This window comes from Paenibacillus massiliensis subsp. panacisoli DSM 21345 (assembly GCF_000426545.1).
Lineage (GTDB): Bacteria > Bacillota > Bacilli > Paenibacillales > Paenibacillaceae > Paenibacillus > Paenibacillus panacisoli.
The window spans coordinates 1-57,671 of sequence record NZ_AUFO01000033.1 but is presented as its reverse complement, the minus strand read 5'-3'; the positions used below and the strand labels follow the sequence as shown (position 1 = coordinate 57,671).

General features: G+C 50.0%; 43 protein-coding genes, 1 pseudogene, 1 CRISPR repeat array and 2 riboswitches (1 of these 47 running past the window's edge). Of the genes and pseudogenes, 31 read left to right on the top strand and 13 right to left on the bottom strand.

Annotation, left to right across the window (positions count from 1 at the left end; all coding sequences use genetic code 11):
• A protein-coding gene (locus tag K331_RS0120640) for a transcriptional regulator (RefSeq protein ID WP_318842594.1) crosses the window boundary here: on the top strand, positions 1 to 624 show its end. Its footprint begins 855 nt before the window's first position; only the last 624 of its 1,479 coding nucleotides appear in the window; its start codon lies off the left edge, out of view; its stop codon occupies positions 622 to 624.
• A gap of 303 nt (positions 625 to 927) precedes the next feature.
• Positions 928 to 1,358: direct repeats of the CRISPR family, unit length 32 nt; unit sequence ATTTCAATCCACGCACTCATATAGAGTGCGAC.
• Positions 1,359 to 1,582: 224 nt separating this feature from the next.
• Here K331_RS0120640 and K331_RS0120635 read toward each other — a convergent pair.
• Entirely contained in the window at positions 1,583 to 2,881 is a 1,299-nt protein-coding gene (locus K331_RS0120635) for an amino acid permease (protein ID WP_028591761.1), read from the bottom strand.
• 113 nt (positions 2,882 to 2,994) lie between these two features.
• On the opposite strand from K331_RS0120635, the gene K331_RS0120630 reads away from it, so the two are divergent.
• From K331_RS0120630 to K331_RS0120615, 4 genes are all read left to right on the top strand, one after another.
• Complete coding sequence (locus K331_RS0120630) at positions 2,995 to 3,924, top strand: LysR family transcriptional regulator (protein ID WP_028591760.1); 930 nt, start codon at positions 2,995 to 2,997, stop codon at positions 3,922 to 3,924.
• A 149-nt stretch (positions 3,925 to 4,073) separates the two neighbouring features.
• Positions 4,074 to 5,183, top strand: coding sequence for a threonine aldolase family protein (locus K331_RS0120625; RefSeq protein WP_028591759.1), 1,110 nt, complete (start codon positions 4,074 to 4,076; stop codon positions 5,181 to 5,183).
• Positions 5,184 to 5,632: 449 nt separating this feature from the next.
• A riboswitch (cyclic di-AMP (ydaO/yuaA leader) is annotated at positions 5,633 to 5,816 on the top strand.
• 205 nt (positions 5,817 to 6,021) lie between these two features.
• Positions 6,022 to 6,636 carry a hypothetical protein gene (locus tag K331_RS0120620; RefSeq protein ID WP_051289947.1) on the top strand — a complete coding sequence of 205 codons (615 nt, stop codon included), beginning with the start codon at positions 6,022 to 6,024 and terminating at the stop codon, positions 6,634 to 6,636.
• 298 nt (positions 6,637 to 6,934) lie between these two features.
• Positions 6,935 to 8,326 (top strand): discoidin domain-containing protein, encoded by a 1,392-nt coding sequence (locus K331_RS0120615; RefSeq protein WP_028591757.1) that lies wholly within the window; start codon positions 6,935 to 6,937, stop codon positions 8,324 to 8,326.
• A gap of 324 nt (positions 8,327 to 8,650) precedes the next feature.
• Here K331_RS0120615 and K331_RS30060 read toward each other — a convergent pair whose 3' ends face one another.
• A complete protein-coding gene (locus K331_RS30060) occupies positions 8,651 to 10,261 on the bottom strand; it encodes an Ig-like domain-containing protein (RefSeq protein WP_051289946.1) in 1,611 nt (536 codons plus the stop codon).
• Between the two features lie 305 nt (positions 10,262 to 10,566).
• Here K331_RS30060 and K331_RS0120605 point away from each other — a divergent pair, with 305 nt between their 5' ends.
• From K331_RS0120605 to K331_RS0120590, 4 genes are all read left to right on the top strand, one after another.
• Positions 10,567 to 11,862, top strand: coding sequence for a hypothetical protein (locus K331_RS0120605; RefSeq protein ID WP_051289945.1), 1,296 nt, complete (start codon positions 10,567 to 10,569; stop codon positions 11,860 to 11,862).
• Positions 11,863 to 12,140: 278 nt separating this feature from the next.
• Positions 12,141 to 12,884, top strand: coding sequence for a hypothetical protein (locus K331_RS0120600; RefSeq protein ID WP_025679438.1), 744 nt, complete (start codon positions 12,141 to 12,143; stop codon positions 12,882 to 12,884).
• 12 nt (positions 12,885 to 12,896) lie between these two features.
• Complete coding sequence (locus K331_RS0120595) at positions 12,897 to 14,588, top strand: vWA domain-containing protein (protein WP_028591755.1); 1,692 nt, start codon at positions 12,897 to 12,899, stop codon at positions 14,586 to 14,588.
• Positions 14,589 to 14,625: 37 nt separating this feature from the next.
• Positions 14,626 to 15,768 carry a toxic anion resistance protein gene (locus tag K331_RS0120590; protein ID WP_018885200.1) on the top strand — a complete coding sequence of 381 codons (1,143 nt, stop codon included), beginning with the start codon at positions 14,626 to 14,628 and terminating at the stop codon, positions 15,766 to 15,768.
• A gap of 146 nt (positions 15,769 to 15,914) precedes the next feature.
• Here K331_RS0120590 and K331_RS31995 read toward each other — a convergent pair whose 3' ends face one another.
• The 3 genes from K331_RS31995 to K331_RS30055 form a co-directional block, all read right to left on the bottom strand.
• Positions 15,915 to 16,103 carry a hypothetical protein gene (locus K331_RS31995; protein WP_156897691.1) on the bottom strand — a complete coding sequence of 63 codons (189 nt, stop codon included), beginning with the start codon at positions 16,101 to 16,103 and terminating at the stop codon, positions 15,915 to 15,917.
• Positions 16,104 to 16,443: 340 nt separating this feature from the next.
• Complete coding sequence (locus K331_RS0120585; protein WP_028591754.1) at positions 16,444 to 17,229, bottom strand: nucleotidyltransferase domain-containing protein; 786 nt, start codon at positions 17,227 to 17,229, stop codon at positions 16,444 to 16,446.
• Between the two features lie 314 nt (positions 17,230 to 17,543).
• Positions 17,544 to 18,527, bottom strand: a complete 984-nt coding sequence (locus tag K331_RS30055) for a sugar-binding transcriptional regulator (protein WP_226383653.1) — start codon at positions 18,525 to 18,527, stop codon at positions 17,544 to 17,546.
• Between the two features lie 333 nt (positions 18,528 to 18,860).
• Between K331_RS30055 and K331_RS0120575 the strand changes: the two genes are divergently transcribed.
• From K331_RS0120575 to K331_RS31990, 8 genes and pseudogenes are all read left to right on the top strand, one after another.
• Positions 18,861 to 19,595: an MBL fold metallo-hydrolase gene (locus K331_RS0120575; protein ID WP_028591753.1), complete on the top strand. Its 735-nt coding sequence runs from the start codon at positions 18,861 to 18,863 to the stop codon at positions 19,593 to 19,595.
• 21 nt (positions 19,596 to 19,616) lie between these two features.
• Entirely contained in the window at positions 19,617 to 20,504 is an 888-nt protein-coding gene (locus K331_RS0120570) for an HAD family hydrolase (protein WP_028591752.1), read from the top strand.
• A gap of 185 nt (positions 20,505 to 20,689) precedes the next feature.
• Entirely contained in the window at positions 20,690 to 21,688 is a 999-nt protein-coding gene (locus K331_RS0120565; RefSeq protein WP_051289951.1) for an ABC transporter substrate-binding protein, read from the top strand.
• Positions 21,689 to 21,690: 2 nt separating this feature from the next.
• Positions 21,691 to 23,469, top strand: coding sequence for an ABC transporter permease (locus tag K331_RS0120560; protein WP_084165528.1), 1,779 nt, complete (start codon positions 21,691 to 21,693; stop codon positions 23,467 to 23,469).
• 287 nt (positions 23,470 to 23,756) lie between these two features.
• Entirely contained in the window at positions 23,757 to 24,809 is a 1,053-nt protein-coding gene (locus K331_RS0120555) for an ABC transporter ATP-binding protein (RefSeq protein WP_028591749.1), read from the top strand.
• Positions 24,810 to 24,814: 5 nt separating this feature from the next.
• Positions 24,815 to 25,597, top strand: coding sequence for a Cof-type HAD-IIB family hydrolase (locus K331_RS0120550; protein ID WP_028591748.1), 783 nt, complete (start codon positions 24,815 to 24,817; stop codon positions 25,595 to 25,597).
• A 189-nt stretch (positions 25,598 to 25,786) separates the two neighbouring features.
• Positions 25,787 to 25,978, top strand: a pseudogene (gene tnpA, locus K331_RS31660) (IS200/IS605 family transposase); the annotation flags it as partial.
• Entirely contained in the window at positions 25,971 to 26,108 is a 138-nt protein-coding gene (locus K331_RS31990; RefSeq protein WP_156897690.1) for a hypothetical protein, read from the top strand. The pseudogene tnpA and the gene K331_RS31990, both read left to right, overlap by 8 nt.
• A 167-nt stretch (positions 26,109 to 26,275) precedes the next feature.
• Here K331_RS31990 and K331_RS31110 read toward each other — a convergent pair whose 3' ends face one another.
• The 3 genes from K331_RS31110 to K331_RS0120525 all read right to left on the bottom strand — a co-directional run bounded on the left by K331_RS31110 (position 26,276) and on the right by K331_RS0120525 (position 28,972).
• The gene (locus tag K331_RS31110) at positions 26,276 to 26,734 is read right to left on the bottom strand and encodes a hypothetical protein (protein WP_051289944.1); all 459 of its coding nucleotides are present in this window, start codon (positions 26,732 to 26,734) and stop codon (positions 26,276 to 26,278) included.
• A gap of 574 nt (positions 26,735 to 27,308) precedes the next feature.
• Positions 27,309 to 28,202 (bottom strand): Cof-type HAD-IIB family hydrolase, encoded by an 894-nt coding sequence (locus K331_RS0120530; protein ID WP_028591747.1) that lies wholly within the window; start codon positions 28,200 to 28,202, stop codon positions 27,309 to 27,311.
• 2 nt (positions 28,203 to 28,204) lie between these two features.
• Positions 28,205 to 28,972, bottom strand: coding sequence for a PHP domain-containing protein (locus tag K331_RS0120525; RefSeq protein ID WP_226383652.1), 768 nt, complete (start codon positions 28,970 to 28,972; stop codon positions 28,205 to 28,207).
• A 174-nt stretch (positions 28,973 to 29,146) separates the two neighbouring features.
• Between K331_RS0120525 and K331_RS0120520 the strand changes: the two genes are divergently transcribed.
• Positions 29,147 to 29,983, top strand: a complete 837-nt coding sequence (locus K331_RS0120520; RefSeq protein ID WP_028591745.1) for a MurR/RpiR family transcriptional regulator — start codon at positions 29,147 to 29,149, stop codon at positions 29,981 to 29,983.
• Here the strand turns inward: K331_RS0120520 and K331_RS30045 are convergent.
• The 4 genes from K331_RS30045 to K331_RS0120500 all read right to left on the bottom strand — a co-directional run bounded on the left by K331_RS30045 (position 29,970) and on the right by K331_RS0120500 (position 35,466).
• On the bottom strand, positions 29,970 to 31,235 hold the full coding sequence (locus tag K331_RS30045; RefSeq protein ID WP_084165525.1) for an ABC transporter ATP-binding protein: 1,266 nt from the start codon (positions 31,233 to 31,235) through the stop codon (positions 29,970 to 29,972). The two genes, K331_RS0120520 and K331_RS30045, sit on opposite strands and share 14 nt — an antisense overlap.
• A gap of 2 nt (positions 31,236 to 31,237) precedes the next feature.
• A complete protein-coding gene (locus K331_RS0120510) occupies positions 31,238 to 33,079 on the bottom strand; it encodes an ABC transporter permease (RefSeq protein WP_028591744.1) in 1,842 nt (613 codons plus the stop codon).
• A 17-nt stretch (positions 33,080 to 33,096) separates the two neighbouring features.
• Positions 33,097 to 34,305, bottom strand: a complete 1,209-nt coding sequence (locus K331_RS30040; protein WP_036635433.1) for an ABC transporter substrate-binding protein — start codon at positions 34,303 to 34,305, stop codon at positions 33,097 to 33,099.
• A 261-nt stretch (positions 34,306 to 34,566) separates the two neighbouring features.
• The gene (locus K331_RS0120500; RefSeq protein ID WP_028591743.1) at positions 34,567 to 35,466 is read right to left on the bottom strand and encodes a hypothetical protein; all 900 of its coding nucleotides are present in this window, start codon (positions 35,464 to 35,466) and stop codon (positions 34,567 to 34,569) included.
• A gap of 166 nt (positions 35,467 to 35,632) precedes the next feature.
• Positions 35,633 to 35,824, top strand: a riboswitch (cobalamin riboswitch).
• A gap of 240 nt (positions 35,825 to 36,064) precedes the next feature.
• Between K331_RS0120500 and nikB the strand changes: the two genes are divergently transcribed.
• The 11 genes from nikB (at position 36,065) to K331_RS30025 (ending at position 53,967) form a co-directional block, all read left to right on the top strand.
• Positions 36,065 to 37,003 (top strand): nickel ABC transporter permease, encoded by a 939-nt coding sequence (gene nikB, locus K331_RS0120495; RefSeq protein WP_028591742.1) that lies wholly within the window; start codon positions 36,065 to 36,067, stop codon positions 37,001 to 37,003.
• The gene (nikC, locus tag K331_RS0120490; protein WP_051289942.1) at positions 37,004 to 37,846 is read left to right on the top strand and encodes a nickel transporter permease; all 843 of its coding nucleotides are present in this window, start codon (positions 37,004 to 37,006) and stop codon (positions 37,844 to 37,846) included.
• Positions 37,847 to 37,862: 16 nt separating this feature from the next.
• Positions 37,863 to 39,491 (top strand): ABC transporter substrate-binding protein, encoded by a 1,629-nt coding sequence (locus tag K331_RS0120485; RefSeq protein WP_028591740.1) that lies wholly within the window; start codon positions 37,863 to 37,865, stop codon positions 39,489 to 39,491.
• On the top strand, positions 39,488 to 40,429 hold the full coding sequence (locus tag K331_RS30035; RefSeq protein WP_051289941.1) for an ABC transporter ATP-binding protein: 942 nt from the start codon (positions 39,488 to 39,490) through the stop codon (positions 40,427 to 40,429). The genes K331_RS0120485 and K331_RS30035 overlap by 4 nt, the downstream gene beginning before the upstream one ends.
• Positions 40,422 to 41,207, top strand: a complete 786-nt coding sequence (locus K331_RS30030) for an ABC transporter ATP-binding protein (RefSeq protein ID WP_018885166.1) — start codon at positions 40,422 to 40,424, stop codon at positions 41,205 to 41,207. Before K331_RS30035 ends, K331_RS30030 begins: the two co-directional genes overlap by 8 nt.
• Positions 41,208 to 41,572: 365 nt before the next feature.
• Positions 41,573 to 42,397: a PRD domain-containing protein gene (locus K331_RS0120470; RefSeq protein ID WP_018885165.1), complete on the top strand. Its 825-nt coding sequence runs from the start codon at positions 41,573 to 41,575 to the stop codon at positions 42,395 to 42,397.
• 239 nt (positions 42,398 to 42,636) lie between these two features.
• Positions 42,637 to 44,547 (top strand): beta-glucoside-specific PTS transporter subunit IIABC, encoded by a 1,911-nt coding sequence (locus K331_RS0120465; protein WP_028591738.1) that lies wholly within the window; start codon positions 42,637 to 42,639, stop codon positions 44,545 to 44,547.
• A 121-nt stretch (positions 44,548 to 44,668) separates the two neighbouring features.
• Complete coding sequence (locus K331_RS0120460; protein WP_028591737.1) at positions 44,669 to 46,126, top strand: glycoside hydrolase family 1 protein; 1,458 nt, start codon at positions 44,669 to 44,671, stop codon at positions 46,124 to 46,126.
• A gap of 20 nt (positions 46,127 to 46,146) precedes the next feature.
• A complete protein-coding gene (locus tag K331_RS0120455) occupies positions 46,147 to 47,091 on the top strand; it encodes a 2-keto-3-deoxygluconate permease (RefSeq protein ID WP_028591736.1) in 945 nt (314 codons plus the stop codon).
• 318 nt (positions 47,092 to 47,409) lie between these two features.
• A complete protein-coding gene (locus K331_RS0120450) occupies positions 47,410 to 47,865 on the top strand; it encodes a GNAT family N-acetyltransferase (protein ID WP_018885161.1) in 456 nt (151 codons plus the stop codon).
• Positions 47,866 to 48,360: 495 nt separating this feature from the next.
• Entirely contained in the window at positions 48,361 to 53,967 is a 5,607-nt protein-coding gene (locus K331_RS30025) for an S-layer homology domain-containing protein (RefSeq protein WP_051289940.1), read from the top strand.
• 133 nt (positions 53,968 to 54,100) lie between these two features.
• On the opposite strand, the gene K331_RS0120440 is transcribed toward K331_RS30025, so the two are convergent.
• Entirely contained in the window at positions 54,101 to 54,670 is a 570-nt protein-coding gene (locus tag K331_RS0120440; RefSeq protein ID WP_025677335.1) for a hypothetical protein, read from the bottom strand.
• Between the two features lie 158 nt (positions 54,671 to 54,828).
• Between K331_RS0120440 and K331_RS0120435 the strand changes: the two genes are divergently transcribed.
• Both K331_RS0120435 and K331_RS0120430 read left to right on the top strand, forming a co-directional pair.
• Positions 54,829 to 55,650, top strand: coding sequence for a hypothetical protein (locus K331_RS0120435; protein WP_028591735.1), 822 nt, complete (start codon positions 54,829 to 54,831; stop codon positions 55,648 to 55,650).
• Between the two features lie 369 nt (positions 55,651 to 56,019).
• On the top strand, positions 56,020 to 57,579 hold the full coding sequence (locus K331_RS0120430) for an IS1182 family transposase (RefSeq protein ID WP_028589927.1): 1,560 nt from the start codon (positions 56,020 to 56,022) through the stop codon (positions 57,577 to 57,579).
• Positions 57,580 to 57,671 lie beyond the last annotated feature (92 nt).

Here is a 57,671-nt window from a genome sequence, read left to right as displayed (position 1 = left end):
AAAGGTGATTATGAGGGGGCTCTACAACATACCTACGCCTATTCTAATTTAGAATGGGTTTTGGAAAAGGATGAGGATAGCCAACATTGGTTAAGACTATTTCGGAATTGGGCAGAAGGTAATACTTACGTATATAAGCTTCTATCTGGAGATTTAAGTGTGTATAACAACTATGTTGAATACATTGCTAGGTCCATTGATGAAGCTGATCAAGGAATGATTACTAGACTTTTGAACCTGATGCTCGCCGTAAATAAGTATCATCTAGATGCAGATGGTATACTTAATCGTTGTAAAAAGTTCCTTGATTCTTTTGTGCAGCAGCCATCTGAAGATCTGTATTCCAAGCAAGTCATACCTGAGCAGCACGCACGTTTGAGCTATGAGCTAGCTTATTATTTTTTACATCGAGCTGTATATGATGAGGGCTTTAAACATTTAATGGTCTCAATGAAAAGCTATCATATCATGCGAAATGAGACTTGTTATTTGAACAGTATAGGTATGTTTGAGCATTTCCGCTCTTATGTAGGTCGTGAAGTGCAAGAGGAGTATTCAAAATTTGTTGGAAAGGTGTGGTTAGATCGTGTTGAAAAAAATGGTGCTGTTAATCTTGGCGAGTAGTTTTTTGTTTTTGGGGGCTACCCCGACGCAGACGAATGTTCATCAGATTACCCCGTTATACGATCCCATTGGTGGAGCTTGAATTTTGTAACGTAATAACTATAAAGCTGAAATAGATATAAGACCTTATAAGGAAATATGAAAATTACATAAAGGACTCCGAGCTAGCCATTTGTTGGTGGCTAAGGGAGTTCTTTTGTGATTTTTTTCGTTTGTTTAAGATCTGGTAAAGAAGGTTTGGAAAATGGGCACACAAGTAGAGTGCGACTCGGAGCATCTATGCCGCTTCGTATTACTTTGCCTATTTCAATCCACGCACTCATATAGAGTGCGACAAGGCACAAGCGGAAGAAGCTGCTAATGGGTTAGGATTTCAATCCACGCACTCATATAGAGTGCGACTAGGAGGACTGTGCAATCATTACCTCTGTCAACGTATTTCAATCCACGCACTCATATAGAGTGCGACTTGACAGTGAAGACCTGGAAAAACGGGTCATCAAGATTTCAATCCACGCACTCATATAGAGTGCGACCACAATCAGGTTAGGTACCATGCGTGTGCTCAGATTTCAATCCACGCACTCATATAGAGTGCGACCTACATTCACGGTTGTGTACCTCCCTCATCACATTGATTTCAATCCACGCACTCATATAGAGTGCGACGCAGATCAGGTATTCTCTGTTTTCGTGGACACAATTTCAATCCACGCACTCAAGTAGAGTGCGACAGCGGAAAACATCGTAAATACGCTTCATCCAGCTCCTATTTTACCGTACATCCGTTCAAATGGAAATCTTCCCCGGCTTTAAAAATAGATCTTATTCACATTTTATTCACATTCGACTTCGATTCGACAAAATCTGAGGTGCGAATCCTCCGGGAAAATCATGTGAGCTTGGCATTCGCACCTCATCATTCCACCCGCTATCTATCTTCCGCTCCGTTACTCGGCTACGCTCGGGTCTGTGCACCTTTTTCATCAACAATGATGGATTTTCGTGCCCGCAGCCAGCGAATAAGTGCGAACACCAGCAGCACGACTCCCGGGTACAGCATCGCCCAGCCTGTGAAAGGGAACACGACAGCTGTGGCTACGAAGGAGATACCGCTAATCCATTGGCCGAAGCGATTGCCCTTCAGGAGACGCACCCCTGCAGCACAGCCACCCAGATAGGTCAGGATAAAGGAGGCATTCGGTAGCTGGATGAGGGTTGTTAGCGATACGAGCCCACTGCCATACAGGAACAGGACAAGGATGAAGCAGAGGCTTAGGAACCCCAACGCTCCTATTGGTGTAAGATACTTGCTGGACAGCTTGCCCATCCAGCGAGGGGCTGCTCCTTGTCTGGCCAGGGCATAGGCGACTCTGGAGGACGCGCCGACGTAGGCAATGATCGTAGCCATGCAGATGAACAAGCCTGTAGCCCCGGTCAGCACAGCTCCGTAAATGCCAAGCGGCTGGCTGATGATCCAGATCAGGGATGCATCTGAGCCTGCAATAATATAGCTATTAGTAGCTACTGTAGCCAGTGCTGTCATGAAATACAGGACACCTACGAGCAGCGCGGCGATGGTCACTCCGCGAATGGCGGCGCGTTGCGGGTCCTTGAATTCCTCAGACAGATGGGACACAGCCTCCCAGCCGATGAAGCACCAGAACAGCAGCGCTCCAGCCTGACCGACACTGGTCCAGCCATGCGGCGCGAAGGGGGTCAGATGCTCCACGGACATGTAGGGAATCGCTGCTATGAAGGTGAACAGCAGTACGGCTGTAATAGACAGGACGACGGCCACCTGGATGCGTCCGGCGAGCTTCATGCCGATCCAGTTGATCAGCAGCGCGACCACGATGGTGATAGCGGCAATGATGATACGCGCTGTCTCGCCAAGCCCGAGGGCGGAGGTCAGATAGCCAGCACCAGTCAAGGCGGCTACAGGTGCGCCAATCGGTACGGACATCAGGAAGAACCAGCCGATCAATGCCCCAGCCCGTTCACCGAAAGCTAGCGTTACATAATGGGATACGCCCCCGGCATTGGGGTATTTGGCGGAAAGCAGCCCCATACTGAGAGCCATCGGTAGAATCAGTACAATCATCAGCCCCCAGGCTGCCAATGAGGCAGGACCAGCCACCTCGGCGGCCAGCCCCGGTACGAGCAGGATGCCGGAGCCTAGCACCGCACTGATATACAGGGCGATCGCCTGCGGCATTCCGATGGTCTTGTGGAGTAGCTTGGATTGGGATGTCATTAGCGTTATTCCTCTCTTGCTTTTTTTATCAGCGTAACAGACAATATACCCATCTGAAAAACGGAAGTTTTGAATGTTTTCCATTCGAAAAACCGATGGAAGGACTGATCAGCATCGAATCCCGACATTTATTCACCTTTCTGGTCGTTGTCGAGACGGGCAGCTTTACCAAAGCCGCATTGAAGCTGGATTATGCACAATCTAGTATTACCTCGCAGATTCAGGCTCTGGAAAATGAGCTGGGGAAACCCCTTTTTGACCGTATTGGTCGTACAATTCGTCTCACTACAGCAGGAGAGCGATTGCTTCCGTATGCACAGGAAATCTACCGTATGCACGCCATGGCAGAGAATGCTCTTAGCACGGATGTGGAGACGAGTGGGACGATTCGTATCGGTGCGCCAGAGTCTCTGGCTGCCTTTCGTCTACCTTCGATTATTCGAGAATACCGGGAGCGGTATCCGCAGGTGCGCATTATTTTGAAGCCAGGGTTATGCTGGGAAATGCTGTCCCTCATTCGAGCAGGTGACCTGGACGTAGCCTTTATCCTCCAGCCAGAGGCAGAGGAGAGGGATCTGCATATCGAGACGCTGGTACATGAGAACATGGCGCTTATCGCTGCTCCGAATCATCCACTTTCGAGTGCCCTAATGGTGGAGCCCGGACAGCTGAAGGAAGAGAGCATTCTGTTCACCGAGTCAGGCTGCTCCTACCGGACTTTATTTGAGAAGCATCTGCATCAATCCGGAATCGTACCTGATCCGAGTCTTGAGTTCTGGAGCATCGAGGCTATCAAGCAATGCGTAGCGAATGGATTAGGCTTGTCCTTCCTCCCCTATATCACCGTCCAGAAGGAAATACAGGATGGCAAGCTGGTGCGCTTGAACTGGAACGATGATGGGCAACGGGTGGCTACTCAACTGGTATACCATACGAAGAAGTGGCAATCCCAGGCTATGCTGGCCTTCCTTGAGACGGTGAGGCAGCATGCACCACGGTGGCGCGAGGAGCAGGCGGAACTGGCACAGGTGACGAATCTATAAGACAGACAGCCTGTAGTGACCTAGAGTGACCTAGAGTGACCTGAAGTCACCTGAAGTCACCAAAAGTCACCAAAAGTCACTCAGCGGGCTGACCCGCATGATTTCTCATGAAAAATATTCATTATGGCATTCGAAGGAGTGTATTCAATATGAAGGACTTGTCCTCGTTAAGAGAAGCCTATCGTCAGGCACCTTACCCGCTCGGCGGCCATCATGACCGGAAGCTTCGTGTACTTACCGAAGCGTTGGAGCAACTGGACCCTGAGTTGGATAGCGATATGTATGGCAAAGGAGAGATTATTGAGAATTTCGAGCACCGTCTTGCACAGCTGACCGGGAAGGAAGCGGCGGTGTTCTTTCCCAGTGGGACGATGGCGCAGCAGATTGCCCTGCGCATATGGTGTGATCAGGCCAACCTCAAGCGGGTGGCTTATCATTCACTGTGCCATCTGGAGATTCATGAGGAGGATGGACTGAAGGAGCTACATCATATTGAGCCTATTTTGCTGGCTGATGAGCATCGTCTGATTACGTTGGAGGATGTGCAAGCACTGGATACGCCCGTGTCCTGTCTGCTGCTGGAGCTGCCCCAGCGTGAGATTGGCGGTCAGCTTCCCTCCTATGAGGAGCTGGTGGCGATTGCGGATTACTGCCGCGACCAGAATATCCGGCTGCATCTGGATGGCGCCAGACTGCTGGAGGTAACACATTACTATGGTAAATCTGTCGCAGAGCTATGCAGCTTATTTGATAGTGTATATATTTCCTTCTATAAAGGTGTCGGCAGTGTTGCTGGTGCAATTCTAACCGGAAGTGCTGACTTCATAGACGAATCCAAGCGCTGGAAGAGAAGGTACGGTGGAGACCTGATCAGCCTGTATCCTTACATTCTGAGCGCAGACTATTACCTGACACAGCGCATGGGCAGAATGGAGCATTATTACCTTAAGGCAAAGGAAGCAGCAGCTCAGTTCAATGCCTGTCACGCCACGCGCACGCTACCGGAGGTGCCGGTATCGAACATGTTCCACGTTCACTTCGAGGTGTCGCAGCAAGAGCTGGAGCCGATTCTGATAGCCGTCATGGAGCAGTCTGGTATAGGCTTCACTCCATATCTGCATGCGACAGGTGAGAATAGCTGCTACTACGAGCTGAGTCTAGGCGATCGTTACGCCGATATTCCTAAAGATCGCTTGCACGAGGGCTTCCGTCTGCTGGATCAGGCTCTAAGAGAGCTCATGGAAGAGCTAGGTAAGTAACTAGTATCTTGACCGTATACGTTTTTGAATTTGAATGATCTTGTAGAGAGAGTGGTTAGCGGAAAGCGGGGAAGCCCTAGAGAAACGGAGTGCCCATCTTTAAGCTTGCTGTTCATCAGCTTTTCAATTTCGTTCGAAAGAACAGCAAGCTTAACAATGGTCGACAGGGCTCCCCGCTTGCAGCGGCTTTACACCCCTATTTCATCTGGTAAAGGTAATAGTGCATTGATCAAATTTGATTTTAATGACTGGGGGCTCAGGTTGGACGAAAGTATCCGACTGCAAGCTTGCTGCCCCTAGAGATGTAGCAAAATCGAGAGAAACAAAGATCATACGCCCTTTGTGATGGCCTTGTACGGTTTTAGCGTGAAATATCGTTAATTCTGACCGGAATCGAGGTTTACTTTGCACCGCGTTGGGAGTATATTTTAGCTGTTTCCACGAATTGAATACGCAAGCCGCTTAATTTCCGTCATGGAAAGCGGGGGAACCAATCAATGGCTACTTCATTGTCTTAGATCTGGCCATTATGGGGTGAATCCTGAATAGATGCAGTTGGCATCTTGACAGGTAGGGCGACTCTTACCGCCCGAATCCGTCAGCTAACCTCGTAAGCGTATGTAGAGGGGATGAATACAATGTGACCGCCGTTGGAGCCACAGAGGATACCCTTTGTGGTTTTTTGCTGTGCATTTATATGAATCTGAATGCGTGGTTAGAGCGAGTGTTCGTTACAGCTGCAAGGGTGAGGACCAGGTCCTTGTCTGTAGTAGTACCGATTGCTTAATCAAGAGGCTAAATATATGGAACGGATTGTACAACGAAGGAGTGCTTAGTAATGAAAATGGAGCGAACAGGACGCGGGACGTCGAAGCGGACAGTAGTGCAATCTACTACTACCTTGAATAGAAAGGAAGCGGGAATGCCCACGGTAACGACGGAAGGCCCCGGCTGTGAACAGAGAAAGGAGGAGGGAGCGGATCATGACGACGGCTACGACTCCGGAAGCTCCTGTACAGGCACCAGCACCAGAGCGATAGACCATGACAAGCTGCAGAAGGAAGGCTACATTGTGGTCTGTGCTCCGACAAGTGAGGGCGAGGAGTTCATTAAGCTGCTGAGATACAGGGGGGAAAAGGTCGCTGGTCTGACCAACAATGCGGAGGAGAAGACCCGACTGGAGCGCCTTGGTGTCGAGCATACAATCATCGTGAACACCAGACATGAGCATACATGGGTAGTTCCCTCTTTCCCGGTCAAAAAGCTGTATATCTTCGAGCGTAGCCTGACACAGTGCTCACGGTATATTCAAATTTGCCGTTCATGGACGTGTGGGCCGCTAATAGTTATTACAGATTCCAGGCATTCCCGGCTCATGTACAAGAGTCTGGGTGCTGATGACGTTCTCTATTGCCATCGGGCTGATGCGATCCTACATACGGAGACGATGTAGCCACTTATTCTATAAATTTTCACAAGGAAATATAAATAATCTATTCCAAAATTTGAGATTTAATGTAAAATGAAAGAAGCTATGCTAGAGCATGGCTTCTTTTTTAAGTGTATTGCAGCGATGATGCCTATGGTTTTACTTTCTGCCCCCAGAGAGAATGTTGTCGGCATTATCGTCTGCATACGCTTCTGTATGCTCGGATGATACATAATGAAGATTTTAGTAGTAAGAGACAGCTAGAAAGGATGATCCGACGTAGAGTTAGCATTTTACCAAAATCTGGGTGGAGGGATTACTAGTGAGGATAAGAAAGAAAGCTTGTCTAGCTGTACTATCAACCAGTCTGCTGTTGACGGGAATGGCTCTCGATGCCGGTACTGCAGCAGCTGAGGAGAACATGCAGGTGTCTGCCTCCCGAGAGGCTTCGATTGGAGACGCTTCGCTGCAAGCAGCAGTAGATAGCATGCCCACGGCGCTGCGCCCTTCGATTGAGTGGGTGTATACGAATCGGATGCTGGTGGAGGATTCCGTAAGCCGTAAAAATCTGATCTTCGATCAGATCTATGCAGGCAAAGGAACCTTGAATTACGTGGTCCGCTGGCAGTCAAGCAAGAACCTGACACGCGAGCAGCGCCAGAACATGGCGAGTATGATGGAGCGGCAGATTAACAATTGGACCAAGCATCTGGAGGGCTACGATGGCTGGCCATATGGACATATACCAGTCAAGATTGTAGGCTGGGCCGTAGCTGACTCCAGACAAATTCTGGACAGGCAGCCTGATGAGATCGTCTACACGGATACGATTCGGGATGACCTGAGTCAATCCGATCCTCGTATTCCGGCACAGCTGCCAGTAGCGCCAAGAGAATTGTCGCGCTTTGAGAACTTCCACAATTCGAGATACGTCTATCCAGGTGGTCTGGACAAGCGCTTCGACATGTATTTGTGGGGGACAGCGAACTTTGGCGGGGGGGCCGGAGGAGACTGGGGACAGCGAATGTCCGATGATTACATCCTGAGCAATCTTCGTGCCCAGGAATCCGAGATTATCGAGCATGAGATTGGACACGGCTTTGGCTTGCCTGACTTCTACCAGGCGCATGAGCGTCCACCAGGAGGATTCCCGGTACCAACGATCATGTGGGCAGGTAATTCCAGAACTATAACGAATTGGGACGTTTGGATGCTACGCTACACCTGGAGTCAATTGAAGCAGGATCAAGCCCGCTTCCCGACGGCACCAGTCACTAATCAACCAGCGAATCTGGCAGGACAAGCCAGTGTATCTACTTCTTATACATCGCCGTGGGAGAATGTACAGGCTTTGAATGACGGCGTTGAACCGACTCATTCCAATGATCGCTCCAGTCTGGTGTATGGTAACTGGCCAGAGACAGGGACGCAATGGGTCCAGTATGATTTTGACCGGGAATATACCTTCTCACAGAGCGAAGTGTACTGGTTCAAGGATGGTGGAGGTATTGATGTACCGAGTGCCTATACGATTCAATATTGGAATGGATCAGATTGGGTTGAGGTACCGCGTCCTAACGGCTACGGCCTTCAGGTCGATACGTACAATCGTACTTCCTTTAATGCGATCAGCACGCGTGCACTGCGTCTTGTGATCGAAGCGAAGGCTCCGGCTTCAACAGGAATTCTGGAGTGGAAGGTCATTGGGGAGTAATGCTACTTGCTTAGAGCAGACATTAGGCTGATCATGGGATCAATGTTAACTAAGTCTTAATCACGAAGGTGCATTCTAGTAATCATCGTACTCTCTCTTTTAACAGATAATCGGATATAAAAACATGTAGAGACCGTCTTCTTGGTAAAGGATGGAGTAGTCCATCCCATGAATCAAGAGGCGGTCTTTGTTTGTGAAGCTAAAAAGCCATCCCTCCAGTCAATGACTTCAGGGACGGCTTTTTGGTAGTGCCAGATCAGTCTGCGAGGCAGACAGTCTGTTAATTATTTTACAGCAATGCTGCCTAATTCACAGTAATTTCGCCTAATTTACGGTAATGTTAATCGTAATGGTCTTCTTATTCCATTTGGCTTTAACGGAAGCCTTGCCCTTGCTGACAGCGGTAATTCTACCGTTCTTGACAGTAACAATATTGGGCTTGGAGCTGGTCCACTCCACATTGCTGGTTACCACGTTCTTCTGACCTGTATCATACAAGGCGAAGATGCTGACATTGGTGCTGTTGCCTGGTGCAAGGGTGACCTTGCTATTGCCTGCAACGAGCTTTTTCAGAAGGGGCACAACCCGCACTTCAGTGACTACTTTCATATTCTGATAGGTCCCTGTAAGGGTAGCTTCACCTTGCGCGAGGGTCTTCACCGAACCATTTTTGACAGTGGCTACAGACGGATTGGAGGACACCCAGTTGACTTGCTTGGACAGATTCACCGTCTTACCACTGCTGTAATAGCCAGTTACCTTTAGCGGCTTGGATTTCTTGATATTCAGGTTCGTCACGGCCGGAGTGACCTCCATACGCACGATTTCATCCTCTATGGCAATTGGGACTCTTACAGTCTTGTCGCCATATTTACCCACCAAGGTCACTCGACCAGGAGTTACCCCGCGGATCGAACCATTCTCAAGCACTGCATTACTGCCTGACAAGGTCCATTTAATAGAACTCGTTACATTTTCCTGAGAACCACTAGTACGCGTAATTGTTACTTTTGGTAGGGATTGAGTTTTTCCTTTGGTGAATTTATAAGATTTTGGAGAAGCCACAATTGTTTTAATAGGCTCTTCCACTACGACATCTGACTGGGCTGTGAATCCTTGCCAAGCTGATGTTAGCCTCGTTTCTCCCTTGGCAAGTGCTTTAATAGAACCATCTTTCACAACAGCTACAGAAGAGTTGGAAGATTTCCAAGTCATATTCTTAGATAAATCCACTGTCTTACCAGTGCTGTAATAGCCAGTTACCTTTAGCGGCTTGGATTGCTTGATATTCAGAATCGTCTCGGTCGGAGTTACCTCTATACGCACGATTTCATCCTCTATCGCAATCGGAATCTTAACGGTCTTGCCGCCATAGGTACCCTCAAGTGTAACTCGTCCAGGTGTGACACCTCGGAATGATCCATTCTCAAGCACAGCGTTGCTGGCAGACATGTTCCATTTCACGGAATTCGTAACATCCTCCTGAGATCCATTCCCGCGAGTAATGGTCACTTTAGGCAGTGTCTGCACGCCCCCTTTTGCAAAACGATAGGATTTAGGGGAGGCTTCAATCTTGGTAATCTTATCTTCCACTTGAATGTGTAATTGGGCTGTGGCACCCTTCTGGCTGGCTGTCAGCGTGGCCTTGCCACTCTTCAACGCCTTGGCCTTGCCTTTGGTCACAGTTACGATGGAGGCATCGCTGGTCGTCCATGTAACGGTCTCAGTCACGTCATGCTTGCTCGTCAATCCTTCGATGTCAGCCATCACTTTAAGCTGTACGGTCTGGGATACGGTGAGCTTCTGGGGATTCTCGTTAACAATCGTCAGGGCAGTGATATCTCCCGAGGCCGCATTCGATGTGGTCGGTAGAAGCACCACTGCAAAAAGGAGAAGAGCTAGCCATCCTTGCAACCTCAATAATGCTCTTGTCATCGAATCTTCCAACTCCTGTTCTTAAATGATATTAATGGCGGATCGCAAAATACAAGAGTAATGATTTACTTATACATCCATAATATCCCGTATTTTAGCGCCTACCTCCATATATCGGCAGTTCACTATGATTCTATTAAGTGTATATTCAGAGTAATTGATGAAATAAAACTCAAAATTATGGATAATAGAGCCAGAATATCAAGCTGGAGGGACGAAGGATGACTGAGCGTATTCCGTGCAAAAGTGAAGATTGTACCGCAACTATATTGCCAACGACCGCTGCCAAAACAGGGGGCTATTGTATGCCCTGTCATCAAGGGATCGAGCGGAGAAAATGGGAGGAATATGTAGCTGCGAACCGTCGTACAGTGAATTTGTATGCCGATGTGACGGATGCTGTGGATATTCTGAAGGTGATGTATACGGAGCACCCGCGAGATCCGCTGATAGAATATCTTCCTTATGAGAAGTCCAAGGAGGAGCTCTATGTATCCTTATCTATGGCTGAACAGGAACGAATGGTGGAGTATGCCATGAATCATCTGCGCGAAGGTGATCAAGACATCTGCCGTGAGGTGCTGACTTCCTTGGTATGCTACAATGATCTGCATTTGACTGAATACCTGCCAGAGCTACTGGAGCACGAGGTCTACGATCCGGCTATGCTCTACAAGGATGCTTCCCCGGAGCTGAGGGGGCAACTGATGCAGAGGGTAGAGACGGATGAGGAGAATCGGAACCATCTGCTGATGATGCTGGCGTGGATCGGTGATGATGTCATTGTGAAGCAGTTCAGGCACTGGAGCGAGCAGGCACCGTCATGGTCCGATAGCTTGTATGTACCTGTACAGGACTACGCCAAGACGGCGAATTGGGAATTAACGGATGCGGGCGAGCGCCGTGATCTATATCATCCGCGCAGCTATGCGATAATTGCGAATGTCGAACAGAGCGATGATTTGAGCTACGAGCTGAGATATGATCAGGCTCGGGATCAGACTCAAGCCCAGATTCGATCTCAGAGTCTATCTCAGGCTCAAGCCCAGGCGCAGAAGTCTTTTCGGCTATTAGCACCTGCCACTGAGAGCTGTCCGTGGTGTGGAGCACGTCTAACGCATTTGGTGGATATCGAAGCCAGCCATCCAGCTCTGGGTGGAATGCCCTGGAACGGAGCGAGGTTAAAGGTACAGACCTGCATTTTATGCAGCTGCTATACGACCGTCTATATGGATATAACTCCTGACGGAGAGCCGGAATGGAGTGCCAGCAATGAGCGCCCGGATTATTTGCCGGAGCTTCATCCAGAGGACTTTGACCAGAGCTATCTGGCTGCTGGTCCACGATATCGACTTGCGGAGCAACCGCGTCCCGCACTGCATGGTAGTGAATGGACACTGGAGCCAACGCTATCACAGCTGGGTGGCCACCCAGCCTGGATTCAGGACGCCTATTATCCTGAGTGTCCATGCTGCTCGAAGAGCATGCGCCATATTGCGCAGGTAGACTGGGCGGCGATTGAGCGATTGGGAGAGGGCATTTACTATATGTTTGTCTGTGAGGATTGCTGCAAGACGGCAGTGACATTTCAGCAGACTTGACCCATGCTGGATCTTTGATGGGGGGGGGAGCGTGAGAGACTCCATCACAAAAAATGACACGTAAGCTATCTCTCCTGCGTATTGCTTACTAACAAATTACTTATGGAGACTGATTTTTGATCCTCTAATATCCAGTGAATTCCACTTTGCAGAAAAGCTTTATAGTACAATGAGAAGATGAATGCATGCTGTAATGCATGCCGTTAGGTAACGTCCTGCAATGCAAATGAGTATATTTGTATGTACTGTGCCTTGGACGTGGGAAGGGAGGAAGCCGGATGAGATTAAGCTCTAATAAATACATAAATCTATTGGGACTCATCCTTATTGTTGTGTTCTTGAATATACTTTTGTTCATTCCTGGCTGGATTGATCTCGGAGCTAGAACAAGCGCACTCGGAATTGCTTTTACGATCACATGGATACTTGCCAATATTTTGGTGCTGCTATATGCCAGCTATATGACTTTTTTCAAGCCACCCGCAGTATTGCCTGTCAAGAACATCGAGAAGCATGAGGATTATCTTCAGGCACTGGGCTACTACAAGGGCATCAAGGTGCTGGAGGAGGATGTCACACTCGTCATCTCACAGCTAGAGCGGATGAAGAAGAAGCGGGAGGCTTTCCTGAATGTACTGAATCACCGCTTCGATCCGGGAGAAATGAGCTTCAAGAAGTTTGCTTCGGTCTCCCAGGAGGTCGAGAAGCTGTTATATCTGAACGTAAGAAGCATTCTCAATCGCCTTCACGTGTTCGACAAGGCTGAATATGGCAATATGCTCACGAGCAAACCCAAAGGCCTTACCCCCGAAATGATGCAAAAGAAGAACAAGGTCTACAACGATTATCTAACCTATCTCAAAACCTCCCTGAATACCAATGAAGAAATCCTGCTCAAGCTTGATCAGCTTATGCTCGAAATCTCACGCCTGGATAGCTTCGAGGAGGGGGATATCGAACAGATGCCTTGCATGAAGGAAATTGATCTATTAATCAAGCAGACCAAATTGTACAGAGATTAAGGAGGGTTACGCATGACCAAGCGCAGCAAGTTCTTCCTCGTATCCGGTCTATTACTGGTATTGGTGTTCGGACTGGTGTACACGGGGCTATCATTCTTCAACAGCTTGAGTGGAAAATCAGGTGCGCAGCTCAATATGGAGCAGGCCTCGCGCAAGCTGAACAAAATGTACACCAGCATTGCTCCGACTACCGCAGAGCCCATCAAGGGACAGATTGATCTGGACCCGGTGAATCTGGCAGATTCCTTACCGGATATCTCCAAGTTCGAAGTGACCGTTGAGAATACCACGCCGCAGTATGTTGAGATCTTCTCCTCGACCGAGAAATCCGGCACAGGTGTAGATGGCTGGCTTGTTGGCGTAGCCAATGATTTCAACAAGTCCAAGATTATGGTGAACGGGAAGCCTGTATCCGTAAAAATTCGCAATATCGCATCAGGAACAGCAACCGATTACATTAAGTCAGGCAAGTATATCCCTGGTGGATTCACGCCTTCAAGTGAGCTGTGGGGGGAGATGGTCAAGGCCAGCAATGTCAAAACCGAGCTGATTAGCAAGCGTCTAGTAGGTAATGTTCCTGGCATTGTCATCTCCAAAAATAAATATGACAGTCTGAAAAGTACATATGGTGAGGTCAATGTACAGACCGTTATTGAAGCCATCAACAAAAACGAGCTGGCTATGGGCTATACAGACCCGTTCGCGAGCTCGACGGGACTTAATTTTCTCATTACAGCCCTGAAGTCCTTCGATGGAGCCAATCCGCTCGGACCGGAGGCCGTGAAGCGCTTTGAGCAGTTCCAGGCCAATGTACCCTTCACAGCTTCGACTACGCTGCAGATGCGAGGAGCCGCTCAGTCGGGACGTCTGGATGCTTTTGTGCTGGAGTACCAGACCTTCGTAAATACACCCGAACTACAGGGTGGGTACGTGTTCACCCCCTTCGGCGTTCGGCATGACAGCCCGCTCTATGCTTTGGGAGAACTGCCACAGCAGAAGCTTGATATTCTTCGCCGATTCAGCGAATTCGTGAAGCAGGAGAAGTATCAGACCTCCGCTCAGAAATCAGGATTCAACGGGAAGTCTGATTATGCTTCTCCTTCCGATCAGGTGGATGGCGGTACGCTACTGGCAGCCCAGAAGGTATGGAAGGAGAAGAAGAACAGCGCACGGCCGATTGCGGCAGTATTTGTGACAGACGTCTCCGGGAGTATGAACGGGGAGCCTTTGAACAAGCTGAAGAAGTCGCTCATTCAAGGACAGAAGAATTTGGGTGCGGACAACAGCATTGGCCTCGTCTCCTATTCGAGTGCTGTTACGATCCAATTACCGCTGGCCAAATATGACACGAACCAGCAGTCTATGTTCGCAGGCTCAGTGGAAAGCCTCTCCGCAGGAGGCGGGACAGCAACCTTCGACGGCGTTGTCGTCGGCTTGAAAATGCTGGAGGACTATATGGCCGTTAATCCGAATGTCAAGCCGCTGCTCTTCGTGCTCAGTGATGGGGAGACGAATGAAGGTCACTCCTTGAAGGAGATTAGGGAGCTGATTGAGGCTTACAAGGTCCCAATCTATACGATTGGCTACAATGCAGATCTTGATGCCTTGGAGAGCATCTCCAGTATCAATGAGGCTGCAAGCATTAACGCAGATACTGACGACGTTGTCTACAAGATCAGCAATCTATTCAACGTGCAGATGTAGATAGAAGTGAGCTCATACGTGATAAGGGGGAATTAATATGTCATCATTTTCTATGGAAATCCCAAGTGAACAAGAGATTCAAGCGGTGATTGAAGAAGAGACGAAGCCTGTCCCGGCTGAGGTAGCTGAGCTTCAGGCCGTAGCCAATTCCAATGTAGAGATGATCATGACACTGGATATGGATTCGCTCGATAAGCGCCGGGAGATTATGAAATCCATCGACAGCTTTGGTCTCAATACCATGAGATCCTCCTCGGAGAAAAATGCACTGCTTCAGGTCTCTGTCGGCCATCTCTCCAAGACGGGAGATGAGGGAGGACAGGTGGCGAAGGACTTGGCTGAGCTGCATATCCAGCTCAAGGATCTGGACCCGAGTATCGTTGATTTTGCCAAAAAAGGGCTGCTTGGCAAGCTGTTCAATCCGCTGCGGGCGTATTTCCTGAAGTTCGAACGGGCCGACTCGGTGATCGGGGATATTGTGAACTCGCTGAACAAGGGCCGAGCCACACTGAAAAATGACAATACGACCCTGGAGATCGAGCAGCATAATCTGCGTGAGCTGACGAAGAAATTACACAAGGAAATACAGCTGGGCATGCTGATGGATGAATCCATTGCTACGCAGGTGGAGGCGGCTAAGCTGCGCGATGAGGACCCGGAGAAGATCCGCTTCATCACCGAGGAAGTATTATTCCCTCTCCGGCAGCGCGTGATGGATCTGCAGCAGATGCTGGTCGTGAACCAGCAGGGGATTATGGCTATTGAAGTGGTCATTCGCAATAACAAAGAGCTGATTCGTGGTGTCGATCGCGCCAAGAACGTTACCGTATCCGCCTTGAAGATTGCTGTCACAGTAGCAAGTGCTCTCTACAATCAGAAGATTGTGCTTAAGAAAATTGAGCTGTTGAACCAGACGACCAATGATCTGATTGCCGGCACCTCACGACTGCTCAAGAATCAGGGAGCGGATATTCAGAAGCAGGCACTGGAGACCAGTATTTCCGTAGATACGATGAAGCAGTCGTTCAGTGATGTGCTTGATGCGCTGGATTCGATCAGTGCCTACAAGCAAGAAGCACTGCCACGCATGCGCCAGACCATTGATCAGTTCCGTGAGCTGGCAGACACGGGTGAGCAGCAGATTAGACGACTGGAGAAGGGGCAGAAGCTAGGACTGTAGTGTACGGGAACAGAAGAGGCTGTCCCAAAGGCCATGAAATGGCTGCTTGGGTCAGCCTTGTTTTTACGTAGGAAATACATAGGCTTTTTGGGTGGACGCTCCGTGAACGGACCGTTGTTACAATCGCTGTTGTCCCCAGATTTTAATTATTCTCCTAAGCGGTGAAAATCCGGGGACAAAGGCGACCGCTGCCGCTTTTCCACAATCCGTCCGTCCTCTCCACTGTTTAAGCGGGAAACCAGTCCTCCATCTTTTAAAACCACAAAAAAAGAAACATCACTTTTGGTAAATGGAAGTGCGACCAACCATTTCAAAGGAGAGGTTTCTTTGTACATTCCACCCCTTCCGTTCCCAGCGGATGAAGAGCGTTCCCGAATGCGTATTTACCGCCGTGTTTCAGTTTCTGGCTGACGAAAAATACGTTTCCTTGGAACAGTACTTTGTGGACGAAACCGAAATCAAGCCTAGCTTTTGAGAAGACAGAGGGCCTGTCTCCGCGAGTATACTTATGAGACAGCCTCTTTATCTAGAAGATCATGATGGATAAGCTTGCTGTTCATCAGCTAATCAAGCTTAATCCCAAGACAACGAGTTGAACCATGCTTGACAGGGCTCTCCGCTTGCAGCGGCTCGGCACTATACACACATTTAATCTGGTCAAGGTACTAGGATGGCTCATGCATCCGCGATCGGAACATACCCGCTTAGCCAGTTCAGCTCGCTATCCAGCATGAAGCGCACATGCCAGCCCTTCTCATTCTTTGGCCATGTACGGAATTGATTCACATTGTCGAATAGCTGCTCTACATGCTCTGGGGATTTGGTTTTCAGGACAGCGTCCATTTGCTCAATCAGTCCCTCTGGCTTATCGATTGCTTCGCCCAGCACCGTCATGAACCATTTATGATAAGGGTACACCACTTCATTATGGGCCAATATCAATCTTCCTGCGAACAGCACGAACTGCGGGATGGCGTATTCCATCAGGTAGGTCTCATTACGCTTGGCCCCTTCATAATACAGCCACTTCCAGCCTTCGAATTGAGCATAGAATTTCTCGATCATCTCTTCCTTGCGTGCCTTCGGGTATTGGGAGGCTGCTGCAACCAGCTCCTCCAATCCGTCTACCTCACTATAGGTCACGATGGCGTCACGATACGCGAAGCGTGCGGGCTCACTGCCGGATTCTGCGACCTGGCGGATGTAAGAGATGGATGTGTACTTACCATCTACATATCCCCCTTCATAAGGAGTAGCTTCCTTCTCGTAATAGCTGACATCCCCACTGTCGAGTCGAGCACGGAAATCCTCGTCTGACACGACGAGCATCAGGTCAATATCGGAGTCCTCCTTGGCATAGCCATGGGCTACCGAGCCCCCAACAATAATTCCAAGCACGTCCTCTCGTGTCTTGAGCTTGTTTGTAATGACTGTAATGGCTTCCTGATGATGCAGATACATCGGTAATACACCCCTCTAATATTCATATAATTAGTCGCAATACTCCATGTGTTATGGATGAATGTGGCTAAATTTATGTCGAAATTGTAGCGCTTACACTAAATGGAGCCAGCGATGAAAGGAACGCGAAGCCTTGAACCGTATGTCGTTGACGAATACCTTGACCGAATCAAATATGAGTGAGATATCCAGAGCATTCAACCTGAGATCAGATTCGATCAAGGTACGAGCCACTACTTGAAAGTCTATATGATTGTAATTGCTATAGCTTGTTCAGATGTACCTTCCGCATTGGAGTGAGCCTCTTGATTGTATTATTTTCGCCGATGGCTAGCTGTGCGGGAAGCTACATACTGCTCGGCTTTGACGATGTGATCGGCAGTGGCCTCATCGGTAATCAGCATGTTAATATAGCGCCCCTTCAGGGCTGCCACGATGCAGTCAATCTTGTGCAAGCCGAAGGCCATGCCTACGACAGTCTTCGTCTGCTTCAGTTGCTCAAGCCCAAGCCCGATGACTTTTTCGTTAATGGGATGCTCACTAATCTCACCGCTACGGGTGATGAAGCGTGAGTTAATGTCGGCAACGACATCCATCGCTTGTAGCTCCACCAGCACCTGCTCATTCAGATAGCCGGATCTCTCCATCGTGGACATGGAGTAGGGATTGCCGATCCCGACCAGGGCCAGATCGATATGCTCTCCTTCTTGAAGTACCGATGCGATGTTAGGTAGCTGAACGATCTGCTCCTTCAATTGCTCCGTCTCGACTACCGCAGGGGCATAAAGCGTATCACAGGTAACACCGAGTCTCTTGGATAGCTCATAGGCGATCTGATTGGAATGCATCTCATTGCGTGCGCTACCCGTACCGCCGACCAGCGGGATGAATTTGACGTTCTCTTTCTTCTCCAGCGGGAATTCTCTGACCATATAGTAAAGCGTATTGCCCCATGAGACGCCTACCCTGTCACCGTTGCGAATCAGCTTCAGTACGAATTGGGCGGCGGCCTTGCCGACTGCGCTGGACACCAGCTCCTTGTTCAGGTCCTTCGTCGGGACGACCAGCACTTGCTGTAGACCAAAGAGCTGCTCCATATCCTTTTCCAGCTTGGATACTTCATGATCGTCATCATGAATGACAATCTCGACAATTCCTTCATCTCGCGCTCGCTGCAGCATTTTAGAGATGACGGGTCTGGATACCCCAAATTGTGCAGCAATCTTCTCTTGCGTCCATGCTTCGTAATAGTAGAGCTTGCATACCTTCACCATGTTCTTGCGTTCTTCTATATTCACATATAGTCCGCCTTTTAAAAATTATTCAACTTCCTGATTTATTTCTCAAGTACAACCCCCACTATAAATTGGCTGTCGACAGCGAGTCAAGCTGCCCTCCATTTACCAGCTGACGTTTACGTAAAATTGACAAACGCATGACACAACAATAACAGAGGGTAATTACAATTGTAATCGTTCGGAACAAATGTAAAAGACGAGAACAGATGTCGCGAACAAAATAACAGATGCAATCAGCACACAGGCTTCTCAGTTTCGCCATAGTAGTTGATCGACATATCTTCTATTGGGAGTAGGAGCCATGTAAGGGGAGCAGAAGCAAGAGGTGACAACATGAAGGTGAAGATATTGGGCTATTGGGGCGGATACCCCTCTGCTGGAGGAGCTACTGCCGGATATTTGGTTACAACGGATGAAGGGCACATTCTGCTGGATTGCGGGAGTGGTGTCATGAGCAAGCTTCCTGCCGAAGTGAAGGTAGAGGATTTATCTGGCGTTATTTTATCGCACCTCCACCATGATCATATGGCAGACCTCGGAGTGCTGCAGTATGCGGCGGCTGGCGCTATACGCAATGCCCGGATGCAGCATCAACTGAAGCTCTTTGCACCGAGTGAGCCTGTAAGCATGCACCAGAGTCTCTACGGGGAGCATACGGAGGTGCATGCCATTGATCCGTTCGTGAAGATCAGGCTGGCTGGCGCGGAGATTGAATTCGTCCCGGTGGAGCACACCATTATGTGCTACGCCATCCGCATTACCTATGGTGGCAAGGTGCTGGTCTATTCCGGCGATACCTCGTACTGTGATTCATTGATTGAGCTGGCGCGGGACGCGGATATTTTCCTGTGCGAGGCGACGATCTGTGAGGGTAGTGTACATACCTCGGGGCAAGGACACATGAATGCGTTACAGGCAGGCACGATCGCAGGTATGGCTAATGTCAAGCAGCTTGTGCTTGTTCATCTGCCGAGTGATGGTAACCTGGAGCTCATGCGTCAGGAAGCAAGGCGGGTATTCCAGGGTCCTGTTGATATCCCGGAGCCACTGCGGCTGTACACGATCTAACGAGGAGGAAGGAGACACAGGATGTACAAGTTGTTGGCACTGGATATGGACGGCACACTGCTGAATCCTGACAAAATGATTACACCACACACGATGGCTGCCATACGTAGACTCATGCAGGAGGATGTGCTCGTCACCATCGCCTCTGGGCGCTTCCCGGCCTCGGTATGGCTGCATGCGAGAGAGGTAGGCATGAACTTTCCGCTGGTTGCTCTCAATGGTGCAGTAACACTGGACGCCACAACGGGGGAGTTATTGGAGGGAGCACCTCTCTTGTATGAGCAGGTGCTGTCCTTACTGGAGCGGATTGAGGAAGCTGGCGCTTATGTGCACTTCTATGGCTACAATGTGCTGTATGTTCGCGAATTAAATGATATGAATCGGCGCTGGCCGCTGAATAATGTGGTCGTTCGGCCCCACCGTGAGCTGAATGAAGCCAATTACCGTGATCAGACGATGCTGATTCAGGTAGAGGATGTTGGCGGGGATTTTCGCTCGTTCGTGCAGGATCGTCATCCGGTATTCTACAAGGCTGCAGTCATCTGCCCGGATCATGCCAGTCGTGAACAGCTCTATGAGGAGCTGGAGCGTCAAGGCTCTTACGAGCTATCTCGAACCGGGACTCTGCGCTTTGATGTCAACGCCGCGGGAGTCACGAAGCGAGGGGCTCTGGAGAGATTGTGTGCTCAGTATGATATTAGGCGAGAGCTCGTTGCTGCAGCCGGGGATTATGACAATGATCTGGACATGCTGCAATGGGCAGGACTTGGCATCGCGATGGGGAATGCTGAGCTGCATGTGAAGGAACGGGCTGCAGTTGTTACTGGGACGAACCGTGAAGACGGAGTTGCACAAGCCATTCATGGCTATCTGCTGCACTCCGGGTTAACTGCTGCCTCAGAGAGCTGAGGGAGATTACATGGAAGAAATCTGGAGACAACAGTGGCCGGAGGACCACATGTTCACCGCAGTTGCACGGACCCGAACTCTCAACATCTTCAGTTCAATCTATATAGTAGAAGCTATACACACCAAAGGAGAGATTATTTGTGATTCCATTCAAAAAAACAGCAATTCTTCCGCTGCTTGCAGGTATGTTGATCTTTAGCGGCTGCGCTTCTCAAGGACCGACCGCTTCTCAGCCAAGTGACAGCGGCAATGGTGCTGCTAACGAAATCTCTGGCAATCTGTCATTCTACACCTCTCAGCCTGAGGAGGATGCCGGCAAGCTGGCAGATGCCTTCAATGCACAATACCCTAACGTGAAAGTGAATATCTTCCGCTCTGGAACGGAGGAGGTTACGGCCAAGCTTCAGGCTGAGCGCCAAGCTGGCAAGATTCAGGCAGACGTCTTGCTGCTTGCGGATTCGGTTACTTTTGAGAGCCTCAAGAAGGATGACCTGTTGTTGTCCTATAAGTCCCCTGAGCTGAGCGAGATTCCAGCAGCACTGGTAGACCCGGACGGCATGTATGCTGGAACGAAGGTCATGGCGACCGTACTGGCTACCAACACCCAGAAGGTAACGACTGCACCGGATTCGTGGCAGGCTTTGGTCGCTGCCGATAGCAAGGATGCCAGCATCATGCCAAGCCCGCTGTACTCGGGAGCTGCCGCTTACAACATCGGGGTATTCAGTCGTACTGATGGCTACGGATGGGACTTCCTGCAGCAGCTGAAGGATAACGGTATGTCCGTCATTAAAGGTAATGGGGCCGTCATGAAGGCTGTCGCCAGTGGCGAGAAGTCCTATGGACTTGTAGTAGATTATATGGTTGCCCGTGAGAAGTCCAAGGGTTCCCCTGTAGAGCTGACCTATCCTAAAGAAGGCGTGCCAGTGATTACAGAGCCAATCGGTATTATGAAGGATGCAGCCAACGTACCTGCCGCTCAGGCATTTGTAGACTTCGTATTGTCTGAAGAAGGACAGAAGCTGTCTGCTGAGATTGGGTACGCTCCGATTCGCAAAGGTGTAGCACCTCCAGAGGGGCTGAGAAGCATTGAAGAGATGACGATGCTGTCTGCAGATCTGGTACAGCTGACTGATGAGCGTGAGGCAGACAAGCAGCAGTTCATCAAGGTATTTGGAGAGTAAGCATGGAGCAAATGGAGCCGGTATGGACAGACAGAACACAATCTGGTGAGCGATCACTGACAATCTCCAGAAAAGGGCGCACGCCCTTTTCTGTGCTATTGGCGTTATTTAGCAACAAACGAATACTTACGCTGCTGGGAGCCATCGCAGTATTGATCTTGTTCGTGTACCCGATTTTGAAGCTGATTCTGCTGAGCTTTCAGGGAGAGCAGGGCTGGACGCTGGCTCATTATATGAACTTGTTACAGCAGGACCGATTCTGGACGACGATGCGCAATACAGCTGTAATCGTGCTGGGCTCCACGGTATTATCCGTGGTGCTGGGAGCCGCATTTGCATGGATCGTAGCTTATACGGATATTCGGCATAAGGGACCGCTGCATATGGCGATCCTGCTGTGTTTTATTTTGCCATCGTATGTGTTGACTCTGTCCTGGTCCTCCTTCATGGGGCCCCAAGGCTGGATAGCCAAGCTGCTGCAAGGGATTCATTCTGATCTTGCGCCGTGGAGCATGTACAGCATGGGCGGGATTATTTTCGTGATGGGCATCCATCATTTTCCTTTGGTGTATCTGTTCACGGTAGATGTCTTCCGTAAGATTCCGCGCGATCTGGAGTGGGCCGCAAGAGCAGGCGGAGCAACCAGACTGAATACGCTGCGCCGAATTACCCTGCCACTGGCCTTGCCAGGATTGACTGCAGGCGGATTGCTGGTGTTTCTGGCCTCACTCGACAATTTTGGTATCCCCGCTTTTCTGGGGAGCCCGGTCAATATTTCGGTCCTGAGCACTTTGATCTATGAAGAGATTATTGGTTTTGGCCCGACAGCTTTTGCGCGGGGAGCTTCGCTGTCTGTACTGCTGGGTCTGGCAGCGGTGCTGGGGAGTCTGCTGCAATGGCTGCTATTGCGCAAGAGCCATGCGTCAGACACCATCCAGCCAGATCTTACGCCACGCTATACGCTGGGCAGAATGAGCAAGCCGTTATCCTTCATATTGTGGGGCTTCCTGCTATTCATTACCGTAGTGCCGCTATCGTCGATGATCTCTATGTCGCTCAAGAGAGCCTACGGTCTGGGTCTGACGGCGGAGAACTTCACTCTGGATAATTATCGATACATTTTACTGGAGAATCAGCGGGTCTGGCAGGCGATTCAGAATAGCCTCGTGCTGTCTGCCGTGACGATGGTGGTATGTCTTGTGATTGGCTGCGCCTTTGCCTATATGCGGGTTCGTAGACCGACTGCCTTCAATAAGGCTGCTGAGCTGGCAATGGCTGTTCCTTATACACTACCGGGCATCGTGTTTGCACTGTCCATGATTCTGGTGTGGATGGAGCCTATTCCTGGCTGGAACCCCGGTATTTACGGCTCAATGACCATCTTGTTCATTGCTTATATTTGCCGCTTCCTGATCCTGCAGGTTCGCTCAGGAGTCACTTCGTTCCTGCAGCTGGATGTGTCTATGGAGGAGGCTGCCCGCATCTCGGGAGCGGGAGCATGGCGCAAGTGGACGGCTATTCTGCTACCGCTACTATTGCCAGGCATTCTCACGGGAGGGATGCTGGTGTTCCTGACGGCACTGACCGAGCTGACGGTATCGGCACTGCTATATTCGTCTGGTTCGCAGACGATTGGCGTTACGATCTTCGGCTTCGAGCAGGCGGGAGATACGCTCTATTCGACGGCATTGTCCAGTCTCATCGTGGCCCTGATTGCGATAGGTGGAGCATGCATGCTGCTGGCTCAGCGCTGGGCGGCGCGTCGAGGCTACAAAGCGTGAACAGGTATAAGGTAGGAATGCTAAGGTAGAATGCAAAAGTAGGTATGCAAAGATGTGCGTACAAGATGCTATACAAGAACGGCATAGCAAGGATAGAGGTCAGCAAATACAGGGCCGTGAAGCTAAATTTACAGAGCTATTATCTGGAGCTAAGTATAGGAGACTAAATGTACAGAGTTAACTATAGAGGACTAAATGTACAGAGTTAAGTATAGAAGACTGGATATGTAGGGCTGGATACCGGAGCTAAGTATATATAGGTAAGGAAATAAGACGGGAGTGGTGGCATGAGCATCGAGATCAGGCAGGTGAGCAAAGCATTTGGCTCCTTTCAGGCCTTGCATAGTATCAACTTAACGATTGAGAAAGGGGAGTTCGTAGCGATATTGGGGCCCTCGGGCTGTGGTAAAACGACGCTGCTGCGTATTCTCGCTGGCTTCGAGCAGCCGAGCAGTGGCGAGGTACACATGGACGGACGTATGGTTGCAGGAGTAGATCGGTTGCTTCCCCCGGAAAAACGCCGAATCGGCATGGTATTTCAATCCTTCGCCCTCTGGCCGCATATGAATGTGACAGAGCATATTCGTTTTCCTATCCGTACCCGTAAGGACACACCTGCACATATTCGCGGCCAAGAGGAGCAGCGCATTCGACAGGTGCTGGAATTGACCGGATTATCGCACCTGGCAGAGCGAGTGCCACATGAGCTGTCTGGCGGACAGAAGCAGCGGGTAGCGATTGCACGGGCCTTGGCTTCGGAGCCATCCTTGCTGCTAATGGATGAACCTTTAAGCAGTCTGGATGCGATGCTCCGAATGGATATGCGTCGTGAGATTCAGCAGGTGCACCGTAGTACTGGATCGGCGATCGTCTATGTCACCCATGATCAGGGAGAAGCCTTGGCGATGGCAGATCGGATTGTCGTGATGAAGGATGGTCGGATCGAGCAGGCGGGGACTCCGCAGGATATTTATTTACGCCCCGAGACTGAATTTGTCGCCAGATTCGTGTCCAAATCCAATCTGATCGAAGGTCGCTGGAGTGGCAACAGCTTCATCCCGCAAGGAAGCTCTAATACGGCATGGGATGGGACAGAGGTCGCTGGATACTTCAAGCAGCACGACCTGTACCCGGTGCGTCCCGATCAATTCCTGCTGCGCGCAGGCGGTGAGGACGGAATCCCAGGTGAGATCGTCAATGTACAGTTCCAGGGCAAGGAATTCCATTATGATATTCGCTGTGATGAGCATCAATGGGAGGTCATTTCGCCACTGGCTTTCCGGCTTCATGACAGAGTGAGTCTGAGCCTGGCTAATAGTTCTGTGCTGCTGGGAGTGTGAGCGCAGTGGGGAAAAGAGCAGATAAACTCATTTTATTCGATATTGACGGTACATTGCTGGACCACAATCACCAAGTCCCCTCCACGGCGAAGACAGCTGTAGCAGCATTACAGGCTGCTGGCCATACCGTCGCGCTGGCTACCGGACGATCCCCGTTCATGCTGGAGCAGCTCAGATTGGAGCTAGGTCTTAGCTCTTATGTAGGCTTCAATGGGCAATATGTCGTGCATGAGGGAGAAGTAATCTACACGAATCCACATGCTACAGAGCTGCTTCGTGAACTGGCGACATTCGCTGCTGGGCGCAATCATCCACTCGTTCATCTGGATGCGGAGCGGATGAGCTGTAGTCAGCCGTATCATCCATATGTGGAGCAGTGCATGAGCTCGCTGCGGGTGGAGCATCCTGCATGTGATCCGTTATTTTATGAAGGAAGAGCAATCTACCAGACGATGCTATTCTGCACGCAGGAGCAGGAGGAGGTTTATCGTAGCCGCTTCAATAAGCTGCATTTTGTCCGCTGGCATAGCTATTCTATGGATGTGCTTCCAGCAGAGGGCTCCAAGGCCGCCGGTATCGAAAGACTGATGGCCAAGACAGGCTTCCGTCCTGAGGATACAATTGCCTTCGGTGATAACTACAACGATATGGAGATGTTCAGCTACGTTGGCTGCGGGATCGCCATGGGGAATGCGCCGGAGTCTGTCAAGAGCCTGGCAGCACATGTGACAGCCGAGGCCCATCAGGATGGGATCTGGCGTGGGCTGCAATGGGCGGGGTTGATTTAAATAGGCAACACTTAGAAATCATAAAATTGATGTGATAAAACGTATGAAACTCACTTCGACTGGTGAAGCGCGCGAAACAAAAAACCACCCGCTATGCGGGTGGAGGGATTGAGGGTTTGAGGGTTTGACCACCATGACCATTCCAATAAAATTGAGATGTTCAGGCTCAAAAGAGAGGAATGGTCATCAATGGCAACCAAGAGCTACAGCCTAGCTCACACAAAGTGGATGTGCAAATACCATATTGTGTTCACCCCGAAGTATAGACGGAAAGAAGTCTATAATCAAGTGAGAAGAGATTTAATCGAAATCTTCAAACGTTTGTGTAAGTACAAAGGAGTAGAGATTATAGAGGGTCACATGATGCCCGATCATGTCCACAATCATGCCTGACCATGCATCGTTTGCTTCCACTGACTGCGGCTGGTTCATGAATGTAAAACCATACGAAATCATTACGGTAGGCATTCCTAGTAATAAGCTACTGAAGAAAAAGGACGGGGCTGAGTAGCAGCCTACGCAATAAAGACGCCTCAGATTCCAGGCATGCGCTGGGTGAAGAGGCGTCTTTGGCATTAAGTGTGGGACAATGCTTACGAGTCTATTGAGCCACGGCACTAAGCTGGCTCTTGAAGTCATGACCAGGGAGAAGCAGCCGGATGCCTCTGAGCTTGGAGACTAGCGATTCTTTAAACTTTCCAGATCAGCCTCAAGCTTTAACTGGCGACGATTCAGAATATCTATACTGTGTCCGTGCGTAGTCAGTTCGGAGGATACCTTTCGTTCAAAGCTGTGCAATGAAGATTTATTTTGCTTCGATAGGTCCAAAGTTTCCAGCACAGCTTGCTTGATGGCGGGTATATCCTTGGTGTGGTTTTTGATCTCAGAGATATCAGTTTCCAGGCTATCCAAGCGTGTGTCTATACGGTCGAAACGTGAATCCACACCGTCCAGTCGTGAATCCATACCATCGAAACGTGAATCCATACCATCCAATCGTGAATCTATACCATCGAAGCGTGAGTCCATACCATCAAGTCGTGAATCTATACCATCCAAGCGCGAGTCCATACTGTCCACTCTGATGTTTAAGGTTTTCAGTTGCTCTAAAATTTGGGTTAAAATCTGTTCGCTCAAGTATTCCAACCACCTTTTGTAGAATGATAAGTTTTCAATAAAATGTAGAGAGAACTGTTCATCTTGCTGTAGAAGCAATTATCGCTAATAACAGCATTAAAATCAATGTGAAAATCTGCTGTCTGGGACTTGCTTTCGGCCCGGTCATTCGGATATAGGTGATGTAATTAAGCGTATTACTTTATAGCAATAACACAATGAATGTAATGTCTTATGATTTTTACTGATGCTGCTGGGAAATGTTTGGTCCGAAGAAGAAATGTGGCTATACTGTGTATTCTAAATGCCACCGTATTAGATCAATCATTAAACTAAAATGAGCGAAAAGGCCCGGAAACTGTATTGCCAAAATGGGTGTGCTAAGTCTGAGTATACTTATCCATTGTATCATGGTTTATATCACAGCTAGTATCGCAGCTAGCAGCATAGCGACACAATGCAGAAAGACGCTCTCGTTACCAATGCCCCTCTATACGAGCGGGGGCGTGGACTTGAAAGCGTCTTTTGCAGGTGTATATCCAGCAACCGAAAGAGAAGCTCCTCTCTCGTTGCTGTTTTGGTCGTGGGAATAGAACTAACGTTCCATTCCCATCGTAAAGCCCTGTGACTCCAGTGGCTCTGTATCAAGCCATTCGGAGATGATCTGGGCCAGCGCATGCTGCTCATGCGACACAGTGACGGCATCCGCTAGGAGTTGCAGTGCTGGTGCTGCATTCCCGGTGGCGATGCCGAGATCCGCTGTCTGCAGCAGTTCAGCGTCGTTCATTTGGTCGCCGATAGCGATCAGATGCTTGTGCTGCCAGTCCATCAGCGTTGCCAATCGAACCAGTGCCGTTCCCTTGGAGCAGCCTTCGGGCAGTAATTCCAAATAATTCGTCTCAGAGAATACAACCGTGCAGCCAGGCATCCGCTCACTCAGTTGCTGCTTCAACCAACGTGCGGCTGCTGGCGTCTGTGCTACCGCCAGCAATTTGACTGCTTCCTGAGCGGCCTCCTGCCATTGGGCAAGACTAGTGGGGATGCTCTGCAAGCTGTCCTTGCGATCATGCTGCACGATCAACTCATTGCGGCATGGAGTCAGCATCTGATCGCCTGTGCACAGCAGCAGCCCAAGCTGGTTGTCTTGCACCTGCAGCTCGTACAACCAGGCACTTAGCTCTGGCTGCAGAGACAGCCGCTTCGTACGCAGCACGGTATTGCGGTTCGGACAATACAACTGGGCACCGTTGCATACGATCAGTGGCTGCTCAAGCCCAAGCTCGCGCGCATACGGCAGCGCCGACTGCCAAGGACGGCCAGTAGCGATCACGAACAGGCCACCAGCCTGCCGGAAGCGGGTAATCGCTGCCGCATTCGTTGTGCTAATTTGCTGCCTGCTATCTAACAGGGTTCCGTCCAGATCGCTAATAATGACGGTGTGTGCCGCCTTCATTGTTACGCTCAGTCCAGCCTGTGCATGAGCTCCCATCCTCATACACTCTGGCGCAGCAGATCTGCCTGCAGCAGCTGCTTGATGTCATCTGCCGCCCGTACCTTGATCGGCAGGCATGGCGAGATGACTACCGAATAGTCGCCTTCCTTGATGCAACGCTTCAGATCGGCGATGGTGTCGCAGGCGCGTCCAAGTGTATTGACAATACTGCCTACCTGCAGGGGATGGTGCGTATCGCTTCCACCTACCAGCGGCAATGCTGCCTGAGCAGCATATTCTCTCATCTGCGAATGCATGGCTTCCACTCCATAGGTGCGCAGGTCCTTGGCATTGAGATCGACCGCATCCAACTGGCTCAGCTGTTGCTGACTTAAGAGCTGCAGCGAATTGCTGGAACGGAAGGGGTGGGCACCGATAATCAGCATTTCATGCTCCGAGCACATCGTCATAAGACGATCAAAGGTAATAAAAGAGTCGTCAGTCATGTGCCCTGTCAATTTTGCGTGTATCGACCGAATGGATTCCCGCGGGCCTATCACGAGAATATGTCCGCCCTCTGCCACATCGACCTCCATGCCAGGAAATACCTTAAAGCCATCGACGTCATAATAATGATTGCGGTAAGGATAGCTTCGGTCTAGCTCATCATAGATATCGTTAAAGCGGAGCGTGTTGAAATGCTCAGTCATCGTGATGGCCTGCAGCCCTTCCTGTCTGGCCTCGGAGATCATGGCTTGAAAATATTCGGGGGAGAATGAGACCTTTTTAGATAATTTAACATGGATATGGAAATCGATCTTCATCATTGTATAGCTCCTTGTTGTATGAGTTTGGCTACATGTAATAGCTCATTATATTACTTAATAATAATTTACAAAACGTTTACAATGTAAAATTATTTTCACTATGTGCGCTGTTGCAGTATAATAAGAACACCACTTTGCCGGAGGTATTCGGCATGCCAAAAGGAGACAGCACTTGTGAATCAACACTTCGATTGGGATCTGGACAAGCTGTCCAAAAATCAGAAGAAAATTGCCAATTTTATCGAAAAGAACACGAACCGTATCGCTTATTTAACCGAACAGGAGATGGCGGATCAGGTCCGTGTCAGCATCGCCTCGATCTCCCGCTTTTGGCGAGTGATCGGCTACAAGAACTTCAAGGAATTCAAGCAGATGCTGGCCGATAATCCCGACATTACGCCTGCATACAAAATCCAGAACCTGATTAACAAGGTGGATGGAGAAGACCTGCCCGGTCAAATGCTGAAGCTGGGCGTCCAGTATCTCACCGAAACGGCAGATGCGCTCTCCCGCCCCGACTTCCACAGGGCAATCGCCGCCTTGCGCGAAGCGCAGCGCATCTATGTGTACGCGCCTGGCCCTTCGCAAGGTCTTGGCGAGCTGCTCTCCTTCCGACTGAAGCGCTATGGGATGCATATCATCAACATGGGGATGGGCGGACACGAAATGTACGAATCGCTGATGCATTTGCAGCCTGCGGACGTAGTCGTTGTATTCGGATTCTCCAACATCCTTCCTGAGACCAAAGCCATTATGCAGATCGGCAAGCAGGTGGGTTACAAAACCGTATTTATTACCGATTTCATGGTATCAGACATGCTCAACGAAGCGGATATTGTCCTGTACACCTATCGCGGCAAGCTGAGCGATTTCCACTCCATGGTGGCCCCGACGGTGCTGGTGGAAAGCTTGATTGTCGGCGTAGGACAAGCTGAGAAGGAGAACATCATCCCCAAGCTCAACTATCTAAATCAATTGCGTAAGCAGTACGCTTCGCTTATTCCGAAATAGCTGTGGTGCTCGTCAACCCGTCTTTGTTCTGGGCAGAGCCTGAAGCAGGGGGCGGCTCGATCAGGGAGGGGGCTGCTGCATATGCAGGAGTACCATGCTTTGGTGTGACATCGGACAGGGGCTTAGGTGTGGATTCACCTGCCGAAGGCTCCGGTGATAGCAGCTCACCGCTCTGATTGTCATAGGCCAGCACCTTCTGCCGATCAATATGCACCCATACCGTGGAATCGAGCGGATATTCACTCTCGCCAATCTCCTTGACAAGCAACTGCGTATCCCCGCTTTGTAGCTGAATGAGCGTTTCCGAGCCTGCTGGCAGCACAGAATAGACCTGAAATGGTGTGGCATCCTTGACCGGCTCACGGGAAATGACTAGATCCTCAGGCCGCAGTGCCAATGTAATCTCTCCTAAGCCTTCGGGGATTAGACCATCCAGCCACAGTTGTCCAAGCGGAGATTCGATACAGGCGTAGCCCTCAGCATCTGTAGCCTTCGCATACCTTGCGGATAAGAAATTGATCTTGGGATTGCCGATGAAATCGGCGATGCGCAGATGCTGCGGACGACGATACAGGTTGCGCGGCGTATCCACCTGCAGCAATCTCCCTTCGAAGAACACGGCTACTTTGGTTGACAATGTGAGTGCCTCCGCTTGATCATGCGTGACATAAATAACGGTAGTATTCAGCTCGCGGTGCAGTCGCTTCAATTCTGAGCGCATTTCTACTCTGAGCTTGGCGTCCAGATTGGACAGCGGCTCATCCAGCAGCAGAATGCGCGGCTCCGTCACGATGGCCCGGGCAATTGCCACCCGCTGCTGCTGTCCGCCTGATAGCTCAGATGGATAGCGATCCTTATAGGGGAGGATGTGCAGCTTTTCGAGCGTAGCCTCCACCTTTTGGCGAATCTCCGCCTTGGGCATTTTCTTCATTACGAGACCAAATGCAACATTATCCATGACAGTCATGTGAGGCCAGAGCGCATAGTTTTGAAAGACAAGATTAAGCCCGCGCTTGGCGGGAGGGACGAACTCCAGCTTGTCTCCATCCGCGACCGTGGCACCGCCAATCCGAACCACTCCCCGCTCCGGATTCTCTAGTCCGGCGATGACGCGAAGGGTCGTTGTTTTACCGCAACCCGACGGTCCGAGGAAGGTCATGAAGTCTCCTTCCTCCACCACAAGATCAATATCCTTCAAGATGGGCTGGCCTGCAAAATGCTTATTAATTTGCTTTAGCTCAATCAAATTCATCGTTATCCTCCAATTCCTTTGGTGAGGTCCGCTTTGCCGAATTTGCTCGCCAAAAAGTACATAATTAAAATGATGATTACAATAATGATCATGATGGCATTGGCATATTGTTGAAAGCCTTGCTCAGCGTATTTGTAGATCAGCGTAGTGAGCGTACCCGTCTGCGGCGTTACCAGCAAAATAATGAGATCAAGCTCCTTCATCACGCTGATGAACAGTAGCATGAAGCTGCCGAATAATCCTTTGCGGCACAAGGGCAGCAATATTTTGGTGAACCGCTTGAACCAGCTGGCTCCCTGCATCTGGGCCGCTTCCTCCAGTTCCCCGCCGATCTGGTACATCGTGCTGGCACCCGACCGTGTTGCGAACGGCAATTCATTGACGATCGAGATGAGGATGATGAGAGTCATCGTCCCGTACAGCGCGGGCAGCAGTAACGTAGGCTGGGCGAACATGGACAGATAGATGGCTGATAGCGCAATACCAGGGATCAGATAAGGCAGGAACGATACTTGCTCGATCAGCTTAGCGGATAGCGAATTGCGTCGCTTGGCGATAATGTAGCCGAACAACAGACCGATTACGCTTGCGACGCCAGCTGCTACGAGCGCAATGTGCAGGGAATTACGTAGCGCCTGAACGATACCATCATTGACCAGCACGCCCACCTCTCCCGATGCAATCCGTGGGTTCGATTCACCTGTCCAGAAGTGGAGGGTAAAGTTGCTCCAGCTAAAATCACCGTCTGCCAGCATGAAGGACTGCAAGACCAGAACCAGCATGGGCAATATGGCGATGATGAACATAAAGCACATTACCAGCATGGCAACCGGTATTCTCCAGCGTCCCAAGTCAAACAGGAATTTGCGCGAATCCTTGCCGCCTACAGTGGCATAGCTTTTGCGGCGACCGATCATTTTTTGATTCATATAAATGGTAGACGCACACACCAACAGCAAAATCAGGCTCAGAATGTATGATTCCGAAACCATCCGGTTCTGCATGCTCCCGTGCAGCATCGTGGAGATTGTGTAATATTTGATCGGCAGTCCCAAAAATGCTGGAACACCGAAGGAACCAAGCGCCTTGGAGAAGGTCAGAATAAAGGCCGACAGAATGGCTGGCATGACCAGAGGAAAGGTGATCTTGCGCAGTACCGTCATGCGGCTGGCCCCAAGCAGACTTGCCGTTTCCTCCAGACTGCTGTTGATTGACGAGAGTGTGACCGAAATGAGCAAAAAGAAAAACGAAAAATAATTAAGGCTTAGACAGATGACAATCGGCAAAAAACCGTAAGAAACCCAGTCAGGTGGGCTGACACCTAGCAGCATTTGAACGATTCCCTGGCTTCCGCCAATGCGATCATTCTTGAAGATTGAAATCCAGGCAAAGGACGTAATCCAGGATGGAAGCATATACGGAATGATCGCCAGGAATACGAGCGTCTTCTTGAAGGGTAGATTGGTCTTGGTAGTCAGCCAAGCGAGCACGCCGCCAATTACCATAGACAGCAAGGATACCCATACGCTGATGTTTATCGAGTTCAGTAACGGCTTGTATAACAGAGACTGACTGATATCGCTGCTGAGCACCCGCATCCAATGGTACAGAGTGAATGCTCCCGGAACGGCTTCACTGACACGGCGGGCATCGTTAGCTGTCCACTGCAGGCTGTGCAGCACGATTTCCCACAGGGGCAATACCACCGTATAGGCGAGAAAGACGAGCGACAAGCCCGTAATGAGATACAACGGGCTTGTCACATAACTCTTTACACGATTAAACAGGCGCTGCATGCGAAGAAAAGAACGAGGGGACTGAGCCCCTCTATTGGATACTGACACCTTTTACACCATCCCTGCTATTGATTGGCCAGTATGAAATCGATGACCTTCTGTGTATTTTGATATAGGAACTCACCGTCATATTCCCACAGATTAAGCTCACTGGTCGGACGCTGCTCAGTCAGGTTAATGTCCGTCCGGGTAGACCATGAGCCGAGCACGTTATAAGGACGGAAGCCCTCAGCCTTGCCGTCTGCTTCCCCGGCCATCCAGCGAATCAGCAGCTTGGCTGCGCTTGTGTGGCTTGCCTGATCAGCAACGTACAGGTAAGACGTGCCTGCTACCGACATTTTAGGAGCGGTGTCATAAATAAACTGCATCTTGAAGCCTTTGTCGACGATGTTGCGTGATTTGCTTGACGTGGATACGCCCAATGGAGGGTCCTGTTGGCCTGGCGTACCGACTGCTGTTACTACGTCATCGCTGGATTTGACGAATACAGGATCATTCGCAAGCAGACGCTTGATGAATTCGTACCCGGCATTTTCGGTGCCGTCCAGCACAATTTCCTCGCCGTATTTTTCCTTGTAGGCCGCCGCCATGTCGTCGCTGTTCGCAACCATAGTTACGAGCAGATCCATCGTATCCGCCGAGAGCATCGGATCATCAACGACAACCTTACCTCTCCAGCGCTCATCGGTCAGATCCCACCAGTTGTTGACAGGCGCCTGATCATATACCTCGGTGTTATAGAAAATAGTTCGCGTCGAGAAGTAGAATGGCAATCCAGGGGAGGATTCGAAGCCAGGGGCCAGCTTGCTGACAATGTCTTCAGGCATGTAGGCGTGCAGTGCACCTTCAGCTACGAGCTCCTGCGACACCGTGCCTCCAGCGTCCTTGATAAACACGACGTCTGCGTTATACAGGCCTGCCTGCTGCTCACGAACCAGCTTTTCGATCATTTCGTTGGTGGACATATCGTAGGCCTCAACCTCAATGCCAGGGTACTCCGCTTCGAAGCTTGCTTTGACATCCTTAATGCGGCTGGATTGCGAATAGACCGTTACCTTGCCTTCCAGCTTGGCTTTTTCATATAGCTTCTCAGTGGTCTCTGTCAGATCCAATCCAGCTTGCTCCAGCCAGCTATTGGCTGCAGCTGGCGCATCTGCTCCGGATGGCGAAGCAGAAGGAGATGCCGTCTGGGAGGTAGATGCTCCACATGCAGTCAGAGCAAGCGAAAGAATGAGCGTACAGGTTATGCCTGTCAGGCGGAGATTCTTTTTCATGAAATATTAAAGCCTCCTAAGTTATGATGTTGACCTCAGTATAGGAAGCTTTTATTAAACGAGGATTATCGCAACGTTAATTGATGTAAAAATTATTTCATTTATTATAAATTGAATGTTTTATTACAAAATGTTGTTTTGCGAAGAAAAATACAGCACCAAAAAAAGACGAGCCCATCGCTTATGCTGAGGGTCCGTCTTTGGGCTCGTTACTATGACTGTTGTTCAGTGGCCTACGCACCGAAAGGTTGGAGAAACAGGCTACTCACTCTTGGCAATCTTGGAAGGGTTGTTGATCTTGTAAGGCACAGGGTACTTGGCCAGCTTCTTCTTAATGATCTTGGCCTCAAAGGTAAGCACATCTCCCTCCGCCAGCTCGTGCTTCTTCATCGTAGCACTATGGCTGGACCAAGCCTCGCCCACCTCAAGCAGCTCCGGCTCCAGAATGCTTACCTGCTCATAAATGATAACCTCATCATCATTATCCGAGAAATGATTGGGAACTGTGGTGAATTCTTTAACGATAGCGCTCATTTTCACCTTGCCCTCAGGCAGCTCCAGCTTGGGTGCTTTTGCCTTTCCGCCCTTGGCCTTAGGCTGAGCCGGGGCCGTAGATGCCGCCTTGCTCTCAGGTGCAATATATTCCTCGACGAGTCCGTCAGGATCTCCCTTAAAGCCTGTATACTCGTGACTGTCTGCTGCTTGTCCAGCGTCTTGGTCCTGCTCAACGCTCAATTCGTCGCTGTAATCACCTTCTGCATCGGCTGGCTGATCGTCTATGGTTAATCCGGATTCGCTCTCTACGTCGTCTCCAGCGCTCTTGTCCTGAACGGATGCTTTGGACACAGGATCGGTCTCCATGGCTTGCTCGCCCTTTAGCGCGGTGTTCTTGACACCGAAGCTGGCGGCCTGCATCTCCTTCAGATAGGAGGGATGGATCGTATGCTTCTCTCCATTGTCGAACTGAATGACTGCGGTTACGTGATCGGTATATCCTACCAGCTCGCAGGTGATGTTCAGTCCATTCCCTTTATAATAGAAGGTCTTCAACTTGGTGGCCTTATCCGATACCAGCCCCCAGGCTCTGCACTGCTCCAGTAGCTCATCTTCGTTGGTAAAGCTTATATAATGCTCAGGCTCGATTCTGAATGCGTAAGTCATACTCCAGGTTCCGCCCTTTCTGATCTTGTCTCGTGCTATTAGTGTAGCATAGTTAGGCATTGTCTTCATCTTGGAAGGAGCAAATAAGAAGAAGCAAACGATCCCGAGACGAAGAAGTAGAAAAGCTTTGCCCATTCCAAGTACGCCCGTTATACTAGGAGGAGTTAATTGCATACATGGAACTGGGTGCTCCATCTACAAGGATGGTTGCTTAAAAGGGAAGTCCGGTGCAATACCGGCGCGGTCCCGCCACTGTAACAGAGAAGTCGCAGCAAATGCCACTGGGTGATCCCCGGGAAGGTAGCTGTATGGACGATGATTCTGGAGCCAGGAGACCTGCCCGTTCAACAACACAGCAATGCCTACGGAAGATAGGAAGGTGTTACAGGAGTCCGATTTTCACCGAAAATCTGTCTATTTGGAGCGACTTTTTTCCGTTTTTTACACGGGAGAGGTCGCTCTTTTTGCTATGTGCGTAGCCTGCTCCATGAGGATGAAAGTATGCATCCTACTTCGTAATACAGTATTTCAGACCAACAGAACTGCAGAACTGCTTATTTTAGCTGCTTATTCATATCAGGAGAGGACGGCGAAAGGCGTGGGCCGATATATTGTACAAAGATTGCTCCAACTGGTCGGCGTGCTGCTGGGGATTTCCTTCCTGACCTTCCTGCTTACTTATCTGTCGCCGGGCGATCCTGCAAGGCTGATGCTGATGTCTACGGGAGTCACCCCTTCGGAGGAACTAGTCGCACAGGTGCGGACAGAGCTGGGGCTGGATCAGCCTTTTCTTGCCCGCTATGGCTACTGGGTCCTGCGGGCGCTGACTGGTGATTTTGGCATGTCCTATACATATGGACGTCCAGTGACGGACGTTCTGCTGTCCAGAATGCCTGCTACGTTAGAGCTGGCTGGTGCTGCTCTACTACTGGTGGTGCTGATTTCATTTCCGCTTGGGATGACAGCCGCGATGCAGCCTAACCGTGCGAAGGACTATCTCATTCGGGTCTTTTCTTTTGCAGGGCTGTCGATGCCTAGCTTCTGGCTGGGATTACTTCTCATGCTGCTCTTTGCAGTCAAGCTGCAGATTCTCCCGGTCGTGGGCAGGACAGGAGTCCGCAGTGTGATCCTCCCGGCCTGTACGCTGGCCGTACCGTTGATAGCGCAATATAGCAGACAGATACGTACAGTGCTGCTGGAGGAGATGTCTCAGGATTATGTAACTGGGGCCAGAGCCCGTGGGATACAGGAGAGGACAGTCATGCTGCGGTATGTTCTGCCGAATGCGTTGCTTCCGATCATGACGCTGCTTGGGATGTCCACGGGCGCTTTACTGGGCGGCGCTGCGATTATTGAGAGTGTATTTGTATGGCCGGGTGTGGGGCAATTGGCACTGGAAGCGATTATTGCACGCGATTACCCCTTGATTCAAGGCTATGTGGTCTGGATGGCTGTCATGTACGTGGCGATTAATCTGTTCGTAGATATCTGGGCACATGTTAGAGATCCGCGCCTCAGACTTGGGGAGGATGTCTAGATGAGCATGTTGACACAACTGCTAATACGGCTATGGATGCAGCATCGACTATTCTCTGTCTGGTTAGGCGTGGCTGGTCTATGGCTGCTACTCGCCATCCTCGCGCCTTTACTGGCACCACATGATCCCTATGCCACGGATTTCACGAGGGTGCTGCAGCCGCCAGACAAGCAATACCCCTTTGGAACGGATCAACTCGGACGCTGTGTGTTGTCTCGGGTGCTGTATGGGGCAAGGACCTCACTACTTATGACCTTTGTGTTAGTTACAGTGGTAGCTGCAATCGGGATGACGGTAGGTATCCTGGCAGGTTATGCAGGCAAATGGCTGGATACGGTGCTTATGCGACTTGCGGACACGCTTATGGCCTTTCCGGGCATTATCTTCGCCATTGCCGTTGCGGGAATGCTTGGTCCAGGTCTGCTTCATACCGTAGTGGCACTGGCTGTCGTGTGGTGGGCCAAGTATGCCCGTATGGTGCGAAGTATGGTACTTCAGCACAAGCAAAAGGAGTACGTTACGGCGGCTGCACTCGGTGGAGCACGTCCCGCCCGAATTCTGCTGAGATATATTCTGCCCAATGTACTGCCACCTTTAGTCGTAATGGCGATGATGGATATCGGTGGTATGCTGCTGTCCATCGCGGGCTTGTCCTTCCTGGGTCTCGGTGCACAGCCGCCAGAGCCGGAATGGGGGGCGCTCCTAAGCGAGGGACGAAGATATATGCAGACAGCTGCTTGGCTGCTGATGTATCCGGGGCTTGCCATTTTTTGCACCGTGATGATCTTTAATCTGCTGGGAGATAGCTTGCGTGATGTACTCGACCCCAGACATAGACGCTAAACAAGGAGGAGATATCGTGAATTGGTGGAACGAATTTTGGAATAGGCTGCAATATAAACATGTGACGGTGTGGCTGGTGATGCTGCTACTGCTGTCTGCCTGTGGAGGGGGAGCAACAGGGAATTCCGGTGGAGGGGCTGGGGGCTCACAAGGAGCAGGAACGACAACAGACTCTGTAGTTACTGGAAATGAAGGGTCTGCAGGTGGTCACTTGAATGTGGCCTTGTTCTGGCTGGGAACAAATCTTGATCCGGCCGAGGAATGGAACGGCTGGACGCTGACGCGTGCCGCTATTGGCGAGACACTCGTACAATTCGATGAGAAGATGCAGATGGTTCCCAAGCTGGCAGACCGCTGGGAACGTCAGGATGACAAGACGTGGCTGTTTCATATTCGAGAAGGGGTGACCTTCCACAACGGTAATCCCGTGACGGCCGAGGCGGTGCAGCATTCGCTCGAACGCTCCCTTTCGCTGAATCCGCGCGGCAAGGCCACGCTCCCGATAGCTTCCATGAGCTCAGAAGGGCAGAATCTTACGATTCGGACCAGTGAACCCTATGCTTCTTTGTTGGGCAATATTGCTGAGCCTTTATTTGTCATTGTGGACACGACAGCGGACATGGCTGCTTTTGCGAACAAGCCTGTAGCCACGGGTCCATACATGGTCACTTCCTATACACCGGAGCAAAAGATCGAGACGCAACGCTATGAAGGCTATTGGGGCGGTGCAGCCGAGGTAGGGAGCATTACGTTCAAGTACATCGCTGATGACAATACAAGAGCGATGGCTCTGCAATCCGGAGAGATTGATGTAGCGAGTAATGTAGGCCGCAGTCAGCTGCCACTCTTCCAGGATAGCTCCCGTTACAAGATTGATGAGATCCCAGGATTACGTACTCAATTTGTCTGGTTCAACTACAATAATCCGGCACTGAGTGATCTTGCCGTTCGCCAAGCGATCTCCTACGGCATTGACCGAGAGATGTATGCCAGCACGCTGGTAGGGGGGCAGGCAGCCAGGGGACCGTTCACTTCGGCGCTTCCGTTCGGCTACGACAAGATAACAGGCTATACCTATGACCCCGAACAGTCCAAAAAGCTACTGAGCCAAGCGGGCTATGAAGACCGCGATGGTGACGGCATCCGTGAGAAGAATGGGCAGAAGCTCGCCCTCCGCTTGATTCTGAATGCTTCCTATGAATCGGATTCCATTGTGGCAGAGGCCATGCAATCCCAGCTTAAGGAGCTTGGTGTTGCTCTGGAGCTGACTTCTTATGAGGATTTGACGGATGCACAGAAGAGTGGCAACTTCGATCTGGCGCTGACTAGTATCAATACGGGAATTACTGGTGACCCACAGTATATTCTGGACTTCTACTTCAAGACAGGGGCCGAGTGGAATATCGGCGGTTACAGTAATCCTGAGCTGGATACATTAATCAACAGCCTGTCCTCGGAATTTGAGACGGAACAGCGCTACGAGATTGCAGCCAAGGCACAGCAATTGATTATGAATGATGCGCCTTATCTGTTCGTGACCTATACACCAATCAACATTGTGAGCAAGAGCTCTGTCGCAGGAGCAACCATGTACCCGATTGATTTTTACCTGCTTGATCGCCATATTCGGCTGGGACAGCAATGATCAAATTTCCCACCTACAGTATACAGAGTCAGAGTGAAGGAGTGGATAGCTTACTGCTGCAAGTAGAGCATTTGAGCGTCAGCTATACTGCTAATGATCGGCCAGCGCTGCATGACGTGAGCCTGTCGGTGAAGCCCGGCGAGGTTGTAGCCTTGGTCGGTGAGAGTGGCAGTGGCAAGTCCACCTTACTGCGGGCCGTAATTGGCCTGCTGGGAGCTGGTGGTCGGATTACAGCTGGAGGCATTATGCTGGAGGGCCGTTCGCTCACCGCTCTGGGTACACGCGATTGGGGGAGTGTTCGTGGGCGGCAGATTGGTATGGTATTTCAGGATAGTGGGGCTTACTTGAACCCTCTTCGCAGAATGGAAAGTCAATATATCGAGGCGATTCGAAGTCATTTACCATTATCAAGATGTGAGGCTTACCAGCTAGCTCTACAGCATTTGCAGGATATTGGACTGAAGGATCCGGAACGGGTTATGAAGGCATACCCGAACCAGCTAAGTGGAGGTATGAAGCAGCGCGCGGCCATTGCGATGGTTATGACACTGCAGCCGAAGCTACTGTTGGCAGATGAACCGACCAGTGCACTAGATGTGCTGGCACAAGCCAAGGTGCTGAAGCAGCTCAGGATGCTGCGTGACCACGAGCAGACAGGGATGATTCTCGTTACTCATCATATGGCGATTGCAGCTTCTATTGCTGATAAAGTGGGAATTATGAAGGAGGGAACCCTCCTGGAATGGGGCAGCACCTCACAAGTGCTTCAAGAGCCGCGTAATCCATATACTCGCGAGCTACTGGCGGCTGTACCGGAGCTACGGATATCGGAATGGGATACACTACGTGAGCCGCACCCACGTGATTCGGAAGTTCGCCCAGCAGAGACACAACCCAAGGAAAATGCCAAGGAAATAAAGGGGGATGAACATGCTTGAATTGCAGCAGGTAACCAAGAGCTATCATCTCCCTGATGGGAAAAATGTTCCTGCCTTACAGGCAATCAATCTGGTGCTGCAGCGAGGGGAATGGCTCGGAATTGTCGGAGAGAGCGGTAGCGGCAAGAGCACGCTAGCACGCTGTATCACTCACCTGGAATCGGTGAACTCTGGTCGCATTCTGTATCGACAGCAGGATGTCACAAGTATACAGGGTGAGGCGCTGCGACAGCATTACAGACAGATTCAGCTCGTATTTCAGGAGCCAGGCTCCGTATTCCATCCCCGGATGCGAATTGGCGAGTTCCTGTCGGAGCCGCTGCGTAACTATAAGCTAGTGCCAAGACAACAAATGGCATCTGAGGTCGGCCGGCAACTGGAGCGTGTGGGGCTTTCCCCTGCTATGGCTGGCAGGTACCCTCATGAGTTGAGTGGAGGCCAGCTGCAGCGCGTGATGATTGCCCGGGCAATTAGCATTCAGCCACAGGTGATCGTCTTCGACGAGCCTACCTCGGCTCTGGACGTATCCAGCCAGCGACAGATTCTGGAGCTACTGTCCACCCTGCGTCAGGAGACGGGTGTGGGTGCCATTTTTATATCGCATGATCTGGCGGTCGTACAGCAGGTTTGTGAGCGGATTGCAGTTATGCAGGAAGGACAGATCGTGGATGTAGTGACCGACAGTCGTCAGCTCATTCCATCCGAGCTTCATCCTTATACACGCAAGCTGATTGAGGCTGTACCCACTATTCACACAGCAATGAGGGGCAGTCAGTAGACTGAAAATGTAGTCAACATGTCAATTAGTACCATCAACATACCAATCATCGAAGTTAGTAGGTCGATCAACACGTCAATCAACACTGCTAACATGCCTATCCTGCTTCTAATACGCTAGAAGGCGTCATTACGCTATGCCGAATATTTTGTTCAACAATATTCGACATCATGATTGACATTCGACTTTATCCGACTATAATAAAGATATAAATTACACGGACTGTTACTGGGCGAACCAGGCATGACCGAATTCGATTGCTTAACTGTAATCGCTTTCGGTCATTTTTTGTTTAGACGTGCCAATCGCCTGGCATCCTAGTAAATACAGGGCTAGACGTTTTTCACAGCAGGGGGGTGAGCATCGTGAAGGTCATTAAAAAGGTAAACAATAACGTAGCTATCGCCATTAATGACAAGCAAGAAGAAGTATTCGTGGTCGGCAAGGGAGTTGGCTTCCTGAAGACGCCTTATGAGCTGACAGAGACAGATATGGTGGAGAAGATTTTTGTCGCGCCCAAGAACATTCGAATGTACGATCTGCTGAACTCTATTCCTATAGAGGATATTTATTTGGCTGAGGAAATCATCAAGCTAGGTGCACATATTCTGAGTAAGACGTTCCATCCGAATCTGTTACTGACACTGTCCGATCATATCAGCTTTTCGCTAGTGCGTGCCCGTGAAGGCGTTACCATTAAGAATCCGCTGGAGTGGGAGGTACGTACACTATATCCTGATGAGACGAGGGTAGGCGAGGCTGCTGTCAGGCTGATTGAGGAGAAGGCTGGGATTACATTGCCGTCTGCGGAGACTACACTCATCGCCCTGCATTTTGTGAACGCTCAGGTCGGGTCCGGTGAGATGAGCGAGACGACCAAGATTACGACCGTCACTGGTGAGATTTTATCGGTGATCAAGTATGCACTCAAAATTGACTTTCAGGAAGACTCCATTCATTTTATGCGCTTCGCTACCCATATCCGATACTTCATCATGCGACAGATGAGTGGCAAGTCCCTCAAGGACGAGAATGAATCGCTCTTTGAGGTGGTGAAGGAGAAATCTCCGCGCGAGCTGGAGTGTGTAGAGAAAATTGCTGAATTTCTCGATAATAATTACGGCTGGAGATGCTCTAATGATGAGAAGCTGTATCTGACGCTTCATATTCAACGGCTTATGGCCAATTAATATAACATAACTTCATACGGACATTGGACTGTTACTGATTCGATCAGGCATGACCAGGCTTAGAGAAACGACCTTTGTTGTTCTCTTGGCTTGGTCATTTTTTTTACCCAGGAATTTAACGTGAGGAAATAACGGTCATCATGACGTTTTTCATAATTAGCGTGATATTTGCAAATGCAGATATTACCTGCCTTTATCTACTCAATACTAGACTAATGAAGAATAAGGAGATGTGCCGCATGAACAACAGAGATTTGGCTCAGCAGGTACTGGAGCTGGTCGGCGGAGAACGCAACATATCAACCCTGACACACTGCGCTACCCGGCTCAGATTCGTGTTGAAGGATGATAGCAAGGCAGAGCTCAAGAAGCTGGATAGCCTCGAAGGTGTCCTGAAGGCCCAGAATGCTGGAGGACAGGTGCAAGTGGTCGTAGGTGCGAAGGTAGACGCCATCTATAGCGAGATTCAAAAGCTGGTACCAGACGGTCTGGGGACAGCCGAGGAGAGCGGACCTGCTCGTAAACGCAACCCGATTAATGTCGTGCTGGAGACAATTGCGGGGATCTTCACGCCAGTCTTGCCGGCGCTGGTCGGCTGCGGGATGGTAAAATGTGTGGCGACTGTAATCTCAGCTATGGGACTAATGCAAGGCTCCGGCTTCCTGTCGATCGTAAATATGATTGGCGACCTGATCTTCTATTTCCTGCCTTTCTTCTTGGCTGTCAGCGCAGCGAACAGATTCAAGACGAATCCTTATCTGGCAGTAGCCCTCGCAGCTGGCCTGATGCACCCAGTAATTCTGGATGCCGCAGCCAAGATTGCAGAGACGGGCATCAAGACGATAGATTTCCTGGGCATGCCGATTCTGCTCATGAAGTATTCATCCTCAGTCATTCCGATTATCCTGGCTGTATGGATTATGAGCTACATCTATCCTATAGTAGACCGTGTCATTCCGAAGTTCCTCCGCGTGTTGCTCACGCCTATGATCGTATTGTTCATCATGGTGCCGCTTGAATTGGTCGTGCTGGGGCCGATCGGTAACTATGTCGGTACTTGGCTGACTCAGGGCATCGACTATCTGTATGCTACAGTAGGTATTCTTGCGGGTACAATTCTGGGCTTCTTCAAGCCCATCATGGTTATGTTCGGCATGCACTACGCGCTGATGCCGATTCAGGTGCAGCAGGTGGCAAGCATCGGTTCGACTGTATTGCTGCCAGCTTCGCTCGCTGCGAATCTGGGACAGGCGGGTGCAGCCTTCGGCGTATTCTTCCTGACGAAGAGCAAGACGATGAAATCTGCAGCAGGCTCTACCGGCTTCACCGCTTTGTTCGGGATTACGGAGCCAGCGATCTATGGGGTAACGCTTCGATACAAACGTCCGTTTTTTGCAGGCTGTGCGGCAGCGGGTATCGTTGGGGGCTTTTACAGTCTCGTTCATGCGAGTGCCTCTGCCATTGCGCTTCCAGGCGTGCTCGCACTGGGCACCTATGCAGCGGATAGCTACATCTATATTGTAATAGGCTCGATTGGAGCAGTCGTGCTGGGCTTTGTCTTTACATTGCTGGCAGGTATTAAGGAGCCAGAAGAAGGCAAGACCGTGAAGCAGAGCTCAAATCCGACTGGTAATGGAAATAATGAATTCGTAGCTCCTTCTTCAGTAGTAAATGCTTCAACTGTGGCATCAAATGATATGCTGATCGTGAGCCCCATGACTGGCGAGATTCACCCACTCTCGGAGGTGGAGGATCAGGCTTTTGCTCAAGAGCTCATGGGTAAAGGCATTGCAATCGTACCTACAGAAGGCAAGGTGTACGCTCCCTTTGACGGTGTAGTAGAGGCACTGTATCGCACGAAGCATGCTATTGGACTGAAGGCTGCGAACGGTGTTGAGATCCTGGTGCACATCGGAGTAGACACAGTTAGTCTAAAAGGCAAGCACTTCAACGCGCTGGTGGAGCAGGGGCAATCTATCAAGGCGGGCGATCTGCTGGTGGAGTTCGAGCCTGAGAAAATCAAGGCGGAGGGATATAATACGATCACCTCGATTGTTGTTACGAATATGCAGCAGTTCGGTGATGTACTGACCTCTTCAAACGAAGGCCCGATTCGCGAGGGTCAGCCGCTGGTGAAGCTGATTCCTTAACCGTAGGCTCTCCGCTTGCAGCGGCTCAATACACTACATGTAATCTGATCCATGAATAGATAAGCTATACAAATAGAAACTCAACACAAATAGAAATCAACACAAATAGGAGGAGAAACATATGACTGCAACCCAATTTCCCGAAGGCTTCCTGTGGGGAGGAGCGCTGTCAGCCTGTCAGGCCGAAGGAGCCTACGACGTGGATGGCAAGACGCTGACTATTCCAGAGGTAATGCAATTCAACCCCAAGAATGATCGCAAAGTGACCAAGCAACTAAAAATCAACATGGAGATGATCCAGGCTGCTAAGCAGGACCCAGACCCAGGGAAGTATCCCAAGCGTCGCGGTATTGATTTCTACCATACTTTCCGTGAAGACATCGCCCTGTTCGCCGAGATGGGCTTCAAGGTATTCCGTTACTCCATTGCTTGGGCTCGTGTATTCCCGAACGGGGATGATGCTGCCCCGAATGAGAAGGCCCTGCAATTCTACGATCAGGTCATTGATGAGTGCTTGAAGTATGGGATGGAGCCTTTGATTACCATCAGCCATTTCGATACACCTATTGTGCTGATCGAGAAGTTCGGCGGCTGGTATGACCGCAAAGTGATTGAGCTGTACCTGAAGTATTGTGATGTAATCTTCAAGCGCTATAAAGGAAAAGTGAAATACTGGGTAACCTTCAACGAGATCAATATGAGTGTCAAGGCTGGTGCCAAGACGCTTGGTATTCTGGATGAAGGCCAAGCCAACTACGAGGAGATGCTCTTCCAGGGACTGCACCATCAGTTCGTTGCGGCGTCTCAGGCGACCAAGCTGGCTCATGAGGTGGACCCGAGCAATATGATCGGTAGTATGGTGGCCTATTTCACCACCTATCCATACACCTGCAAGCCGGAGGATGCCCTCCAGATGCAAAAGGACGACCAGATGAAGAATCAGTTCTTCCTGGATCTGCTCAACAAGGGCGCGTATCCGTACTACGCCAAGACGTATTTTGCTGAGAAAGGTATTCAGCTCCGCATCGAGGAAGGCGACCTGGAGAGCATCCAAGCGTATACGGCTGACTTCGTAGGCATGTCGTACTACAATTCCATGATCTCCAGCAGCGATACCGAGCAGCTAGAATTGACGGCAGGTAACGTGCACAGCGTATACAAGAATCCGCATCTGCCCGAGAATGAGTGGGGCTGGCAGATTGATCCGGTCGGTCTGCGCTATACACTGAATCTGGTCTATGATCGTTATCAGAAGCCTGTATTCATTCTGGAGAACAGCTCAGGCTTCTATGACAAATTGAATGAAGATGGTACGGTGAATGATCCCTATCGTGTCGACTTCCTGCGCCAGCATATTGAGCAGATGGGGCTTGCTATACAGGATGGCGTGGAGATGATTGGTTACACCATGTGGGGACCGATTGACATGATCAGCTCGACGACCTCGGAGATGAGCAAACGCTATGGATTTATCTACGTCGATCAGGATGACTATGGAAATGGAACCATGAAGCGCTATCGCAAGGATTCCTTCTATTGGTATCAACAGGTCATCAAGACGAACGGCGCTGAGCTGTAAGCGGCATGAAAGCAGGCAACATGAAGCTCTTACAGACGATCCAAAAAATACCTGCTGGTCTGCTGATCATTCCCATGCTGCTGGCAGCGGTGGTGAACACGATCTTCCCCTCTTTCTTCCAGATGGGAGATCCAACAACAGCGCTGTTCACCAACAAAGGGACCATGGTGCTTATTGGCCTGATTCTGTTCATATCCGGTACACAGCTCAGGCTCAATCAGTTGCTTGGAACGCTACAGCGTGCAGGGGTACTATGTCTGACACGGGTGCTGATCAGCTGCCTGGCAGGCTGGGCGTTCGTAGCCTGGTTCGGCATTGAAGGCGTGGCGGGAATCTCGGCAATAGCTTTTATTGCGGTCATTACCAGCTGTAATCCCGGCCTGTACCTGGCACTAATGAATGCGTATGGAGATGATGTAGATCGCGCTGCCTTCGGTATCCTGAATCTGATCGCGGTTCCAGTCATTCCAATTATGATTCTGAATTCTGCCAGCGGAGTGGGAATTGATCTACTGAGTGTGGTTGCAACCTTGCTACCATTCGTACTGGGTATCGTGCTTGGAAATCTAGACACGCACATTCAGCAGATGTTCGCCCCCGGAACGATGTTCATGCTGCCCTTCCTTGGGACGAGCTTTGGTTCGAATATTGATCTGCGCGTAGCATTTGACTCCAGTCTTTCGGGCCTGCTACTGACGCTGCTGTTCCTGATCATCTGCATGCTTCCACTTATTGGCGTGGATCGTTGGGTGCTGCGCCGTCCTGGTACGGCTGCTGCAGCTACTTGCTCGGTAGCAGGGCTATCATTGGTTGTCCCGTCCATGGCTGCTACGCTGAATCCAGCCTATGAGCCCTATGTCGAGTCGGCGATTGCCCAGATCGCCTTCGGCGTGATCTTGACCTCTATTGCCGTGCCATATCTGGTGAAGCTGATGGCCGGAGCAGGTAAAGGCAACCAGCATTGAGGCAGAGCGATATCATTACGTACGAGTCCACATCATATGAATACATGAGGGCGTCTCCTTAAAGTCATGAAGATGACAGGAGGCGCCCTTTGTCTGTGCTCTCATATAGCTATGATTGAGCAAGGTCGTGTGTTTCACAGCAGGTGGAAGCTTAAGGATTGTGAGTGTGCATGAAAGATGCCTATGAATTAGGCTTAGATTACGAAAGACTATCGACTTATTGTCAAAAAACATAACATCATAGTAAGATTGGATGGGACAATTTCCTAAAATTGTAGATTAATCTAGTGAATCAGTATATCATCAGGAGTGATAGAGATGGAAGTCAAAGTAGATGATCTGAGTGGGCCAGAAGTAGCTGCGCTGATTGCGGAGCACCTGGAGGGAATGCATACCGACTCCCCACCAGAAAGCGTACATGCGCTGGGTATGGAAGGGCTCAAGCAGCCTGACATAACCTTTTGGTGTGCTTGGGAGGATGGGGAGCTGCTAGGCTGCGGCGCTCTGAAGGAGCTGAATGCCGAACACGCTGAGCTCAAGTCCATGCGTACGGCCAAGCTGCATTTGCGTAAAGGCGTGGCTAGAAAAATTCTGGAGCATATTCTTCAGGAGGCAAAAGGTCGCGGATATAACCGGATCAGTCTGGAGACGGGCACTCCGGAATCGTTTATGCCGGCTAGAAAGCTGTATGAGGATTTTGGGTTTTCCTACTGTGGTCCCTTTAGCGATTATGAGCTTGATCCCTTCAGCGTGTTTATGACTAAAGAGTTATAGAATTGTAGAGTTATAGAGTTAGGGCATTGCTGTCATTCGCCAAGCCGTGCTACAGATGTACTGCCAAGCATACTGACCTTCCGGGGATACCTATGGAGCGCATGCACATATACTTATCCCCCACCACGAAGGTTATCTCTTCTTCAAGCGATGCTTGGCAGGTGTTTAAGAACACTTTTCGATGAAAAAGACCCCCTACTTCCCTTCGGTGCAGAAATTCACATCATGTTAACCAAAACATCATGCCGATTTAACAGAAGCCGCCTACACTGATGTAGTGCTTATTTCGTAGTGTCGTTTCCTGGTATCAGCACTCACACCTTGACGTTTTTGCTATATCGGTAGTGAGGCGGTAAGGCCACACTCTGTGAGCTAGTGACGCCTACTCAAGTGTCCTGCTCATATGATGTATAAGCTGTATAGCCTGGACAGGCTCCATACAGGCTCAGACATATTGTAAGCGCATGCCAACTACAATGAATGGGAGTTGAATGAATGTACAGCAAGCAATCAAGGCAAGCAAGATTATGGAGACAAGTGAGGGAGGCCAAGGCCATACAACGGTCCTTCCAATGGATGCTTATCTTCATCGTCATGATTACCGGAGCGATCCCGGCGGGACTCTTCGCAGATCGGGCATCGGCTGCTGGTGGCACCCTTACGGTGGATCAGGCTCTTGCGATGACTCCAGATGATTCTACGATATCCATTGAAGGATATGTCGTTGGCTTCTACGCAGGCACAGGCAATGTGAAGCAGACTCAGCCTTATGGCGGGGACACCAATGTAGCTATCGCAGCAAGTCCTGGCGAGACCGATGTAAGCAAGATGATGCCAGTGCAGCTTCCTACAGGCGTACGAAGCGAATTCGGCCTCGTATCTAAGCCTAGTATTTTTCAACAAAAAATTCTGATAAACAACGGAACATTCACCACCTATTTCAGCACCAAGGGAATTCGTTCCATCGGAGCTACAACCTTTGCTGTAGTTGACAGTACACCGGCTAATCAGGTGGCATCCGTGACGGCCTCGCCGCCATCTGGCCCAGTTCCAGTCAATACAGAGGTGTATCTGAGTACAGTTACGAATGATGCCTATATCTATTACAGCACGGAATCAGGTCCTAATGCACAATTCTCACTCTTTAATGGACCGATTACCGTAACAACGGACACGTACATTCAGGCCTACGCAGGCAAGGATGGCTTGGACCCAAGCCCGATTGCAAGCTTCCAGTACACGATTGCAGATACTACTCCAGTAAGTATCACAGACGCGAGAGCCAAGGCTGAGAATGCCCCGGTTGCTGTACGTGGAATTGTAACCTACCGTGAGGTGTCTGGCGGTCAGACGAACTATTATATCCAGGATCAGGGTGCAGGTATCGTCATTCGAGCGAGCGAATCTGCCATTGAAGTCGGCGATCGCATCGAGGCTTACGGCCCCCTGACAATCTTCAATGGTCTGCTTCAGATTGAAGTGAACAAGAGTGGCTTCGCTGGCGGCTATGTGAGTGTCACGGAGCGTGATCAGGATCTGCCGACACCACTTCTGCTAACCTCAACTGACTTTGCTCGCGCGAGCGATGGCAGCAAAGGTCCTGGTGGGCGCTATGAGGGCATGCTAGTAGAGCTTAGTACTACTGACATTGCTCGCAGTAATAGCACAACCTTCTATGGTAAAGACACACACAGTGCGGAAGAGATTACGATCTACGCCAAGAATGCCCCTACAGCTCTTACAGTGGGTAAGACATACGAGCGTATTACTGGTGTAATGACCTATCATACAAGCTATGGTTTGGAATTGCTACCACGGGATGCGTCCGACGTGATCGAACGTCTACTGTCTGTACAAGCCAGTGTTCCGACAGGTGGCATTGTCAAGGGTGGATCCGTTGAACTGACTTCTCCGAAGACAGGCGCTACGATCTATTACACACTGAATGGGGAAGAACCTACCCTGCAATCTACTTTGTATACAGGCCCTATCGTTATTGAGGAAGACGCTACCGTCAAGGCTATTGCTGTTATGAACAGCGACATCAGCAGCACTTATACGTTTACTTATAAGGTCCTTCCATCCCTGGATGGTCTGCGTATCCATGATATTCAGGGCGAATCCCATTCCTCATTATTCAATGGATTTGAGGTAAGGGGTGTAGAAGGGATTGTTACCTCCGTATCCGGTAGCTCCTTCACGATGCAGGAATATCCTGGTCTGGAGGATAACAATGATGCTACCTCTGAAGCGATTCAAGTATATCGTCCATCTCATGGCGTAACCGTGGGAACACCGGTGAAGGTGAGCGGTCAGGTGAAGGAATACGAGCCTGCTGCGAACGAACTGAGCATCACTCAGATTGTAGCTACAGATATTCAGAAGGAGAACACGACGGTACCATTACCTACACCAGTAGTAATAGGAGCAGGTGGGCGGACCTTGCCAAATGTCATTGATTCCGACAGTCTGCAGGTCTTCAATCCAGAGCAGGACGCTATTGATTTCTATGAAAGCCTGGAAAGCATGCGCGTACAAGTGAACCAACCAACGATTGTAGGCCCATACTCCAGTGAGCCAGGACTGGCAGTTGTGGTGGACAATGAGCCAAATAATCCGCTCCGCACACCAGCAGGAGGAGTTATTCTCCGTGGAGACGGCGCAGGTCAATTCGAGAGCTCTCTAAATCCGCAACGGATCTTCATTAACAAGAAGCCGTCTGTGGCTGTGAAGACGGGTGATAAGCTGAATGGTTCTGTCACAGGCGTCTTGACCTATGCCAATGGGAATTTCAAGATTCAGCCAGAGGGTAACCTTCCAGTTGTCATTCCAAGTGATCTAGGCCAGGCTGTTACTACGATTGCCCCAGCTGAAGACAAGCTGACGGTAGCCACGTTCAACGTAGAGAACTTCAGCAAGAAGGATGCAGCCAGAGCACAGAAGATTGCTGCAATTATTGTGAATAATCTCAAGCAGCCAGACATCATAGGTGTCATGGAGGTTCAAGACAACGACGGCGATACGAATAGTGGAAATACAGCGGCGGACCAAAGCTTCCAGACCCTGATCGACGCGATTCGGAATCAGGGCGGCGTTGACTACAGCTATACGGATATTGCCCCAGTGAACAACCTGGATGGAGGGGCACCTGGAGCGAACATCCGGGTAGGCTTCCTGTATAACCCTGAGCGTGTAAGTCTGACAGGCAATGCCGTGAAGGGCGATGCTGCAACACCAGTTGAGGTGAACACAGATGGTACTCTGTCGCTGAATCCGGGACGGATTGCACCTGGTGATGAAGCGTTCGCCAGCTCACGTAAGCCATTGGCTGCGGAGTTCCAGTTCAAGGATGAGCGGGTAGTTGTTATCGCTAACCACTTTAATTCCAAGGGTGGCGATCTGAAGCCATATGGCAGTGTGCAGCCTGTTGTACGGAGCAGTGAGGTGCAGCGTGCGAAGCAGGCGACGATCGTGAATGGCTTCATTAAGCAATTGGTGGACCGCGATCCGAACGTCAGAGTCGTAGCACTGGGTGACTTTAATGATTTCCAATTCTCCAGAACATTGCATCTGCTGAAGGGTCAAGAGCTTACGAATCTGGTAGATCAGCTTCCAGAAGAGAAGCGTTACTCTTATATTTATGACGGTAACTCCCAGACTCTGGATCATATTCTGACCGATCGTAAGACGGCTAAGGCAGCGGCTATTGAGGTTGTACATGTGAATGCGGATTTCGAGCAGGCTCATGGGCGAGTAAGTGACCACGATCCGTTGCTCGCGCAGTTGTCCTTCGAGGATCTTCCGCAGGATGGAGATTACAAGCTGCGTGTGCTTCATACGAACGATACACATGCCCATCTTGACAATGTGCCTCGTCGTATTACAGCGATTAACGAGCATCGCAATGACAACACCTTGCTTGTCGATGCCGGGGATGTATTCTCAGGTACACTGTATTTCAACCTGTTCAATGGATTAGCCGATCTACGCTTCATGAATCTGTCGGGATATGATGCGATGACGTTCGGTAATCATGAGTTCGACAAAGGACCAGCTTTATTGGCAGACTTCATCAAGAAGGCTGAATTCCCGTTTGTGAGCTCGAACATTGATTTTACAGCTGAGCCTAGCTTGTCTGGGCTGTATCGTAACGAGATTGGTCAGCCAGCAGCCAAGGCTACGATCTATCCAGCCATCATCAAGGAGGTTGAAGGCGAGAAGATTGGTATTTTCGGTCTGACGACACCGGATACCGTATCTCTGGCCTCACCTGGTGAGCATCTTGTATTCAAGAATCAAGTAGCAAGCGCCAATGCTACGGTAGATATGCTTAAGCAAGAGGGTGTCAACAAGATTATCGCTGTCTCTCATCTGGGTTACACGGTAGATCTGGAGCTGGCGCAGGCTGTACAAGGCATTGATATTATTGTGGGTGGACATTCTCATACGAAGCTGTCCGAGCCTGTGGTAGTGAATGAGCAAGCCGAGCCGACGTTGATTGTGCAGACAGGTGAATACAATCAATCCCTTGGACAATTGGATGTGACCTTTAATGAAGAGGGCGTATTACAGACATGGGGAGGCTCCTTACTGAACCTGGATCAGAAGGACGGCTCCGGAGCTTACGTCTACAAGGATGACCCGGAAGCAGCTGCCATTCTGTCTGAATATGCTCCTCAGCTTGACGAATTCAAGAAAACGATTGTAGGAAGCTCTGAGGTGTTCCTTGACGGTGAGCGGGGAAGTGTCCGCAAGAAGGAGACCAATCTAGGCAATCTGATGACTGACGGTATGCTGGCTAAAGTCAAAAGCATCGTTCAAGCGAATGATGTGAAAGGCTATGTAGCCATTCAGAATGGCGGAGGTATTCGTGCATCCTTGCCTCAGGGAGACATTACCTTGGGTGGGCTGCTGACCATGATGCCATTCGGCAACAATCTTACAGCGCTCAAGATGACAGGTAAGGAAATTACAGCCGCTCTGGAGAATGGTGTCAGCGGAGTAGAATCTGGAGAAGGACGTTTCCCGCAAGTATCCGGACTCCGCTTCTACTATGACTCGACCAAGAAGGGTGAGAAGATCGACGCTACAACTGGACAAGTGACACAGGTAGGCGAGCGTGTCCGCCGTGTTCAGATCCAAAATGCGAATGGCACGTATAGCAATATTGATCCTAATGCTTTCTATATTGTAGCTACGAATTCTTTCATGGCTGACGGTGGTGACTTCTACCGCTCCATGAAGGCAGCGAAGGCAGATCAGCGTCATTATGAGCTGAACCTTGTCGATTACGAGGTGTTCCTGGAGCAACTAGATCGGGTAGGTGTCGTGAAGCAAGGGGTGGAAGGGCGCATCATTGATCTTAAGGGAGGTCCTCTTCCTGGCGGTGGCTCCAGCAGTGGCGGCTCCGACGATATCGATGGAAATACCCCGGGTGGCAGCTCCGGCGGTGGAGGGGCTCCAACGCCTACTCAACCAACAACACCAGAGCCAACAACACCGGAACAGCCGACAACGCCAGAGGTTCCTGGTGATAACACAACTCCACCAGTCTCTAATGTGAACTTCTCGGATACGGCAAGTCACTGGGCAAGAGAAGCTGTTCAAAAGGCAGTAGCACTTGGAATTGTAAATGGCTATGAAAATGGCGAATTCCGTCCTAATGCAAAAGCAAGCCGTGCAGAATTTGTGGTTATGCTGGCGCGAGCATTAGGGCTTGAGGCTAGCAGCAATAACCTTTCCTTCCAGGATGCCAACAACATTCCGGCCTGGTCCCGTTCATATGTGGCCCAAGCAGTGCAAATGGGCATCATTAGCGGATATGAGGACGGAACCTTCCGCCCAGCCGCGAACATGAACCGGACAGAAATGACAGTAATGCTGGTTAGGGCACTTGGTCTGACGGTGGACCCGGCAGCGAAGCCGACATTCACCGATGCAGGCCGCATCCCAGCATGGGCAGCTCCATATGTAGCTGCTGCGGTAGATGCAGGTCTCGTACAGGGTGCTGGCAACAATCAGTTCAATCCACTGGCAGAAGCTACTCGTGCCGAAGTGGTAACCTTGCTTCTGAACGCCCTTGAGGCGCGTCAAGCACAATAGGCTTAAGGGAGCTCATTTCGTCTAAGGCATAACAACAACAGGATTGCATTCGTAAGCTCACTGCTTGCGAGGCAATCCTGTTTGTTATTTACAAGCTATTACTTGAAAATGAGCTGCTAAGGATCATCCTCCATTAAAGTGCCTTCAACGCATGATCGAGTTGGACGGCTGTATCGAGCGTGGCAGGATTATCCGTCTCCTCTGCATTGTACCAGTACAGAATCAGGACATTCTTGTGTTCGATAGCTGCTGGCTTTTTGATTGGGAGATTGGCGGTCTGTTCGTTGAAGTTGGCTAATCCCTCCTGCCGAGCCTGCTCGGAATCGAAGACATAGATGGTGACGATCTCGTTGTTCTCTGGCTGATCAGCCGAGCCATTGAGCGTATTTCTCTGTGGCTCTACATCATTCAGCACCCAGTCGTTTTCCTGCGAAGCAGCAGTAAGCTCCAGCCCTTGAGCCTGGATGGCTTGTTGGACCTGGTCCAGCGTTAAGATCGCAGCTTGTCCGGTGTTCGTATCCTCAGTTCCGTCAGGAGTGCCTGGCTCTGGTGTTGCCTCATTATCGGGAGTCTGGCCATCGGGCTCAGTTACGACCTCCTGTCCATTTCCTGTGTCCTCCTGTGCGGGTTCTGTACCTGAATTGGAGCATGCAGCTACGAGAAGTAGAGCAGCTACGAGCATAAGACGAGCGAACCATTTCATAAAATATAACCTCCTGAGATATATAGAAATGTTATGTTCTCATTAACCGATTTTTTATCATTCCAAACGTATACCTTAGCACGTGATGTCAAATTGACCGAGGGTAGATAATATTCTATAATCCTTTCATATGAATTTGTTTGAGGGAGGAGAATTCGTTGGAAGACAAGGTATTGTCGAACAGCACGAATCTGGACACCCTGGTTAACATGATTGAATTAGCACTTTCTTTCGAGGACTGGAGCACGATGATTACGCATGCGGATCATCTTGCATCTGTAGCGGGTAAAGCATACCAGCTGCAGCAGCGCTTCCGAAAGGATGGTATACACCCCAAGAGATTGCAGATGAATCAGCCCCTGGTACACTACTATGGCTACAGCCATATGATGAAGGGGGTTGCATACAAGAGGATGGGCGAGTATGGATTGGCGAGAGATTGTATAAGTGCCTTTTCCCGCCTCGATTGGTTCGATGATCCGAAGGAATCGGAGTGCCATATAAGAAAGCGTTTTCGATCTATAGCAAGATTACAGCTGCTGGAGCTTGACCTTCTGTCTGGTCGTATTGATAAGCTTTATGAATATACACAAGTTTTGCTTGAGCACAAGCCAGATATCCTCCCTGGTCTCGTCACCCTAATCCGCATAGCTAACCTACACCATCTGCTCATTGACGACCTGCTGCCTCTTCTGGCACAATCTATTTCATTAATGAATCCTGCCCAAATGCTTAAGCATTTATCGGATTATCATATGTATCTATTAGAGCTCATTAAATATAACGCTTCGCATCATCGGTTTGGACAAGTGGTGGAGCATGTCCTAGAGCTGCTCTCCTCGGCCATTCAGCATAATAGTGGAAATGACTTCAAGAAAAGCGTCGGGCTGTTCGAGCAATATAGAATACATGCCTCGAAGAATCACATTCAGCAGTATCAGGAGCTTGTAGAATCTGCACTTAAGGAAGTGCTGGTATAAATTGGAATGAATCATTGCTCGTCATGGACAACATAAATGTGAATGCTGAGTAAGGGGGTGTCCCAAAAGCCATGAAATGGCTGCTTGGGACACCCTTTGGTTTTAGAGTAGGATATACTTAGGCACTTCGAGAGGACGCTCCGTGAACGGACCGTTGTTCCAATCGCTGTTGTCCCCAGATTTTATTTATTTTCCTAAGCGGTGAAAATCCGGGGACAAAGGCGACCGCTACCGCTTTTCCACAATCAGTCCGTCCTCTCCACTGTTTAAGCGGGAGAATCATTTTCAATTCTTTTAAAAATACAAAAAAAGAAACCATTCTTTGGTAAAATGGAAGTGTCGAGCAACCATTTCAAAGGAGGGTTTCTTTTGTACATTCAATATACCATGGACCAACTTTGCTTGCCAATGGATCTGGAAGAAGATATTCCAGAACACCACCTCGTTCGTGTCGTGAATGCGGCCGTCAATCGGCTGGACGACGCCATTTTTGACGCGGCCTACCCTGGCGGTGGCCGTGACAGCTATCACCCTAAAATGCTTACCAAAGTCATCATTTACGCCTACACTCAGCGTATATATTCCTCCCGCCAAATCGCCAAATCCATCCGGGAGAACATCCTCTTCATGTGGCTCGCCGGACGGCAGCGGCCAGACTTTCGGACCCTTAACCGCTTCCGCTCCGAGCGGATGAAGAGCGTTCTCGAAGCCGTATTTACCGCCGTGCTTCAGTTTCTGGCTGACGAAAAATACGTTTCTTTGGAGCAGTACTTTGTGGACGGAACCAAAATCGAGGCCAATGCTAACCGTTATACGTTTGTGTGGGGCAAAGCCGTCAGCAAACACAAAGCCAAACTGCAGGAAAAGGTACATGCCCTGTTCGCTGACATTGAAGCGGCACAAGAGCAGGAAGACCAAGAGAATCAAGGGAAAGATCTTGCTGAACTCGGCACAGGTTTCGAAGTGAGCAGTGTAAAACTCGAACAAGCCGTGGAAAAGCTTGAAGCTCAGCTTGCCCTAAAACCGAAAGACAAGCCCCTAAAAAAGGCAGTTCGGAGGCTACGGAAGGATTTGCTTCCTCGGCTGCTAAAGTACGAGCAGTACCAAAAGCTGCTTGGTGACCGAAATAGTTTCAGTAAAACAGACTCAGACGCGACGTTTATGCGAATGAAAGAAGACCACATGCGAAATGGCCAGCTGAAACCAGGCTACAATGTACAGATTGGGACCGAAAACCAGTTTATTTTAGCCTACAGTCTACACCAAAGAGCGACCGACACCCGCTGTTTACAACCGCACATGGAAAAAGCAAGGCAGATCCTTGGGAAACTTCCAAAGACCGTAATTGCGGATGCCGGCTACGGCAGCGAAGAAAACTACGCCTACCTGGAAAAGAAAGAGATTCAGGCGGTAGTGAAATATGGCAGCTACCACAAGGAAAAGAGCAAAGCCTGGAAAGCGAATGTCGGAAAGATGGAGAACTGGATGTACAACGAAGCCGAGGATCACTGGATATGCACGGCTGGACAAACGCTGTATTTCCGCAAAGAGAGTAAGGAAATCGTAGAGAGCGGATACGAAATTCGGAAGCGTCATTACCGAAGTCAGAGCTGCGAAGGATGTCCGCTAAAAGAAAGCTGCACGAAGGCAAGGGGAAATCGGGAAGTCGTGGTGAGCTTGGAACGATTACGGTACCAGAAGCAGGCTCGGGAAACGCTGCAAAGCGAGGAAGGATATCTCTTATCCGTACGCCGAATGACGGAGCCAGAAAGCGTATTTGGACAACTGAAGAACAACCGGGGCTTCCGGCGATTTCTGCTTCGCGGCATCGAAAAAGTGACGCTGGAGGTCGGCTGGCTTTCGCTCGCCCATAATCTATTGAAGCAAGCTGTAAATGACCAAAAACGCAGAGCAGCGATTCTCCAATAACGGGAGAATCGCTGCTCTGTTGACGTTTTAAGCTTTTGAGAACACAGAGGGCCTGTCTCCGCCAGTAGAATATCTACTTATGGGACAGCCTC

Excerpts from the sequence above, each read along its gene's own strand:
- K331_RS0120635 (WP_028591761.1), bottom strand. The coding sequence starts at position 2,881 with ATGACATCCCAATCCAAGCTACTCCACAAGACCATCGGAATGCCGCAG.
- K331_RS0120625 (WP_028591759.1), top strand. The coding sequence starts at position 4,074 with ATGAAGGACTTGTCCTCGTTAAGAGAAGCCTATCGTCAGGCACCTTAC.
- K331_RS0120620 (WP_051289947.1), top strand. The coding sequence starts at position 6,022 with ATGAAAATGGAGCGAACAGGACGCGGGACGTCGAAGCGGACAGTAGTG.
- K331_RS30060 (WP_051289946.1), bottom strand. The coding sequence starts at position 10,261 with ATGACAAGAGCATTATTGAGGTTGCAAGGATGGCTAGCTCTTCTCCTT.
- K331_RS0120605 (WP_051289945.1), top strand. The coding sequence starts at position 10,567 with ATGCCCTGTCATCAAGGGATCGAGCGGAGAAAATGGGAGGAATATGTA.
- K331_RS0120600 (WP_025679438.1), top strand. The coding sequence starts at position 12,141 with ATGAGATTAAGCTCTAATAAATACATAAATCTATTGGGACTCATCCTT.
- K331_RS0120595 (WP_028591755.1), top strand. The coding sequence starts at position 12,897 with ATGACCAAGCGCAGCAAGTTCTTCCTCGTATCCGGTCTATTACTGGTA.
- K331_RS0120590 (WP_018885200.1), top strand. The coding sequence starts at position 14,626 with ATGTCATCATTTTCTATGGAAATCCCAAGTGAACAAGAGATTCAAGCG.
- K331_RS31995 (WP_156897691.1), bottom strand. The coding sequence starts at position 16,103 with ATGTACAAAGAAACCTCTCCTTTGAAATGGTTGGTCGCACTTCCATTT.
- K331_RS0120585 (WP_028591754.1), bottom strand. The coding sequence starts at position 17,229 with ATGTATCTGCATCATCAGGAAGCCATTACAGTCATTACAAACAAGCTC.
- K331_RS0120575 (WP_028591753.1), top strand. The coding sequence starts at position 18,861 with ATGAAGGTGAAGATATTGGGCTATTGGGGCGGATACCCCTCTGCTGGA.
- K331_RS0120570 (WP_028591752.1), top strand. The coding sequence starts at position 19,617 with ATGTACAAGTTGTTGGCACTGGATATGGACGGCACACTGCTGAATCCT.
- K331_RS0120565 (WP_051289951.1), top strand. The coding sequence starts at position 20,690 with ATGTTGATCTTTAGCGGCTGCGCTTCTCAAGGACCGACCGCTTCTCAG.
- K331_RS0120560 (WP_084165528.1), top strand. The coding sequence starts at position 21,691 with ATGGAGCAAATGGAGCCGGTATGGACAGACAGAACACAATCTGGTGAG.
- K331_RS0120555 (WP_028591749.1), top strand. The coding sequence starts at position 23,757 with ATGAGCATCGAGATCAGGCAGGTGAGCAAAGCATTTGGCTCCTTTCAG.
- K331_RS31990 (WP_156897690.1), top strand. The coding sequence starts at position 25,971 with ATGTCCACAATCATGCCTGACCATGCATCGTTTGCTTCCACTGACTGC.
- K331_RS0120530 (WP_028591747.1), bottom strand. The coding sequence starts at position 28,202 with ATGGGAGCTCATGCACAGGCTGGACTGAGCGTAACAATGAAGGCGGCA.
- K331_RS0120525 (WP_226383652.1), bottom strand. The coding sequence starts at position 28,972 with ATGATGAAGATCGATTTCCATATCCATGTTAAATTATCTAAAAAGGTC.
- K331_RS30045 (WP_084165525.1), bottom strand. The coding sequence starts at position 31,235 with ATGAATTTGATTGAGCTAAAGCAAATTAATAAGCATTTTGCAGGCCAG.
- K331_RS30040 (WP_036635433.1), bottom strand. The coding sequence starts at position 34,305 with ATGAAAAAGAATCTCCGCCTGACAGGCATAACCTGTACGCTCATTCTT.
- K331_RS0120500 (WP_028591743.1), bottom strand. The coding sequence starts at position 35,466 with ATGACTTACGCATTCAGAATCGAGCCTGAGCATTATATAAGCTTTACC.
- nikC (WP_051289942.1), top strand. The coding sequence starts at position 37,004 with ATGAGCATGTTGACACAACTGCTAATACGGCTATGGATGCAGCATCGA.
- K331_RS30035 (WP_051289941.1), top strand. The coding sequence starts at position 39,488 with ATGATCAAATTTCCCACCTACAGTATACAGAGTCAGAGTGAAGGAGTG.
- K331_RS30030 (WP_018885166.1), top strand. The coding sequence starts at position 40,422 with ATGCTTGAATTGCAGCAGGTAACCAAGAGCTATCATCTCCCTGATGGG.
- K331_RS0120465 (WP_028591738.1), top strand. The coding sequence starts at position 42,637 with ATGAACAACAGAGATTTGGCTCAGCAGGTACTGGAGCTGGTCGGCGGA.
- K331_RS0120460 (WP_028591737.1), top strand. The coding sequence starts at position 44,669 with ATGACTGCAACCCAATTTCCCGAAGGCTTCCTGTGGGGAGGAGCGCTG.
- K331_RS0120455 (WP_028591736.1), top strand. The coding sequence starts at position 46,147 with ATGAAGCTCTTACAGACGATCCAAAAAATACCTGCTGGTCTGCTGATC.
- K331_RS0120450 (WP_018885161.1), top strand. The coding sequence starts at position 47,410 with ATGGAAGTCAAAGTAGATGATCTGAGTGGGCCAGAAGTAGCTGCGCTG.
- K331_RS30025 (WP_051289940.1), top strand. The coding sequence starts at position 48,361 with ATGTACAGCAAGCAATCAAGGCAAGCAAGATTATGGAGACAAGTGAGG.
- K331_RS0120440 (WP_025677335.1), bottom strand. The coding sequence starts at position 54,670 with ATGAAATGGTTCGCTCGTCTTATGCTCGTAGCTGCTCTACTTCTCGTA.